Below are 56,480 nucleotides of genomic sequence, written 5' to 3'. Positions count from 1 at the left end.
GTGCTGCGAGTACGTGCGGAAGGCCACGTGCGTATCGGTCGCCGCGACGCCGGGGATCTTGCTGATCCGGTTCGGGATGATCTCGGCGAGGTCCTCGTGGCGGCTCACCCGGACCATCGCGATGAGGTCGTAGGAGCCGGTGACCGAGAAGACCTCGCTCACGCTGTCCAGCGCGGCGATGGACTCGGCGATCTCCGGGATTCGGTCGACGCTGGTCTTGATGAGCACGATCGCGGTGATCACGGCTGTTGGTCCCCTTCACTGTCCTGGTGGGCCCACTGTAGTCCGGGCCTCCGTCCCCGCCGCGCGGTCCCGCCCACAGGCCGTAGGGTTACGGGCAACACAAGCGATCCGGCCGCACAGCCCTGTACCGCACTGCCCACGTACCGCACCGCCCACGTACCGCACGCACGCGCACGCGGCACGCGAGCACGAGAAGGAAGCGACGCAGACGATGACCGTTCCCCTGCCGACGGAGACCACGCGCTGGCGCTGCACGCTGTGCGGCAACCTCACCAGGTTCGACGTGAGCCGGTCGTCGAAGGTCGTCGAGTACGTCCACCTCGACCTCGCGGGGAAACCGAACGTCGAGGAGCGCGAAGTGGTGAGTGAGACGATCGACTCGGTCCGCTGCCGCTGGTGCAACGCGGTGGACCAGATCGAACTGGTGGACAGGCCGGGGCCGGCCGCCTGAGCGCAGGCCCGCACGAGCGAGTGGGGTGAGGACATGGTGGAGGAAGCGAACGCCGAGCCCGCCGGTGCGCCCCACGGCGCGGAGCGGGACGCGCACGCGGGCGGCGCCCGCGAGGACGCCGGGCACGCGGCGGACGAGGGTGCCCGGGCGCCCGAGGGCCGGGAGCACGGCGCGCGCCGGGACGCCGAGGCGCTCGAAGGGCCGCTGCCCGAAGGGGTCAGGCATCGCGTCGTACGGTACGTGGCGAGCGGTTTCGGCGGCCTCACCGTCGGCGAACTCCCGGCCCAGCTGCGTCAGTACGCGCGGTTCACGCCGAGCAGGCGGCTCAAGTACGCGGGCAACGCGATGGCCGCCGCGGTCGAGAACGACCCCGCCTTCCGGGCCCGGGTGGCCGAGCAGTTGCGCGCCGCGCAGCCCGAGCTGTGCACGGCGCTGAGCGGGGGCACCCCGCCCCCCGCCGCCGATCCGGTGGACGTCGCCGCCGCCGCGTACCTGCTGCGGCCCCCCGGCTGGCTCAAGCTCGTGGCCGCCGCCGGTGAGGAGGCCGAGCGGGCCGGGGCCGAGCGGATGGACGAGGCGGCCAGGGAGGAGCTGGCCCGGCTGCGCGCCGAGCGCGACGAGGCGCGCGAGCGCGGGCGCGCGGACAGCGAGCGCCTGCGCGGCGAGGCCGAGGCGCTGCGCCGCGAGGCCGACGCGGTGCGGCGCAAGCTGCGGGCCGCGCAGAGCGACATCAAGCGGGGCGAGGCGGCCCTGCGCAAGGAGCAGGAGCGTGCCGAGGCCCAGCGTGCCGAGCTTCAGGCGCAGTTGAGCGCCGCCGAGAGCGAGACGCGGCGGGTGCGGGCACGGCTCGGCGAGGTCGAGGCGGCCCTTGAGGCGAGCCGTAAGGCGACGCGCGAGGGGCGCAGCGTGGAGGACATGCGCTTGCGGCTGCTGCTCGACACGGTGCTCGACGCGGCGCAGGGGCTGCGCCGCGAACTGGCGCTGCCGCCCGTCTCCGTACGGCCCGCCGAGACCGTGGACGCGCGGGAGCCCGCGGTGTTCAGCCCGAAGGACATCGCGGCCCGTGCGCTCGCCGAGGACGACCCGGCGATCCTGGACCAGTTGCTCGCGCTGCCGCAGGCGCATCTCGTCGTGGACGGGTACAACGTCACGAAGACCGGTTATCCGACGATGCCCCTGGAGAAGCAGCGCTTGCGGCTGCTCGGCGGGCTCTCGCAGCTCGCCGCGCAGAGCGGCGCCGAGGTGACGTGCGTCTTCGACGGGGCCGAGCTGGCCGCGCCCGTGCTGCTCGCGCCGCCGCGCGGGGTGCGGGTGCTGTTCAGCAAGGCGGGGGTGACGGCCGACGAGCTGATCCGGCAGCTCGTGCGGGCCGAGCCGCCCGGGCGGCCGGTGGTCGTGGTCTCGACGGACAAGGAAGTCGCTGACGGGATCGCCAAGGCGGGGGCGCGCCCGGTGCCGAGCGTGATGCTGCTGCGGCGGTTGTCGCGGGCCTGAGAGCGGTCCGTGGGACGCGGGGAACACATGTGCCCGGTATGGCTGTTGCGGCTTGGTTCGTATGATCTGTGACCGACGCGTTATCTGGTGTGCTTCGTGTGGCTTGGGGCGCGACGCTGGGTCAGTTCTTCGTCACCGCAGGTGGCTTGTGGGTAAAGAAACCCGCGAGTCGCAGGTTTTTACCGGTGAGGATTTGAACTGATCACAAGAAGGTCACTACTGTCGGCCCGAACTCTCGCTCGGTTGATCACCCATCCGGGGTGGCGGTGAGAGGGCACCGCCCACCGGTGGATCGGTAGGCGGCTGGAGGAAGAAGGAGCTCGCCTTCGTGGCGTCCCACCGTCGACCGAAGCAGCCGAGCCGCGCCCGCGTGACCGTGCTCACCGCGACCGCCGCTGCTGCCGTGGCCCTCACTTCGCAGGCCGCGCACGCAGATCCCAAGCCCACCAAGTCCGAGGTGAAGTCGAAGGTCGACAAGCTCTACGACGAAGCGGAGCAGGCGACCGAGAAGCTCAACGGGGCAACCGAGAAGCAGAAGAAGCTGGAGAAGGAGGTCGACGCCATCCAGGACAAGGTGGCGCGCGGCCAGGACGAGCTGAACGAGCAGCGCAAGTCGCTCGGCGCGGTCGCGGCCGCCCAGTACCGTTCCGGCGGCATCGACCCCTCCGTGCAGCTCTTCCTCTCCGCCGACCCGGACTCCTTCCTCCAGCAGGCCGGGGCCCTCGACCAGCTGAGCGCGCAGCAGACGCAGCAGCTCAAGCAGATCCAGGCCAAGCAGCGCAAGCTCGCCCAGGAGCGCAAGGAGGCCGCCGACAAGCTCGCCGACCTCGCCGACACGCGCAAGGAGCTGGGCAAGAAGAAGAGCGAGGTCAAGGCGAAGCTCGCCGAGGCCCAGCGGCTCCTCAACTCGATGACGGCCGCGGAGAAGGCCGCGCTCCAGGCGGAGCAGGACCGCGCCAACCGCGCCAGCGAGCGCACCGCGCTCACCTCGGCGCCCGGCACCGTGGCCAACCCCGGCAAGGGCTCGGGCATGGCGGGCGCGGCGTTCTCGGCCGCCCAGACGCAGCTCGGCAAGCCGTACGTCTTCGGCGCCACGGGCCCCAGCTCCTACGACTGCTCCGGCCTCACCTCCTGGGCCTACCGGCAGGCCGGGGTCTCACTCCCGCGTACCTCGCAGGCGCAGGCGAACGCCGGGACGCGCATCTACTCGCAGAGCCAGCTCCAGGTCGGCGACCTCGTGCTCTTCTACGGCGACCTGCACCACATCGGTCTCTACGCGGGCAACGGCCAGGTGCTGCACGCCCCGCGCACCGGCACCGTCGTGCGCTACGAGTCGATCGGCAACATGCCCTTCCAGTTCGGCGTGCGCGTCTGAACCCCCCGCGGCCGTAACGGCGTTCACCGGAGCCCCGGGAAGCACCCGCTTCCCGGGGCTCCGTCGTGTCCCGTACCGGCCGCGCCACACCCGCCCGATCGGGGGAATCCCGCGCCGCCGTGCTGACCCCGGGGACCCGCTGTGACCTGCGTGGGGGCGGCAGAAGGCGGGCGAACTCACCCAAAGCGTCCGCCCGTCGGTCGTTGGAGCCCGCCCCGGCGTGGGGCTACTGTCGGCGCGCGTTCCGGCACAGCGGCCGGGTCCAGGCCCGGCGCGCGCCGCCGCCGGTACCCGCCTCGACGCACCGGCCCCGCGCCCGTGCCCCAGCGAAAGGTCAGCGAACGCCGTGGCGACTCACCGCCGTTCCCTCTCCACCGGGCGCACCGCGCGCGGCGCGGTGCTCACCGCGGCCGCAGCGGCCGCGTTCGCCGCGGTACCGGGCGTCGCCCCGGCCGAGGCCGCCCCGCATCCCGATCCGCGGGAGATCGCGGCGGGGCTCGACTCGCTCTACGCCCAGGCGGAGCGTGCCACCGAGGCGTACAACAAGTCCGACGAGCGCGCCGACAAGCTCCGGGCCACCGTGCGCCGCTCCACCGACGCCGTCGCGCGCGCCCAGGAACGCGTCAACACGATGCGTGGCGCCGTCGGTTCGCTCGCCGCCGCGCAGTACCGCTCGGGGGGCATCGACCCCACGCTCGCCCTGCTGCTCACCTCTCACCCGGACCGCTACCTCAGCCACGCGGCGCTCCTCGACCAGGTCGGCGCCCAGCGCGCCGCCGCACTCGGCCGCCTCGTCGGCGCCCAGCGCGAACTCGCCCAGGACCGTATCGAGGCGCGGCAGGCGCTGCGCCGCCTGGAGCGCACCCGCAAGGACGTGTCCCGGCACAAGCGCACCGTCGAGGCGAAGCTCGCCGCGGCACGCCGGCTGCTCAACGCGCTGCCCGCCGAGGAGCGCGCGGCGGTACGGGACAGCGTCGGCCCCGGGGCGGGTGCCCTCGTGGGCGCGACGCACACGCGGGCCGCGCGGGGCGCGGGCGCCGGGCTGCCGCCCGGCACCGCCGCGGTCTCCGGGCGGGCGGCGGCGGCCGTCGCCGCGGCCCGCTCCGCGCTCGGACGCCCCTACGTGTGGGGCGCTTCGGGGCCGGGGTCCTTCGACTGCTCGGGGCTCATGCAGTGGGCCTGGGGGCAGGCCGGGGTCGGGCTGCCCCGTACCTCGCAGGCCCAGGCGGGCGCGGGGCAGCGGGTGCCGCTCTCGCAGGCGCGCCCCGGGGACCTCGTCACCTTCCGCTCGGACGCGAGCCACGTCGGCATGTACGTCGGCGGCGGCCAGGTCATCCACGCCCCGCACCCGGGCGCCGCCGTGCGCTACGAGTCCGTCCACATGCTCCCGATCCACGCGGTGACCCGGCCCTGAGCACCCGGCAGGACGCACATGCCGGCCCCCGGGGGGACGTGGGGCGGGGCCGCCGGGGGAGCGGCGGGGCGCCGCCGTATGCTCGCCGCGTGGCCCGAAGCCGACCCCCGTACCCCCGCCCAGGACGCGCCCGCCCCCGCTCCGGGCGCGCCGCCGCGCTCGCCGTCCTGCTGCTGCTCAGCGGCTGCGCCGGAGGCGGGGACGAGAGCGGGGGCGACACCGGCACGCGGGTGCGGGCCGTGCTCGCCGCGCGCGGCGACGCGGTGCGGGAGGGCGACCGCGCCGACTGGCTCGCGACCGCGGCCCCCGGCACGGCGCGCGAGCGCGCGCGGACCGTCTTCGCCAACCTCGACGCGCTCGCGCCCAGCGCTTGGAGCTACCGCGTCACCTCCGTCAGGCCCGAGGGCGACCACGCGGCGGTCCGCGCGACGCTCTCGTACCGCGTCAAGGGCTACGACAGCGCGTCCGTCACCGCGCCGCGCGCCCTCACGCTGCGCCGCGTCGACGGCCGGTGGTACGTGAGCGCGGACAAGCCCGCGCCCGGGGCCCCGCAACAGCTGTGGGAGCAGGGCAGGATGACCGTCGTGCGCGGCGCTGACTCGCTCGTGCTCGGCGTCGGCCAGGCGCGCGCGAAGCTCGCCGACGTCGCGGGGCTCGCCGACGACGCGGTGCCCGCCGTGCGCCGCGTGTGGCCCGAGCGGTGGCCGGGGCGGCTCATCGTGCTCCTTCCCGCCTCGCTCGACCGCATGGCGGCCCTGCTCGGCGAGAAACCCGCCGACTACCGGGGCATCGCCGCCGTCACGACGGGCGAACTCGGCTCCGCGGCGCACGTCCCCGCCGACCGCGTCACCGTCAACCCCGAGGCGTACGAGGAACTCGGCGCCTTCGGCAAGCGCTTCGTGCTCATCCACGAGGCCACGCACGTCGCGACCCGCTCCGCCACGAGCGCGGCGACCCCGCTGTGGCTCTCGGAGGGCTTCGCCGACTGGGCCGGCTACCACGGCAGCGGCCGCACCCCGCGCCAGGTCGCCCCCGAACTCGCCGAGAGGGTCCGCGAGGGCGAGGCGCCCACCGCGCTGCCCACCGACGCCGACTTCGCCTTCGCCGGGGACCCGGACCGGCTCGCCCGGGCCTACGAGGGCGGCTGGCTCGCCTGCCGGATGATCGCCGAGCAGTGGGGCGAGCCGAAACTCCGCGACTTCTACCGGGCGGTGGGCAAGCACAGGAGCGAGGACGGCGCCGTCGCTGCCGCCGCGCGGAAGGTGCTCGGGGTGAGCGAACGGGAACTCGTCGGGAGATGGACCGGGTACGTGAAGGAACAGCTCGCCTAGCGGGAGCCCGCCACGACCCGCGGACCGGCGGGCCCCAGGACGTCCGTCCTAGGCGTCCGTCGTGGCCCACCCCGGCACGCGCTCGCGCTCCGCGCTCCCGGCCCGCGCACGCCCCCGTACCGTCTCGCGCCACAGCGCCCGGCAGGCCAGCACCGTCGCCGCCACGAGCAGCCCGTTGCGCACGACGAGCAGCCCCGTGCCGAACGGCGTCGAGCCGACGACGTCCCCGAAGTACACGGGGAACTCCAGCCACGTCACGAACGAGGCGAGCACCGTGAGCACGACGGGGAGCGTCATCCGCCCGCCCCGGTACAGCAGGCACACCGCGCCGAGCCCGAGCAGCCACACCAGGTACTGCGGGCTGATGACCCGGCTCGTCGTCGTGAAGAGCAGCAGCGCCGTGAACGCCGCGTCGGCGAACGTCGCCTCGCCCCACACCCGCGCCCGCACGCGCCACAGCACGAGCCAGCCGAGCGCCAGCACACTGAGCACCTGCGCGAGCGTCGACACGAGCGGCACACCCGTACCGAGGAACTCCATCGAGCCGTAGTGGAACTCGACGCGCCCCTCCCAGCCGAAGCGCCGCGCGAAGTGGAACACGAGCGCGCCGAGCGACTCGACCTCCGTGCCCCTGTCGCGCTGCGCGGTGAGGAACGAGAGGCTGCCCGGCATCGTGAGTCCGAAGGCGGCGAGCAGTACGAGCCCCGTGACGGCCGCGCTCGTCCACGAGCGGCGCGTCTCGCGCCCGCGCGGCGTCCCGGCGAGCAGCAGCACGGGCCAGCCCTTGACGACGGCACCGAGCGCCGCCAGCGCACCGAAGCGCCGCGCCCGGCGCGTCCCCACGAGCAGCGCCGCGACCGCGAGCGCCGTGACCATGACGTCGTAGCGCGCGTAGACCGTCGGCCCGAGCAGCGGCACACCCACGACCCACACCCACACGCCCGCCCAGCGGCGCCCCCGCGCCCGGACCGCGTACAGGAGCAGCGCCGTCACGAGCGCGTCGCACACGAGCGCGAGGACGAAGAACGCCGTCGCGTACGGCCAGAACGGCAGCAGCTTCGGCGCGAGGATCGCGAGCGCGGCGCCCGGCGGGTACTGCCACGTCACGTCGTGCTCGGGGAAGGCGCCGCCCGACAGGACGTTCGCCCAGTTCTGGTACGTGACCGAGACATCGCCCGTCACGTCGAGCCCCGGGGGCACGATCACCTTGAGCACGGAGAGCAGGAGCAGCGCCCGCGTCGCCGCCCACACCGCGAGCGCGCCCGCCGTCCGCGTCCACGTCGCCCGCCCAGTCCGTTCGCTCACGTACCGTCCCGCTCTCGTCTCGTCGCGTCGCCCGCGCCTTCGGGGCCCCGGGTCCGGGTGTGCCTTCGGGCCCGGAGTCCGGGTCATGATGCCTGCCCCGCCTGCCGCGGGCCATCGCCCCGGGCGCTGTGTCCCGGTTCGCCCGCCGAGCGGCCGTACCTTTCGGCCCGCGCCCCCGGTGACCGGTACTGTCGGCGGCGATGGACAGGACCTTGATCGTCACCAACGACTTCCCGCCACGCCCCGGCGGCATCCAGTCGTTCCTGCACAACATGGCGCTCCGCCTCGACCCCGAGCGCTTCGTCGTCTACGCGTCGACGTGGAAACGGAGCCACGAGGGCCGCGAGGCCACGGCCGCCTTCGACGCCGAGCAGCCCTTCCGCGTGCACCGCGACCAGACCACGATGCTGCTCCCCACGCCGCGCACCACCGCGCGCGCCAGGCTGCTCCTGAAGCGGTACGAGGCGACCTCGGTGTGGTTCGGGGCCGCCGCCCCGCTCGGCCTCATGGCCCCCGCGCTGCGCGCCGCCGGGGCCACGCGGCTCGTCGGCACGACGCACGGGCACGAGGCGGGCTGGGCGCAGCTTCCCGGGGCCCGTGAGCTGCTGCGGCGGATCGGCGAGGGCACCGACACGCTCACGTACCTCGGCGCCTACACGCGCGCGCGGATCGCCCGCGCACTCACCCCCGAGGCCGCCGCCCGCATGGTCCAACTGCCGCCGGGCGTCGACGAGAAGGTCTTCCACCCCGGCTCGGGAGGGCCCGCGCTGCGCGCCGCGATGGGGCTCGCGGACCGGCCCGTCGTCGTGTGCGTCTCGCGGCTCGTGCGGCGCAAGGGGCAGGACACGCTCATCCGGGCCTGGCCCGCCGTGCTGCGCGCGCAGCCCGACGCCGTGCTCCTGATCGTCGGGGAGGGGCCGTACGGGGACGACCTGCGGCGCCTCGCGCGCGAGACCGGGGTCGCCGGCTCCGTACGGTTCACGGGCGGCGTCCCGTGGTCCGAACTGCCCGCGCACTACGGCGCGGGGGACGTCTTCGCGATGCCGTGCCGGACGCGGCGCGGGGGGCTCGACGTCGAGGGGCTCGGGATCGTGTACCTGGAGGCGTCGGCGACCGGGCTCCCCGTCGTCGCGGGGGACTCTGGGGGCGCGCCGGACGCCGTCAAGGAGGGTGAGACGGGGTACGTGGTGCGGGGCGAGAGCGTCGCGCAGACCGCGGAGCGGATCGTCACGCTGCTCGGGGACGGGGCGCTGCGCGAGCGGATGGGGGCCGCGGGGCGGGCGTGGGTGGAGGAGAAGTGGCGCTGGGACCTCCTCGCGGAGAGGCTGAAGGAGCTGCTGTGAGGGGGCGGCGGGCGTCCGCCCCCGCCGCCTCACTTCCGGTACAGGGCCTCGATCTCTTCCGCGTAGTCCTTCGTGACGACCGAGCGCTTGAGCTTGAGCGACGGGGTCAGGTGGCCGGACTCCTCGGTGAACTGGGTGTCCAGGACACGGAACTTGCGGACCGACTCGGCCTTCGAGACCGCGAGGTTGCCCTCGTCCACGGCCTCCTGGAGCGTGGCGAGCAACTCCGGGTCCTCGCGCAGCGCGGCGACCGTCGCCGTGGGCCTGCCGTGGTCCTTCGCCCAGTGGACGAGGAACTCCTCGTCGAGCGTGAGGAGCGCGCCGACGAAGGGACGGCCGTCGCCGACGACCATGCACTCGGCGACGAGCGCGTTGCCCCTGATGCGGTCCTCGATGACGGCGGGGGCGACGTTCTTGCCGCCCGCCGTCACGATGATCTCCTTCTTGCGGCCCGTGATCGCGAGGTAGCCGTCCGCGTCGAGCGTCCCGAGGTCCCCGGTGTGGAACCAGCCGTCAGCGAGCGCCTCGGCGGTCGCGGCCTCGTTGTTCCAGTACCGCGTGAACAGGTGCTCGCCGTGGAGCAGGACCTCGCCGTCGTCGGCGATCCGTACCACCGAGCCGGGCAGCGGCTGCCCCACCGTGCCGATCTTCTGCCGGTCCCAGGGGTTGAAGGCCGTCGCCGCGCAGGACTCGGTGAGCCCGTACCCCTCCAGGACCGTGAAGCCGATGCCGCGGAAGAAGTGCCCGAGCCGCTCACCGAGCGGCGCGCCGCCCGAGATCGCGTACTCGCCGCGCCCGCCGAGCACGGCACGCAGCTTCGCGTACACGAGCCTGTCGAAGAGCTTGTGCCGCAGTCGCAGCCCGAGCGAGGCGCCCTGCGGCGTGTCGAGCGCGCGGCTGTACGCGATCGCCGTGTCGGCGGCGCGGTCGAAGATTCGGCCCTTGCCGCCCGCCTGCGCCTGCGCGCGCGCCGCGTTGTAGACCTTCTCGAAGACGCGCGGGACGCCGAGGACCATCGTCGGCCGGAAGGCGCTCAGCTCCTCGGTCAGGTGCTTGATGTCGGGCGCGTGCCCGAGCTTGATCGGCGCCATGAGCGCCGCGACCTCCACGAGCCGCCCGAAGACGTGCGCGACCGGCAGGAAGAGCAGCACGGAGCACTCGCCGGTGCGGAAGAGCGGCTTGAGGCGCTCCACGACGTTCCCGCACTCGGCGAAGAAATTGCGGTGCGTGAGGACGCAGCCCTTGGGGCGGCCCGTCGTGCCCGAGGTGTAGACGATCGTCGCCGGGTCGTCCGCGCCGACCGCGGCCGCCCGCTCGTCGAGCACGCCGTCGGGTACGTCCGAGCCCGCCGCGCCCAGCGCGCCGATCGCGTCCTCGTCGAGGCGCCACACCTGCTTCAGCTCCGGCAGCCCGGTCCGTACCGCCTCGACCGTCCTGGCGTGCTCCGCGCTCTCCACGAGGCACGCGACCGCGCCCGAGTCGCCGAGAATCCACCGCACCTGCTCCTCGGAGCTGGTCTCGTAGACGGGCACGGTGACCGCTCCGGCCATCCAGATGGCGAAGTCGACGAGCGTCCACTCGTAGCGGGTACGGGACATGAGGCCGACGCGGTCGCCCGGGCCGACGCCCGAGGCGATGAGGCCCCTGGCCACGGCGCTGACCTCGGCGAGGAACGTCGTCGCCGTCACGTCGCGCCACACCCCGTCGACCTTGCGGCCGAGCACCGCCACGTCCGGGTGCCGCGCGGCGTTGCGGCGGACGATGTCGGCCAGGTTGCCGCCCGCGGGGACCTCGTACAGGGCCGGAAGGCTGAACTCGCGCAAAGCTGCTCCTCGTAGGGCACCGGTGGCCATCACGTGGAGTGCGTGTGCGCCGCGACGGTGCGGGTGCCCCCGGCAGGGGGCAGGACGGACTGCCCGGACGTTACCCACCGGTAAGCGGTTCCGATAGGGGGGTCCGGAGAGATGTTCACTCCGTCACACTCCCTCGGTGGGGCTTGCGGGCAGGGTAGTCCCCTGTGGGGGACTTTGGGGAGTAACCGCAGGTGAGGGCCGTGCCGCCGGGGGAGTACTAGGCTGAACGCATGACGCGGGTTCATGTGGTGAGTGACGTGCACGGGAACGCGCGGGATCTCGCGCACGCCGGGGAAGGGGCGGACGCGCTCGTCTGCCTCGGGGACCTCGTCATGTTCCTCGACTACGCCGACCACTCGCACGGCATCTTCCCCGACCTCTTCGGCACCGAGGCCGCCGACAAGATCGTCGAACTGCGCACCGCGCGCCGCTTCCCCGAGGCGCACGCCTTCGGCCGCTCCCTGTGGGAGGCGCTCGGCGAGGAGCCGGGACCCGCCATCGAGCGCGCCACGCGCCGCCAGTACGCGCGCCTGTTCGCCGCGATGCCCACGCCCACGTACGCGACCTTCGGCAACGTCGACCTCCCGCACCTGTGGCCCGAGTACGCGCACCCCGGGGTCACCGTCCTGGACGGGCAGCGCGCCGAGATCGGCGGGCGCGTCTTCGGCTTCGTCGGCGGCGGACTGCGCACCCCGATGCGCACCCCGTACGAGCGCGACGAGGAGGAGTACGCGGCCCTCGTCGAACAGCTCGGCGAGGTCGACGTGCTGTGCACCCACATCCCGCCCGAGGTGCCCGAACTCTGCTACGACACCGTCGCCCGCCGCTTCGAGCGCGGCAGCGGCGCCCTCCTCGCGGCGATCCGCCGCACCCGCCCCCGCTACCACCTCTTCGGCCACGTCCACCAGCCGCTCGTGCCCCGGGCGAGGATCGGCGCGACCGAGTGCGTGAACGTCGGTCACTTCGCGTCAACCGGCCGTCCCTGGGCCCTCACGTGGTGAGTACGGGCCCTGACGAGGCGCGTGCCGGGGAGCGGTAGCCTTGCCCGCGCGGGCCCCGCACCGCGTCCCCGCCACCCGGCAGCACGGAGGAGTCACGGCGATGGCCGAACACACCAGCTCAAGCATCACCATCGAGGCCGCTCCGGCCACGGTCATGGGTGTGATCGCCGACTTCGCCCGCTACCCCGACTGGACCGGCGAGGTCAAGGAGGCCGAGGTGCTCGCGAGCGACACCGAGGGCCGCGCCGAGCAGGTCCGCCTCGTCATGGACGCGGGCGCCATCAAGGACGACCAGACCCTCGCCTACACGTGGGTGAGCCCCGACGAGGTCACCTGGACCCTCGTCAAGTCCCAGATGCTGCGCTCCCTCGACGGCTCCTACCGGCTGCGCGCCACGGGCGCGGCGACCGAGGTGACCTACCAGCTCACCGTGGATGTCAAGATCCCCATGCTCGGCATGATCAAGCGCAAGGCCGAGAAGGTCATCATCGACCGCGCCCTCGCGGGGCTGAAGAAGCGCGTCGAATCGGGCACGGCGCCCGCCACCGAGGGCTGATCCCCTCCGTGCGTACCGTCCTCGTCACCGGACCCGGCGGGGCCGGACGCACCACACTCGCCGCCGCCACCGCGCTCACCGCGGCCCGCGCCGGAACGCCCACCCTCCTCCTCACCCAGGGCCGGGGCCCGGCCCCGCTCGGCCTCCCCTCCGCCACCGAGCCCACCGAGCCCACCGAAGCCGCCCCGGGGCTGCACGTCGTCGCCGCCGACCCCGCCGCCGCCTTCCGGGGCGGGGTGCGCGGCCTCCAGGACCGCGCGGGCGCCCTCCTCGGACTGCTCGGCGCCGCCCCCCTGGAGGACGGCGAACTCGCGCCCCCGCCCGGGCTCGCCCCGTACGCCCTCCTCACCGCGCTCCACCGGCACGCGAGCGACGCCTACGGCCTCGTCGTCGTGGACCTTCCCGCGGGCACCGAGGGACTCGCCCTCCTCGCCGCGCCCGCGCTCCTGCGCCGCTACCTCGACCGGCTCCTGCCCCGGCAGCGCCAGGCGGCGCGCGCCCTGCGGCCCGTACTCGGCAGGCTCGCGGGCGTCCCGCTGCCCGGCGAGGAGTGGTACGAGGCCGCCGCGCGCGCCGAGGCCGCGCTCGCCGCGAGCGAGGCGCGCCTGACCGGCCCCGGCACGAGCCTGCTGCCCGTCGTGGAACCCGGCCGCGCGGGTACGGAGGCGCTCCGCCTGACCCGTGTCGCCGCCGCGCTGTACGGCGTCGCGCTCGACCGCCCGCTCGCCAACCGCGTCCTGCCCGAAGGGGCCTTCGGCGCGGCGGCCCAGCACGCGGCCCTCAGGACGTACGAGGACGCGCACCCGCTCCCGCACCTCGGCGCCGAACCGGCCGGGCCCGCCGACCTCGAAGCGCTCGGCGCCCCGCTGCCGGGCGCCCCGGTACCCGCGCCGGAGTGGACCCTCCACGACCTGCGCGCGAAGACGGGCCTCATCGAGTGGCACGTGCCCCTGCCCGGAGCGGAGCGCGCCGAACTCGACCTCTACCGCTTCGAGGACGAACTCGCCGTCACCGCGGGCCCCTTCCGCCGCACCCGCCCCCTCCCCTCGGCCCTGCGCCGCTGCGACGTCACGGGCGCGGCCCTGCGCGAGGGCGCGCTGCGGGTCAGGTTCCGGCCGACGCCGGGGCTGTGGCCGGAGGGCTGAGCGGGAGGAAGGGGCGGGGGCCGGTGGGGGTGACGGGCCGGTGCCGGTGCGGGTGCCGGTGCCGGTGCCGGGGCCTGGGGGCGCGGGCAGGCGTCGGGGCGGGGCGTCGGGGCAGTGCGTCGGGCGGGTATCGGGGCAGTGCGTCGGGCGGGGCGGCGGCGGGGCTTTCCGCGGGAGGGTGCCCCGGGGCCCGTTGCCCGGCGGGGCCGGTCCGGTACCGTCGAAGACACACCCGTGCCCCAGGAGTCCGCCATGAGCGAAGCGAATCCGTCCCAGCCGCCCGAGGACGCCGCGGGCGACGCCTGGTCCGAAGCCTGCGCCGAGGACCTCGCCGCCGAGCGCGAGCGCCGTGCCCGCGAGGGGCGGGCCGAGACCGGTTCCGCCGCCGAGGAGCTGCTGCGCCTCGCCGACACGCTCGCCGAGAAGCTGACCGGCCTGACCTCGCGCGCCGCGGGGCCCCTCCAGGGCGAGGCCGTGCGCCACGTCGTCGGGCAGGCGCGCTCCTTCGTCGAGCCCGTCATCGCCCGCAATCCCGAGGTGCTCGACCACCTCGCCGCGGCCGGCTCCGAACTCCTCGCCGCCTACCGCTCGGCCGTCACGGGGCAGGAAGCGCGCTGGACCCGCGAGAAGCCCTCCCAGGGCCCCGCGGGCGATCCCCTGCGCAAGCCCCCGCCCGAGGAGGGGGAGGGCGGCCGGGGGGAGCGCATCGATCTCGACTGACAGGCCCTCGCGTAAGGTTGAGCCTCAGCGGGGCTCGACCGAAAACTGAGGGACACATGGGACTCACCATCGGCGTCGACATCGGCGGTACCAAGATCGCGGCTGGAGTGGTGGACGAGGAGGGCACGATCCTCTCCACGTTCACCGTGCCCACGCCGCCCACCGCCGAGGCCATCGTCGACGCGATCTCCAGCGCGGTCGCCGGGGCCAGCAAGGGACACGACATCGAGGCCGTGGGCATCGGCGCGGCCGGATACGTGGACGACAAGCGGGCCACCGTCCTCTTCGCACCCAATATCGACTGGCGGCACGAACCGCTCAAGGACAAGGTCGAGAAGCGCGTCGGCCTCCCCGTGGTCGTCGAGAACGACGCGAACGCCGCCGCCTGGGGCGAGTACCGCTTCGGCGCGGGCCAGGGGCACGAGGACGTCATCTGCATCACCCTCGGCACAGGGCTCGGCGGCGGCATCATCATCGGCAACAAGCTCCGGCGCGGCCGCTTCGGCGTCGCCGCCGAGTTCGGCCACATCCGGGTCGTCCCCGACGGCCTCCTGTGCGGCTGCGGCAGCCAGGGCTGCTGGGAGCAGTACGCCTCCGGACGCGCCCTCGTCCGCTACGCCAAGCAGCGCGCCAACGCGACCCCGGAGAACGCCGAGATCCTCCTCGGCTTCGGCGACGGCACCGCGGACGGCATCGAGGGCAAGCACATCAGCCAGGCCGCCCGCCGGGGCGACCCGGTCGCCGTCGACTCCTTCCGCGAACTGGCCCGCTGGGCCGGGGCAGGACTCGCCGACCTCGCCTCGCTCTTCGACCCCTCCGCCTTCATCGTCGGCGGCGGCGTGTCGGACGAGGGCGACCTCGTGCTCGACCCGATCCGCCGCTCCTTCCGGCGCTGGCTCATCGGCGGCGCCTGGCGCCCGCACGCCCAGGTGCTTGCCGCCCAGCTCGGCAACAAGGCAGGACTCGTCGGCGCCGCCGACCTCGCCCGTCAGGGCTGAACGCCCCTGTCGCAAGGGCCTGTTCACAAGGTGCCGCCCCGCTCGCAGCGGGGCGGCACCCGTGTGTCCGGGGTCCGTGATCATGAGGTGAGGGCCAGGGGTTAGCTTGGGCGCCATGAGCACCGCCGCGCCGCAGCACCTGCCCGCTTCCCGTACCGAGGAGGACGGCTCGGCCGTCGTACGGGTCCTCAGCTACAACATCCGCTCGATGCGCGACGACACCGCCGCGCTCGGCCGTGTCATCCGCGCCTGCGAGCCCGACCTCGTCCTGATCCAGGAGGCCCCGCGCTTCTTCCGCTGGCGCAAGGCCCTCTCCCGCCTCGCCCGCTCGGCCGGGCTCGTCACCCTCGCGGGCGGCGCGACCGCCGCGGGGCCCGCCCTGCTCTGCTCGCTGCGCGCGACCGTCGAGCGCACCGAGGACGTCCTGCTGCCTCTCACGCCCGGCCTGCACCGGCGCGGCTTCTCGACGGCCGTCGTACGGTTCGGCGCCGCGCGGCTCGGCGTGGTGAGCTGCCACCTGAGTCTGGCGAAGGACGAACGGCTCGCGCAGGCCCGGCTGTTGACCGAGCGGGCGGAACGGCTGGGGGCCGCGCACGTCCTCGTCGGGGGCGACCTCAACGAGGGGCCGAAGGGGAAAGCCTTCCGGCACGTGGCGGGGCGGCTGCGCGACGCGTGGGAGGTCCGGCCCTGGGGCGGCGAGTTCACCTCCACCGCCGAGAACCCGTACCAGCGGATCGACGCGCTGTTCGTGAGCGAGGGGGTCGAGGTGCTGGGGTGCGGGGTGCCGACACTGGAGGGCGCCGACGTACGGGCCGCTTCCGACCACTTGCCGGTGCTCGCCGTGCTGCGGCTGCCCGCCGAGGGGTAGTCGCCCTCGCCGGGGCGGGGCCTCGCGCGGCCCCGCCCACGACCCCGCTCCCCGGTCCGCCCCGGCCTTCGGCCGGGAGGTGCCCCGGAGGGGCTGGACCCGGTCACACCACCGCGCCCCGCCCCGGGTCCTCCTCGTCCTCGTCGTCGCCCGTGCCCATGCGGATGACCAGTGTGACGAAGCCGCCCACGAAGCCGCCGATGCACAGGGTCGCGAGCCACCAGGTCATGTCCCAGTCGAGGAGGACGGCCAGGAGGGTCAGGACCGGGCCGCCGATCACCGCGAGCCAGGCGAACTTCGAGGTCACGTCGGACTCGGGGAGTTCGGGGTCCGGCGGGACGAAGTGGCCTTCGTCCTCGTCCGCGAGGCTGTGGTCGCGGGGGCCAGGGGGCGGGACGCTCCTGACGCCCGGCGCGAAGGCGACGGAGCCGCCGAGCGCCGGCTTCTCGTCCGGCTCCCCGGCGTCCGGTTCCCGCGAGGTCCGCTCGTTCTTCGAACGCGCCTCCAGGCCCGCCAGGTCCTCGACCGATTTGAAGGGCTTCGTGCCCGGCGGGTCGTCCGGCTCCTCGCCGTACCCCGCGACGATCGCCGCCCACGCGGCCTCCTCGTCGAGCGGGGGCACGCCGCTCTCCTCCGGCTCCCTGCTCTCCTCGCGCTCCGCGCCGTTCTCAGCCACCGCTGGCCGTCCCTTCCTGGCCGACAAGGCCGACATGGGCGTACTCGGGGGCGATCCGGGCCACGAAGGACTCGCTCTCCGCGAAGATCCGGTCCGCGTCGTTGTCCAACGTCGCGACATGGTGACTGTGTTCCAGGACCAGCTCGCCGGTGTCCGCCGAGGAGACCCGGGCGAGCACGCGCGCCGCGTCGGCGGGCGGCACGACGTGGTCGGTGGCGCTGTGCAGGAGGAGCAGCGGCTGCGAGACGCGCGGCAGGTCGCGGTCCACGATCCGGAAGAAGCGCCGCAAGGAGTGCGCGGCGTGCAGCGGGACCCGCGGGTAGCCGGTCTCCTCGACGCCCTCCTTCGCGATGTCGCTCACGATCCCCTTCGTCGAGGGCAGGAGGTGCCGGGCCACGGGGAGCGCGTGCGCCGCGAGACCGTGCACCTTGAGCGCCGGGTTCACCAGGACGAGACCCGCGACCGCGTCCCCGTGCAGCTCCGCGAGCCGCAGTGCGAGCGCCCCGCCCATCGACAATCCCGCCACGAACACCGTCGCGCACCGCTCGCGCAACTCGGCGAAGGCCCTGTCCACCTCCGCGTACCAGTCCTGCCAGCCCGTGACCTGGAGGTCCTGCCAGCGCGTCCCGTGCCCGGGCAGCAGCGGCAGCGACACGCTCAGCCCGCGCGCCGCCAGGTACGCGGCCCAGGGCCGCAGCGACTGCGGGCTCCCCGTGAAGCCGTGGCACAACAGGACTCCGGTGGCACCGCCCTCGTGGCGGTAGGGCTCGGCTCCGGCGATGACCGGCACGACGGGCTCCTTCGGTGGGACGGACAGGTGACGTACGGGTGGAGCGGCGGGCGCGACGGCCGGACACGCGGGGGGCCGTACATGACCCTCACGCCCGGGGGAACAGGCACAGTACGGTGTCGCGGCGTATTTCACCGTACGCGACCGGACCGACACCGACCAGGGTCCTGGGCGGCCGGGAACGGCCGTGCGAGGGCCCGGGCCGGTATGGTCGGCCAAGACGGAGGACGGAAGGCGGAGCGGTGATCTACAACGCGATGAAGCACTCCTTGGGTGCCTCGCTCAAGGTGGCGTTCCGGCCGTGGGTCGAGGGCATGGAGAACATCCCCGCCGAAGGCCCGGCGATCCTCGCGAGCAACCACCTCTCCTTCTCCGACTCCTTCTTCCTGCCCGCCGTCCTGGAACGCCGGGTGACGTTCATCGCGAAGGCCGAGTACTTCACCACGCCCGGGGTCAAGGGCAGGCTGACGGCAGCCTTCTTCAAGGGGGTCGGGCAGCTCCCCGTGGACCGCTCCGGCGGGCGCGGGGCCGGTGAGGCGGCGATCAGGAGCGGCATCGACGTCCTCGCGCGCGGCGAACTCTTCGGCATCTACCCCGAGGGCACCCGTTCCCCCGACGGCCGCCTCTACCGCGGCAAGCCCGGCGGCCTCGCCCGCGTCGCGCTCGGCAGCGGCGCCCCCGTCATCCCCGTCGCCATGATCGACACCGAGAAGATCCAGCCCCCCGGCAAGGCGGTGCCCAAACTCATGCGCCCCGGCATCCGCATCGGCAAGCCGCTCGACTTCAGCCGCTACGAGGGCATGGAGGGCGACCGCTTCATCCTGCGCGCCCTCACCGACGAGGTCATGTACGAGATCATGAGGCTCTCCGGGCAGGAGTACGTGGACATCTACGCGACCGCGGCGAAGCGCCAACTGGCGGAGGCGGCCAAGGCGAAGGCCGAGGCCGCGAAGGCGGCCTGAGCGCCTTCCCGCATAGGGTGCCCCTCGGGCCCTGTCCTGGGCCGGCCGAGGAATGGGGGACACGGCACATGGGCACGACCACGCACCGCCCCGCCCCGCCCGAAGCGGCGCGGCTCGTCGAGCGTCCCCTGTGGCAGGCCCTCACCGCCTACCGCCTCCTCACCGCCTGCTACGCCTTCGGTCTCTTCCTCGCCGAACGCGAGCACTTCGCCCGCCCCGCCGTCGCCTGGGCCTTCTACGCCGTCCTCCTGCCCTGGACGCTCCTGACCCTGCCCCGCGTGCGCGGCGACGCCCGCTGCACGCGCCCCTTCCTCGTCGCCGACCTCCTCATCGCCCTCACCGGCATCCTCCTGACGCCCCTCGCCGACGGCGCCGCGCGCGTCGCGAGCGGCGTCCCCACGCTGCCCTCCATATGGACGGCGGGCGCGGTACTCGCCTGGGCGCTCAAGGGCGGCTGGCGCCCGGCGGCCGCCACCTCCGTGCTCGTCGGCGTCGCGAACGTCGCGCAGCGCGGCGCGCCGAGCCGGAGCACCCTGCACAACGTGCTTCTCGTCTGCATCGCCGCCATCGCCATCGGCTACGTCGTCGAGGTCGCCCGCGCCTCCGAACGCACCCTCGCCCGCGCCCTGGAGATCGAATCGGCGACCCGCGAGCGCGAACGCCTCGCCCGCGACATCCACGACGGCGTGCTCCAGGTCCTCGCGATGGTGCAGCGGCGCGGCACCGCGCTCGGCGGCGAGGCGGCGGAGCTGGGCAGGCTCGCCGGGGAGCAGGAGACGGCCCTGCGCGCGCTCGTACGCGGCGGCCCCCCGCCCGCGGCCGCGCGCCCCGAGACCCCCGGCGCCCCGCTCGACCTCATGACGCTCCTCGCCCCGCTCGCGGGCGCCCGTACGAGCCTGGCCGGCCCCGGCACCCCCGTACCGCTGCCCGCGCACGCCGCCCGTGAGCTGAGCGCAGCCGTCGCCGCGGCGCTCGACAACGTCGCCCGGCACGCGGGCGAACAGGCGCGGGCCTGGCTGCTCGTCGAGGACGAGACGGACGCGGTGCTCGTGACGGTGCGGGACGACGGGCCCGGCATCCCCGAAGGGCGCCTCGCCGAGGCCGCCGAACAGGGCCGCCTCGGCGTCGCGCAGTCGATCAGGGGCCGCCTCGCCGACCTCGGCGGCAGCGCGGCGCTGTTCTCGGTTCCCGGCCAGGGCACGGAGGTCGAACTGCGCCTGCCGCGCCCCCGCGAGAAGACGGACGACAGGAAGGACAGCGCCCGATGAACGCGCCCGCACAGACCGCCCGGGTCATGGTCGTCGACGACCACCCGATGTGGCGGGACGCCGTCGCCAGGGACCTGGAGGCGGCCGGTTTCGAGATCGTCGCGACCGCGGGGGACGGCCCGCAGGCCGTACGGCGCGCGACCGCCGCGCGCCCCGACGTCCTCGTCCTGGACCTCAACCTGCCGGGGCTGCCCGGCGTCGAGGTCTGCAAGCGGCTCGTGAGGGAACGGCCTGGACTGCACGTCCTGGTGCTCTCGGCGTCCGGCGAGCACGCGGACGTGCTGGAGGCCGTGAAGTCCGGGGCCACGGGCTACCTCGTGAAGTCGGCGAGCACGGAGGAACTGATCGACGCGGTGCGCCGTACGGCCGTCGGCGACGCGGTCTTCACGCCCGGGCTCGCCGGTCTCGTCCTCGGCGAGTACCGCAGGCTCGCCGCCGAGCCCGCACCCGCCCGCGCCTCCTCCGGCACGCGTCCCGAGACGCCGCGGCTCACCGACCGCGAGACGGAGGTGCTGCGGCTCGTGGCGAAGGGGTTGAGCTACAAGCAGATCGCGGAGCGGCTCGTCATCTCGCACCGCACCGTGCAGAACCATGTGCAGAACACGCTGGGCAAGTTGCAGCTCCACAACCGCGTGGAGCTGGTGCGGTACGCGATCGAGCAGGGGCTGGACGACCCGGCCTGACGGCCCCCTGGGAACGCGCGCCCGGCACCGTGGCCCGACCGTCCGACGCAGGGAGCTGACGTGGAGATTCTCGCCTTCGGGGTGCAACCCGACGAACGACCCCTGCTGGAGGCCGCGTTCGCCGGGCACTTCGACGTGCGTTGCGTCGAGGTGTTCCTCACGCCCGACACGGCCGCCATCGCGCACGGGTACGAGGTCATCTCGACGAGCGTCAACGCCGACCTCGGGGCCGCCACGCTCCAGACCCTCGCCGTCGGCGGCACGCAGATGATCGCCCAGCGCTCCACCGGCTTCAACAACATCGACCTCGACGTCGCCGAACGCCTCGGCCTCACCGTCTACCGCGTCTCCACCTACTCCCCGTACTCCGTCGCCGAGTTCGCCTGGTCCCTCGCCCTGACGGTCAACCGGAACCTGGTCCGCGCGTCGACCCGTACCCGCGACTTCGACTTCCGACTCCAGGGCCTCATGGGCCGCGATCTCCACGGCCGCACCGCGGGCGTCATCGGGACCGGCAGGATCGGTGCCGCCTTCGCGACGATCGCGCGCGGATTCGGGATGCGGCTGCTCGGCTGGGACGTCCACGAGAACCCGGACTGCCTGGCCCTCGGCATGGAGTACGTGGACCGCGAACGTCTCCTGCGCGAGTCCGACCTCATCAGCCTCCATGTGCCGCTCCTGCCCACCACCGCGCACCTCATCGACGCGGCGGCCCTCCGCCTCATGAAGGACGACGCGCTCCTCGTCAACTCCAGCAGGGGCGGGCTCGTCGACACGGAGGCGCTCGTCGGCGAGCTGCGCAAGGGACGTTTCTCCGGGGTCGGGCTCGACGTGTACGAGGCGGAGAGCGGGCTGTTCTTCCTCGACAAGTCCCTGGAGGGCGTGGACGACGACGTGCTGGCCCGTCTCATGACGTTCCCGCACGTCATCGTCACCTCGCACCAGGCGTACTACACCGAGGAGGCCGTGGGGCAGATCATCGCCACGACCCTGGAGAACGTGCGGGACTGGGTGGCGGGGCGGCGCACACCGAACGTCATCGTGCCGCGCGCCCAGGCGCGGGGACCAGAATCCGGCTGACCAGCTCCCGCACCACAGTCACCCCGTCCAGGCTCAGCACGGACTCCGGGTGGAACTGCACCGAGGCGAAGCCCGGGCCGCGCAGCGCGTGCACCTCGCCGTTCGCGGTGTCGCGGCTCACCTCGATGCCGTGGGCCGCGAGTTCCGCCGCCGCCTCGTCGTCGCAGTGGGCGACGAAGCTGTTGTAGAAGCCGACCGTCTCGCGGCGCCCGAAGAGGTCGATCTCCGTCTGTGCGCCCTGGTGGGGGACCTCCTTGCGGACGATACGGAGGCCGAGGCGCTCCGCGAGCAGCTCGTGGCCCAGGCACACGCCGAGCACGCCGTGCCGGTGCCCGGCGAGCAGCGCGTCCGCGAGGGCGCCGAGGCGGCGCATCCGCGGGTCGTCGTGGTCGGCGGGGTCGCCGGGCCCGGGACCGAGCACGACCGGGCCCCGGTGGGCGAGCGCCGCCTCGCGCAGGCCCGGCTCGTCGTGCCGCCGTACGGTCACCTCGCAGCCCGTCGCGCGCAGCACGTGCGCGAGCATCGCCGTGAACGTGTCCTCGGCGTCGACGACGAGCACCCGCGCCCGCGGCTCCCCGCTCCGCGCCTCGCGCAGCCGCAGCCAGAACGGCGCGAGCCCCGCGCGGCGCCCGTCGAGCGCGGCCCGCACCCGCGGGTCGTCCGCGAGCCGGGCGGGCGCCGCCCCCGGCCGCCGCGCCGCCGCGTCCCGTACCCCGAGCGCCGTCAGCACCCCCGCGGCCTTCGCGTGCGTCTCGGCGACCTCGCCGTACGGCTCCGAGCCGCGCACGAGCGTCGCGCCGACGCCCACACGCAGCCGGCCCGCCGCGTCGATGTCGGCGGTACGGATCAGGATCGGCGAGTCGAGCGTCTGCGCGCCCGACGCGTCGCGCCCGATGAGCGCGAGGGCGCCCGCGTAGTAGCCGCGCCCGTCCGGCTCGTGGCGCGCGATGACCCGGCAGGCGTTCTGCACGGGGGAGCCCGTCACCGTCGCGGCGAACATCGTCTCGCGCAGCACCTCGCGCGCGTCCAGCGTCGAGCGCCCGCGCAACTCGTACTCGGTGTGCGCGAGGTGGGCCATCTCCTTGAGGCGGGGCCCGACGACGACCCCGCCGAGGTCGCCGACGGTCGCCATCATCTTCAGCTCCTCGTCGACGACCATCGACAGCTCCTCGGTCTCCTTCGCGTCCGCGAGGAAACGCAGCAGGCCCTCCGCGTCCGGGCCGCCCGCCGGATAGCGGTACGTGCCGCTGATCGGGTTCATGACGACCGTCCCGCCCGTCATCCGCACGTGCACCTCGGGGCTCGCGCCGACCAGCGTGCGCTCCCCGGTGTGCACGACGAAGGTCCAGTACGCGCCCCGCTCGCCCACGAGCAGCCGCCGGAACAGCGCGAGCGCGTCACGGCGGGCGAAGCCGGGGATCTCGGCCCGGTACGTACGGCGCACCACGAAGTTCGCGCCCTCGCCCGCGCCGATCTCGTCCCGCAGCACCCGCCCGACGGTCGCCGCGTACGCCGCGTCGTCCTGGTCGAAGCCGTGGTCGACGATCGCAGGGCGGTTCGCGGGAAGCAGCTCCCGCACCTCGTCGAGCGGCAGCCGGTGCGTCTCCTCGGCGACGAGCACCGCGAGCGGCGTCCCGTCCTCGCGCACCGTGAAGCCGCGCTCCCTGATCTGCCCGAACGGCACGAGAGCGAGGACCGGGTGCGCGGCGTCCTCGTCAGGGATGTCCGCGAGCCGTGCCACCTCGCGCACCTGTCCGAGCAGTACCTCGACGGTGTCCTGCGACTGCCCCGGTGTACGGCGCCGCAGCAGCGCGAAGGGCGGGGCCGAGGGCGAGGCGAGACGTGCGAGCACCTGGGCTGTGGTGGACATCGGGTTCCTTCCGGGGGAGGACGGGAGCCGCTGAGGGCCCGGCCCCGGAAACACCGAAGGCCGCCCTCGGGCGGCCTTCTCGCGACGTACGCGACAGAGATGGACCGCTAGGGAGCGGACCACCACCACATGGAAAGAGTCGCGAACATGAGGGGGAGGGTACCGGAAAAACGGCGCGCGTCCAGACGACGGAACCGTTGTCTCACACCTCGGCCGCCCCCGTCGGTCGCGCATAAGGACCCCGTATGGTGGCCCGTGTGACCGTGAACGCTGATATTGACGCCCTCGCCACCAAGGCGAGCTGGCGAGACCTGCCCGCGGCGCAGCAGCCTACGTACCCCGATGCCGAGGCCCTGCGCGAAGTCGTCGCGGACCTTGAGTCGTATCCCCCGCTCGTCTTCGCCGGCGAGTGCGACGAGCTGCGCACCCGGATGGGAGCCGTCGCCCGCGGCGAGGCGTTCCTCCTCCAGGGCGGCGACTGCGCCGAGTCCTTCGACGCCGTGACCGCCGAGCACATCCGCGCCAAGCTCAAGACGATCCTCCAGATGGGCGCCGTCCTCACCTACGCGGCCTCCGTGCCCGTCGTGAAGGTCGGCAGGATCGCGGGCCAGTACTCCAAGCCCCGCTCGAAGGACACCGAGACCCGCGACGGCGTGACGCTCCCCACCTACCGGGGCGACTCCGTCAACGGCTTCGACTTCACGGAGGCCGCCCGCGTCCCCGACCCGGACCGCCTGCGCCGCATGTACCACCACTCGGCCTCCACGCTGAACCTCGTGCGCGCCTTCACCACCGGCGGCTACGCGGACCTGCGCCAGGTGCACGCCTGGAACCAGGACTTCGTGCGCACCTCGGCCTCGGGCCAGCGCTACGAGCAGCTCGCCCGCGAGATCGACAACGCGCTGAACTTCATGCGGGCCTGCGGGACCGACCCGGAGGAGTTCCGCACCGTCGAGTTCTACTCCTCGCACGAGGCGCTGCTCATGGACTACGAGTCGGCGCTCACCCGCGTCGACTCGCGCACCGGGCGGCTCTACGACGTCTCGGCGCACATGGTGTGGATCGGTGAGCGCACCCGCCAGCTCGACGGCGCGCACATCGAGTTCGCCTCGAAGATCCGCAACCCCATCGGCGTCAAGCTCGGCCCGACGACGACCCCGGAGGAGGCGCTCCAGTACATCGAGCGCCTCGACCCCGAGCGCGAGCCGGGCCGCCTGACCTTCGTCGTGCGCATGGGCGCGGACAAGATCCGCGACAAGCTCCCGACGCTCGTCGAGAAGGTCACCGCCTCGGGCGCCACCGTCGCCTGGGTCACCGACCCCATGCACGGCAACACCTTCGAGGCGGCTTCGGGCCACAAGACCCGCCGCTTCGACGACGTGCTCGACGAGGTCAAGGGCTTCTTCGAGGTCCACAAGGAGCTGGGCACCCACCCGGGCGGCATCCACGTGGAGCTGACGGGCGACGACGTCACGGAGTGCGTGGGCGGCGGCGACGAGATCTTCGTCGACGACCTCCACCAGCGCTACGAGACCGCCTGCGACCCCCGCCTGAACCGCAGCCAGTCGCTCGACCTCGCCTTCCTCGTCGCGGAGATGTACCGCTCGCAGTGAGGTGACAGGACCGGCGGCCGCCGCCGGAACACGCGTGGGGCACGGATCGCCTGTGATCCGTGCCCCATCGGCGTATCCGGGGTTCCTCGCCGGGCTCCGGCAGGGTTAGGTTAGGTTTGCCTCAGCAGGGCGGGTGGGTAGGTCCCCCGACCAGGGAGGCACCCGGCCCGGACGGTCCGGCGGTTTTCGGCAGGAGGTGACCCGCGTGTACGTGTGCTCGTGCTTCGGCATCACGGAGGCGGACGTGCGCGCGCACGCGGAGAGCGGGGCCGTCACGCCCCGCAAGATCGCCTCCGCCTGCAAGGCGGGGACTGACTGCGGCGGGTGCGTCCGCCGCATCCAGGCCCTCCTCGGCCGCGGCGCCTGCCCGCGCAGGGAGGCCGCCGACCGCGACGAGCCGGTGTTCCTGCCCGTGCCGGACACGCGGACCGCCCCCGCACCGGCGCGGCTCCCCGTACCGCTCGCACAGGCTCCCGCGCCGCTGCCGCGGCTCCCGGCACAGGGCGCGCGCCTCGACGACGCCGCCTGAGTCCTCCGGGCCCGTACCCCGCCGCCTCAGTCGGTCGAGAAGCCGCTCGTGCCCGGGCCCGAGGGGTCCGGCTGCTCCTGCGAGATCACCGTCGACAGGTACAGCGGCTCGCCCATCTTCTCGATGAGGTCGAGCTGCGTCTCCAGGTAGTCGATGTGGTGCTCCTCGTCCGCGAGGATCGCCTCGAAGACGTTCGCCGACGTGATGTCGTTCTTGGCGCGCATCAGCTCGACCCCGCGCCGCAGCCGGTCGATCGCCTCGACCTCGATCTGCCGGTCGGCCCGGAACATCTCCGTCACCGTCTGCCCCACCGAGACGTGGAAGAGCCGCTGGTAGTTCGGCAGCCCGTCGAGGAGCAGGATGCGGTCGGTGAGGATCTCCGCGTGGCGCATCTCGTCGAAGGACTCGGCGCGCGTGTACTTCGCGAGCTTCGTCCACCCCTTGTGGTCCTGCAGCTTCGCGTGCAGGAAGTACTGGTTGATCGCCGTCAGCTCAGCCGTGAGCTGCTCGTTCAGGAATTCGATGACCTCGGGGTCGCCCTGCATCGTCCGGGCTCCTTCCAGGAGTACAACTAGGCGGCGGGTACGTCCGGTGGCCGACCGGCTACGGAACGCGCGCATCGTCGCATCACCGGTTCCGCAGCGTCCAGTAAGTGCACGCTTAGTCACGTCTGCCCCCGAAGCCACTCGGGTAACGCCCGCCCGTTCGGCGGCACCCCGTCCGGTCTGTCAGGATGGCCGCATGGGCCAGGCGGAGAGCGAGAGAAGCCGGGCGGAGGACGGAAGGGACGTCACGGCCTCCGCGGGCGGGCCCTCCCCCGAAGCGGCCCGGCTTCCCCCGGGGCAACGGCTCCAGCGCGGCTGGCCGGTCACCCACTACGGGCCCGTGCCGAAGTTCCGGCCCGAGCGGTGGGAGTTCCGCGTCTTCGGCGCGACGGCGGACGGCGACAAACGCGGCTGGAACCACGAGGACTTCACCGCGCTCGGCTGGACCACCGTCGAGGCCGACCTGCACTGCGTGACACGGTTCAGCATGATCGGTGCGGAGTGGGGCGGTGTCCCGGCCCGCGCGCTGCTCGACCTCGTACCGCCCTCGCCACAGGTCACGCACGTCATGGTGTGGGCCGAGTACGGCTACAGCGCCAACCTGCGGCTCGCCGACTTCGCCGCGCCGCGCACCGTCTTCGCCACCCACAAGGACGGCGAACCCCTCACCGCCGAGCACGGCTACCCGGTACGGCTCGTCGTCCCGCAGCTCTACGCCTGGAAGGGCCCCAAGTGGGTGCGCGGCGTCGAGTACATGACCGCCGACCGGCGCGGCTTCTGGGAGGAGCGGGGCTACCACAACATCGGCGACCCCTGGCGCGAGCAGCGGTACTCCTACCAGGAGGAGGCGGGGGACGGGCCGGGACTGTGAGCGCTCCGGCGGGTCACGGGCCGGGGTGGTGGGCCCTTCGGCGGTCACGGGCCGGGGAGGTGAGCCCTTCGGCCGTGCTCAGCCGCGCAGTTCCTTGAGGCGCGCCACGTCCGCGGCGTGTCCCGCCTCGCCGCCCGGCGTCTCGATGATCAGCGGGACGCCCGCCGTCGCGGGGTGGGCGCACAACTCGGCGAAGGCATCCGTGCCGATCGTGCCCGCGCCGATGTTCTCGTGCCGGTCCAGGTGCGAGCCGGCCGCCGCCTTCGAGTCGTTGGCGTGGATGAGCTTGAGCCGTCCCTCGCCCACCTCGTCCACGAGCAGGTCCAGCGTCTGCTTCGCGCCGCCGGGCGCGCTCAGGTCGTGTCCCGCCGCGTGCACATGGCACGTGTCGAGGCACACGCCGAGTTTCGGGTGCGCGTCGAGCGCCGCCAGGTACGGGCCCAGGTCCCCCGTCCGCGCGCACAGCGAGGCGCCCTGCCCCGCCGTCGGCTCCAGGAGCAGGTCCGGGTCGTCCGGGTGGTCCAGCTCGTCGAGCAGCGGCAGCATCCGCTCCCGTACCTGCGCGAGCGCGACCTCGCGCGTGCGGCCCCCGGTCGCCGAGCCGGTGTGCACGACGACACCGCGCGCGCCGATCGCGCGCGCCCTGCGCAGCGAGTGCCGCAGGGAGGCCACCGACTTCTCGACGGTGGCCTCGGTGTGGGAGCCGAAGTTGATGAGGTACGGGGCGTGCACGTACGCGCCGAGGCCCTCGGCCGCGCAGCGCGTGCGGAACTCCTCGTCCTGCGCCCGGTCCCCCGGGCCCGTGGCCCAGCCGCGCGGATTGGCGACGAAGACCTGCACGGCCTCGGCGCCGAGGGCGCGTGCGTACGGGAGGCCGGTCCTCGCGAGGCCCCCGGCGACGGGGACGTGCGCGCCGACGGGGTGACGGGTGTGGGTGTTCACCCGTCCAGGGTGACATGCCCTACGGGAGCACAGGCGGCGAGGCCGCGGTCCCCTCGCCGATGTCGATCTGCGCGTAGCCGGGGTCGGGCGCCGGGGTGGGGGAGCCCTCGGGGGACGCGTCCCGGGGGAACCCGTCCGGCGGTCCGCTCCTCGGCTTCGCCTCCTCGATCGTCCAGTCGGCCGGTGCCTCGAACGAGCACGCGGGGCCGGGATCGGCCGCGGCGCAGGGATCGGCGTCGACGGGCCGGACGGCGGTGTGCCCCGTACGTCCCTCGCTCGCCGGGCCGCCGTCCGACGACGCGCAGGCGGTCGCGGTGACCCCCGCGCCCAGGACGAGTACGGCACTCGCGGCGACAGTACGCAGACGCATGGTTCCCCCCACACGAAACGGCCTCTCCTGTGGAGGCCGAGAGGAAGAGTCTGCCCTGTGGAGCGCGGGTGCGGAGAACGGCTTTCGTGAAGAAACCGTTCAGGTGTGCGGGCGCGGTCGCGCAGGGGCACCGGCCCGCCGCCCGTCCCGGCCCGCCGCCCGTCCCGGCCCGCCGCCCGTCCCGGACCGCATCCCGCCGCGGACCGTCGGCGCACCGGGATCGCCACCGCCCCGGATCGCCACCGCCCCGGATCGCCACCGCCCCGCAGCGTCAGCGCACGCGGAGCGTCACCGTGCTCCCGCGCGGTGCCGTGTCCCCGCCGCTCACCGACTGGTCCCACACGGTGTGCCCGAGGAACCAGCGGGACACCTTCACCTTGAACCCGGCCTCCTCCAGGAGCCCCTTCGCCTCGTCCTCCTGCTTGCCCTCCACGTCGGGGACCTCCACGAGGTCGGGCCCCTTGGAGAGCGTCAGCGTCACCGTGTCGCCCGCCGCGAGCCGCTTGCCCGGTGCGGGGGACTGCTTCGCGACCGCGCCCTCGTCGGCCTCCGAGGAGAAGACCCGCTCCGCCGCGACCTTCACGTCGAGCCCCTTGTCGGACAGCTCCTCGCGCGCCTCCGCCTCGTCCTTGCCGCTCACATCGGGTACGTCCACGGGCGCGCCCCTGCTCACGGTGATCCGCACGGCCGAACCGGCCTTCACGCTCTCGCCCGCCTGCGGCTCGGTGCCGATCACGGCGCCCTGGCTGACGTCCTGGTCGAAGCGCCGCGTGACCAGGCCGGGGTCGAGCCCGCGCCCGCGCAGTGCCGCGCGCGCCTCGGCGAGGGTCTTGCCCGTGAGCCGGGGCACGTCGACCGTACGGGGCCCGAGCGAGACGGTCAGGGTCACTTCGCCGTGGTCGCGGATGCGCGCGCCGGGGGCCGGGTCCGTGCCGAGCACGGTGCCGCGCGGCTCGGTCGCGCTGTAGCGGCCCTTGACGTCCTTGACCCGCAGCCCCGCCTTGTCGAGCCGCCCCTTCGCCTCCCGCTCGCTCTTCGCGAGCACGCGCGGGACCTCCGTGAACTGCCCCGCGTTGACGTACCAGACGCCCGCGCCCCCGCACAGCACGACGACGGCGACGACGACGGCCGACCACAGCCTGCGCCGGGGCCGTCCCACGCCCCCGGAGGTCTTCGGCGGGAGCGGCGAAGGGAGCACGCTCGTGTGCCGCACGTCCCCGGCCGCCGCGCCGGGGCGGGGCAGCGTCAGCGCGCGCGGCAGCACGCTCGTACGGTCCTCGGCGTTGTCGTGCCCGCCCGCGCGCGCCGCCGGGGGCTCCGCGTCGAGCGCCGCCTGATCGAGGTGCGCCGTCGTGTCCCGTACGGCGGCGAGCAGCGCCACCGCGTCGCGCGGGCGGCCCTCGGGAGCGCGCGCCGTGGCGGCGGCGACGAGCGCGTCGAAGGCCGGGTCGAGCCCGGGGAAGAAGCCCGAAGGGGCCGGGACATCGGTGTTCAGGTGCTGGTAGAGGACCTGCGCGGGCGTGTCCCCGAGGTGCGGCTTGCCGCCGGTCAGCATCTCGAAGAGCACGATGCCGCACGCGTACACGTCGGCGCGCTCGTCGACCGCCGCGTCACTGATCTGCTCGGGGGCGAGGTAGGAGACGGTGCCGAGGACGGCGCCCGTCGTCTGCGAGGCCGTGCCCACGCCCCGTACGAGACCGAAGTCGGCGACCTTGACGCGGCCGTCGTCCCCTATCAGGACGTTCTCCGGCTTCATGTCGCGGTGCACGAGGCCCGCGCGGTGCGCGGCGCCGAGCCCGGCGAGCACGGGCTCCAGGATGTCGAGCGCGGCGCGCGGGCTCAGCGCCCCGCGCTCGCGCAGCACGTCGCGCAGCGTGCAGCCCGGCACGTACTCCATCGCGAGGTACACGCAGGCGCCGTCCGCGTTCTGGTCGAAGACGCTCACCACGTTCGGGTGGTCGAGCCGCGCCACCGACTTCGCCTCGCGGATGAACCGCTCGACGAACACCGCGTCCGTCGCGAGTCCCGGGTGCATGACCTTGAGCGCGACCACCCGGTCCAGGCGCAGGTCGACCGCGCGATGCACGGTCGACATGCCCCCTGCCGCGATGAGCGCGTCCACGCGGTACCGCCCGTCGAGGACCTTCCCGACGAGCGAGGCATTCTGATCGGCCGGCCTTGTGTCCACGCGGCGAGTCTACGGGGCCGCGCGGGGCCCTCCGGGGCGGCCGTGTCACGCGGTGTCAGCGGCGGGTGGCACTGTGGACCCGGTCACCGGGCGCTGTCGCCCGCCCTCCACGTGGCCGGACGGAAGGAACTGGAATGAGCTGGGACGTGCTGGTGCTGCGGCCGCCCGACGGGTGCGCCGCGCTGGAGGAACTGCCCCAGGACGCCACGGGGCTTCCCCTCGGGCCGCGCGCCGACGTGCTCACCGCGCTCGCCGGAGCCGTCCCCGACGCGGACCTCTCCGACCCCGCGTGGGGGGTGCTCGAAGGCCCCGGCTGGTCCATCGAGCTGAACATCGGCTCCGATGAGCCTGTCGGCACCGTCATGCTCCACGTGCGCGGCGGCGGGGACGACGTGCTCCCCGTCGTCCTGCGCATCGCCGACGCGCTCGGGGCGCGCGCCCTTGACACGGGGGACGGGACGCTCATGGGGCCGGGGGACACGACGGGGTGGCACGCCTTCCAGGAGTACAGGGACCACCTGACGGGGGCGGCGCGCGGCGGGAGGTGAGGCGGTACGGGCCCGGGGCGGCCCCTCGCCGCCTGCCGCCCCCGCCCCGTCACGCCCCCGTCACGCGCCTCGGAACGCCGGGCGTTCGGGGTCCAGGTCCGCGCGGCCCTCCTCGGGCGAGGAGGGCTCGGCGAAGTGGCGGCGCGGGATGCGGCCCGCGCGGTGGGCGAGGCGCCCCGCCTCCGCCGCGTGCCGCATCCCGCGCGCCATCAGCTCCGGCTCCCGCGCCCGCGTCACGGCCGAGGCGAGCATCACCGCCTCGCAGCCCAGCTCCATCGCGAGCGCCACGTCCGAGGCCGTGCCCGCGCCCGCGTCGAGGATCACGGGGACCCGCGCCCGCTCCGTGATGAGCTGGAAGTTGTGCGGATTGCGGATGCCGAGCCCGGAACCGATCGGAGAGCCGAGCGGCATCACGGCGGCGCAGCCCACGTCCTCCAGCTTCCGCGCCAGCACGGGGTCGTCGTTCGTGTACGGGAGCACAGTGAACCCGTCGTCGACGAGGACCTCGGCCGCGTCCAGCAGCTCCACGGGATCGGGCAGGAGCGTGCGCTCGTCCGCGACGACCTCCAGCTTCACGAGATCCGTGCCGAGCGCCTCGCGCGCGAGCCGCGCCGTGAGCACCGCCTCGCCCGCCGTGTGACAGCCCGCCGTGTTCGGCAGCACGCGGATGCCGAGCCGGTCGAGCACCGAGAGCACCGAACCCTGCGTGCCCGGGTCCAGGCGGCGCATCGCGACCGTCGTCAGCTCCGTGCCCGAGGCGGTCAGCGCGCGCTCCAGGACGTCGAGGCTCGGGGCACCGCCCGTGCCCATGATCAGACGCGAGCCGTACGTGGTGCCGCCGAGAACGAAGGGATCGTCGCCCATGAATCCTCAGCCTCCCTGCACAGCGGTCAGGATCTCGACGCGGTCCCCCGCCACCAGCACGGTCCCCGGCCAGTCGCCGCGCGGCACGACCGTCTCGTTGACGGCCGCGGCCACGCCCGTACGGGCCCGGCTCAGCCCGGCGACGAGCGCGTCGAGCGTCGTGCCGGGGGCGACGGCGCGCTCGGCGCCGTTGACTCTCACGGTCAGGTCGAGGTTCACAGCACGGGCTCCGGGGTTCTCACGAATCGCTGGGGGGTGAAGGGGCGCGCGGCATCCGGCAGCGCGTCGTGGGTCAGGGCGTACGCCATGACAGCGCCCGTCTCGGGGGCGAGCAGGACGCCATTGCGGCCGTGCCCGGTCGCGAGGAGCAGTCCGGGGAGCGCGGTGGGGCCGAGGAGCGGGGCGTTGTCGGGCGAGGCCGGGCGCAGCCCGGCGCGGGTCTCGGTGAGCGCGAGTTCGGTGATACCGGGGAGGAGTTCGTGCGCGTCGCGCAGCAGGGCGTACACGCCGCCCGCCGTGACCGTCGTGTCCCTGCCCCGCTCCTCGCTCGTCGCGCCGACCACGAGTTCACCGTTCTCGCGCGGCACGAGGTAGAGGCTCCCGCCCCGTACGACCGCGCGCACCGTGCGCCGCAGGAAGCCCGCGTACGCGCCGTCCATCCGCAGCCTCAGCACCTGCCCCTTCACGGGCCGTACGGGCACGGCGACTTCGGGCGGCACACCCGCCAGGTCCGTGCTGAAACATCCGGCGGCGAGCACCGTGCGCGCCGCTTCCACGCGCCCGCCGTTCGCGAGCACGACCCCGCGCGCCCGGCCGGCCTCCACCACGAGCCGCGCCGCCCTCGTTCGCAGGAACTCCACCCCGGCGCGTGCGCAGGCGAGCAGCAGCGCCGCCACGACGCGGCGCGGATCGACCTGGTGATCGCCCTCGACGCGCAGCCCGCCCCGTATCCCGGGCGCGAGCATCGGCTCCAGGCGGCGGCACTCACGCCCCGTCAGCCACTGCGAGTCGAGTCCGCGGCGGGTGTGCAGGGCGTGCAGCTCGCGCAGTTCGGCGCGGTCGTCGGTGTCCAGCGCGACGGCGAGCGTCCCGCAGGCGCGGTACCCGAGATCACGGCCGCTCGCCTCGCTCAGCTCGGCGGCGAACTCCGGCCACCGCAGCGCCGACGCGAGACCGAGCGCGAGCAACGCCTCCTCACCGTGGTGCGGTTCGGTGACAGCGGCGAGCATCCCCGCGGCCACGAGCGCGGCCCCGCCCCCCGGCTCGGGATCGACCACGCTCACCCGCGCCCCGCCGAGCGCGGCCCGCCACGCCGTCACGAGCCCGACGATCCCGCCCCCGACCACGACGACATCGGAACCACTGGCCACAAAGCCCCCTCCCTTCGCCGGAATGACCCGGATCAGGTTCATACGGTCGGAGGCCGCAGCCCCCCTCTCAGCCCGGTCCGCCCGGACTCCCGCGGTGTGCGCGGGACAGCCTAACGAGGAGGCGCCAAGCACAGAAGACGGGGGCGGGCCGCCGGGCACGCGCGCCGCCGAGCGCAAGTCCCCGTCCCAAGAATCCGATTGCGCCCCCGCTGTCCCAAGTGGCCGATACAATCACCGTCTTCACCCGGACTCCTCCGTGTGTTCACATCGCGACGCGCGCGGCGGGGAGAGGGGGGACCTCGTGCCGGGTGGGGGTGAAGGCGTGGAGGGCCGCGTGCAGCACATGATCAAGGGAGCCAACGTCGGTCTGGGGGAACTCACCGACGGGGAGACGGGAACGGTCATCGCCGGCCTCGGCTGGGAGAGTCCCGACGGCGAGGGGGACGCGGACGTCTCGGTCCTGCTGCTCGGCGCGGACGGCAAGGTGCGCGGCGACACGGACCTGTACTTCTACAACAACCCCAGCGCCGTCGACGGCAGCGTCCAGCTGCTCGGCAAGACCCCGGTGGGGGAGGGGAGCGAGGACAGGATCAGCTGCGACCTCACGGCCGTCCCCGCGGACGTGACGACCGTGCTCATCGCCGCCAGCCGGTACGGGGAACTGCGCTTCGACGAACTCCACGGGGTACGCCTGACACTGAGCGACGGCGGCGGCGACCCCCTGCTCAGCTACCCGGTGGAGGACCCGGGCCCGGTCAGCGCGCTGATCTTCGGCGAGCTGTACCGCCGCGCCGGGACCTGGAAGTTCCGTGCGGTCGGGCAGGGCTACGAGGGCGGCTTCGCCGCGCTGGTCACCGACCACGGCGTCGACATCGACGACGACGCCGCCGCGGAGACGGCAGCCGCCGCACCGGAACCCGAGCACTCCGGCGGGGAACGGACGGACACCGCCACCACGGACGCCACGGACACCGCCACCACGGACGCCACGGACGCCACGGCCGAGGCGCCCGCGCCCGTGCACCCGCCGCGCGCCGAGACCGCGCCCCCGACCGCGCCCGCACCCGTCCCCGCCCCGCGCGCCGCCGAGGAAGGCCCGGCGCGCCCGGCACGCCCGGCCCGGCCCCGTACCGCCAAGAAGAAGATCACCCGAGCCGCCGTACCCGTGAAGTCCCTCGCCGAGAGCGAGTCCTGGCGCGGCGCGCGCCTCTTCCCCGCGTCCGCGCTCAAGAGCGACGGGGACCGGGAGACACGGGCCACGTCCGTGCTGCTCGCCGTCATGGCGCAGGTGCCGGAGTTCGGGCGGCGGCTCACCGCCGGCTTCGGCGCGCCCGCGGGACGGATGGAGACCTTCACGGAGGTGTCGCTGCCGCACGGCGACTCACCGCGCCGTCCCGACGGAGTGATCCGCGTGGAACGCGCGGGCAAACTGTGGACCGCTCTCGTCGAGACCAAGACCAACGGCAACTCGCTGCGCGCCGAACAGGTCCAGGCGTACGCGGACATCGCGAGCCGGCGCGGTTACGAGGCGGTCGTCACGCTCTCCAACGACGTGGCCCTTGAGGGCAGTCCGCTCGTCGACGTGCGGGTCGACAAGCGGCGCAGGAACAAGGTCGCGCTCTGGCACCTGTCCTGGGCCGAGGTCGCGCACCAGGCCCAGATGCTCATCCGGCACGAAGGAGTGCGCGACGCCGCCCACGCCTGGCTGCTCGAAGAACTGCTCCACTACCTGCGCCACGACAACTCCGGCTGCCACGGCTTCCAGAACATGGGCCCCGCCTGGGTGCCCGTACGGGACGGCATCCAGGACGAGACGCTGTGCGAGGGCGATCCGCGTGCCCTGGAGGCGGTGGAGAGCTGGGAGCGACTCATGCGGCAGGTCTCCCTCGGGCTCGGCGGGGAGCTGGGGCAGCGGGTCATGCCGGTGCAGCGCGCCCGGCGCGGGACCGACGCCGCCGGGCGGCGCACCGAGATGGCCGCCGCGCTGTGCCGGGAGGGACGGCTCACCGCCGAACTGCGCATCGACGGAACGGCGGGGGCGCTGGGCGTCACCGTGGACCTGCGGACCGCGAAGATCCGTACGTCCTTCGACATCGCGGCGCCCGCACAGGGGTACCCGCTCGCCTGGGCCAAGCGGCTCGTGCGGGACCTCGCCGAGGCACCGGCCGACCTGCACGTCGAGACCCTGACCGAGGGCGAGAGCAGCGGGCCGCGCGGCACCCTGGAGCGGCTGCGGTACGAGCCGGGCGAGCTGCTGCCCAAGGGCGGGGAGCGCATCACGGGTTTCCGGCTGTCGCTCTTCAAGGGCATGGGCACACGGCGCGGCAACAGCGAGTCGGGCTTCATCCGCAGCGTCGACGACGCCGTCAGCCGCTTCCACGGCGTGATCGTGGGTCCGCTCGACCGGCTGTACGGGAAGCGGCGCACCGGGGCCAGGCGACCGGTGGCCGTCTGAGCGCCCGGCCCGGCCCGGCACGCTGACGGCTGTGCCGGGCCGCGTACGGCAGGAGTGCCGCCATCCCCGACCACCTCCGCCGTACGGCCCAGGGCGCTGGTTCCTTCGCCCTCGGTCCTTGGTCCCGCATCGCCTGGCGGGGCCTGGTGTGGGCGGGATCTCGTACGGGCGGGGGCTCGGGGGAGGCGGGGAGCGGCCTAGAGTTGCGGGCGTGAGCGGAGATCAGGAGCAGCGGGGCCGGGTCGTTGTCGTCGGCGCCGGGATGGCCGGGGTGCAGACCGTCGTGGCGCTGCGCGAGGAGGGCTACGGGGGCGAGATCGTGCTCATCGGCGAGGAGACGCACGCCCCGTACGACCGTCCCCCGCTCTCCAAGGCCGTACTGCTCGGCAGCGCCGAGACCTCCGCCTTCGACGTCGACTTCGGCGCGCTCGGCGCCGTACCGCGACTCGGGGTGCGCGCGACCGGACTGCGCGCCGCCGCGCACGAGATCGACACGAGCGAGGGCCCGCTCGGCTACGACCACCTCGTACTCGCGACAGGCGCCGCGCCGGTACGGCTCCCCGGCACCGCCCAGCACCCGCACGTCCACCTCCTGCACACCCTCGACGACGTGCGCGCCCTGCGCGAGGTCCTCGCGCGCCGCGCCGAGGTCGCCGTCGTGGGCGCGGGCTGGATCGGCGCCGAGTTCACGACGGCGGCGCGCGAGGCGGGCTGCCCCGTGACCGTCCTGGAGGCCACCGCGCACCCGCTCAGCGGCGCCCTGCCCGCCGAGGTCGCGGAGCCGATGGCGAAGTGGTACGCCGAAGCGGGCGCCCGGCTCCGTACCGGCGCCCGTGTCGCCGCCGTCGAGGACGCGGCCGTCGTCCTGGAGGGCGGCGCGCGCGTACCGGCCGACGCCGTCCTCGTGGGCATCGGCGCCCGCCCCGTCACCGGGTGGCTCGAAGGCTCCGGCATCGACCTCGCCGCGGACGGCTCGGTCCGTACCGACGCCTGGCTGCGCACCTCGCTGCCGGACGTCCACGCGGTCGGCGACTGCGCCTCCTTCCCCTCGCCGCGGTACGGACGGCGCCTCCTCGTGCACCACTGGGACAACGCCCTCCAGGGCCCGCACACCCTCGCCCGCGTCCTCACGGGCGAGGAGGCCGCGCCGTACGACCCCGTGCCCTATTTCTGGTCCGAGCAGTTCGGGCGCTTCGTGCAGTACGCGGGCGACCACGCGGGCGCGAGCCGCCTCGTGCGGCGCGGTTCCCCCGACGGCGCGGCCTGGTCCGTGTGCTGGCTGGGCGAGGACGGGCGGCTCGCCGCCGTCCTCGCGGTCGGCCGCCCGCGCGACCTCGCCCAGGGGCGCAAGCTCATCGCCTCGGGCGCCGTGCTCGATCCCGTACTCCTCGCGGACGCGGCGCGGCCCCTGAAGGCGGCCGCGCGCTGAGCGTCTCCCGGGGCCGCCCCCCCCGGGCGTTCCCGCAGGGCGTTCCCCCGAGCCGTTTCCCCCGGTGGGGACCCTCCCGCTACCGCCGTGCCGCCCGGGATGGCACGCTTGTCCCGTGACCCAGATTGATGCCAAGACCGAAGCGCTCGTCCCCGAGTGGCTCAGCCTCCCCGACATCGCCGAACGGCTCGACGTCGAGGTGACCCGGGTGCGCCAGCTGGTGAAGGAGGGCCAGCTCGTCGCCGTGCGCCGGGGCGAGAACAACGCCCTCTACGTGCCCGCCCTCTTCCTCGACGGCAACCGCATCGTGCGCGGACTGAGCGGGCTGCTGACCCTGCTGCGCGACGACGGCTTCGACGAGGTGGAGATCCTTGAGTGGATGTTCACCCCCGACCCGACCCTGCCCGGCACCCCTGCCCAGGCCATGAGCGAGAACCGTGGCACGGAGGTGAAGCGCCGCGCCCAGGCCCTGGCGGTCTGAGCCGGGCTCCCGGACCACCGTGACCCCACCCCTGCGCGAGTAGCATGATCACCAGGTCATACGAACATGATCACCAGGTCATGCGAACAGGGGTGGGGCATGCCGACCGAAACGCCGCGCGACACGCGCACCGCGCTCGCCGAGAGCCGCCTCTACCTCTGCACCGACGCCCGCAAGCGGCAGAACGACCTCCCCGCCTTCCTCGACGCCGTCCTCTCCGGCGGCGTCGACATCGTCCAGCTGCGGGACAAGAGCCTGGAGGCGGCCGAGGAGCTGGAACTGCTCCAGGTCCTCGCCGACGCCTGCCGCCGCCACGGCAAGCTCCTCGCCGTGAACGACCGCGCCGACGTGGCCCACGCCGCCCGCGCCGACGTCCTCCACCTGGGCCAGGGCGACCTCCCCGTCCCCGCGGCGCGCGCCCTGCTCGGGCCCGACGTGCTCATCGGGCGCTCGACGCACAGCGAGGCGGAGGCCGCGGCCGCCGCGACGCAGGACGGCGTCGACTACTTCTGCACGGGCCCCTGCTGGCCCACCCCCACCAAGCCGGGCCGCCCCGCGCCGGGACTGCCCCTCGTGCGGTACGCCGCCTCGCTCGGCACCGCCCGCCCGTGGTTCGCGATCGGCGGCATCGACGCGGCCCGCATCGACGAGGTCATCGACGCGGGCGCGCGCCGCGTCGTCGTCGTACGGGCCCTGACCGAGGCCGAGGACCCCGAGCACGCGGCGCGCGACCTCGCCCGCAGGCTGCGCGAGGTGCCGCTGCCGCGGGAGACGCGCGCGCCCGCGCCACCGGCACCGTCCACACCTGTCCACCACGTGGACAAGAAGTCCGCGTAACGGGCATAACGCCCGGCTTCGCGCCGCTGACCGGCGGCTACTGGCTACCCTGCCCGTATGGCCTCCGGCACCGCATCCACCTGGACCTCCGACCACCCGACCGTGGCGGAGGTGCTCGCGAGCGGCAAACCGTCCTACTCCTTCGAGTTCTGGGCGCCGAAGACCCCGAAGGGCGAGCGCAACCTGTGGAACGCGCTGCGCCGCGTCGAGGCCGTCGCGCCGAGCTTCGTCTCGGTGACGTACGGCGCGGGCGGCAGCACCCGTACCGGCACCGTCCGCGCCACGCAGGCGATCGCCGAGAACACCACGCTCGTCCCGGTCGCCCACCTCACCGCCGTCGAGCACTCGGTCGCCGAGCTGCGCCACATGATCGGGCAGTACGCGGACGGCGGCGTACGGAACATCCTCGCCGTGCGCGGCGACCCGCCCGGCGACCCGCTGGGGGAGTGGGTCCCGCGCGCGGACGGGCTGACGTATGCCGTCGAACTCGTCCGGCTCATCAAGGAATCGGGAAATTTCTGCGTGGGTGTCGCGGCCTTCCCCGAGATGCATCCGCGCTCCGAGAACTGGGACTCCGACGTCCGTCATTTCGCCGACAAGTGCCGTGCGGGGGCGGATTACGCGATCACGCAAATGTTCTTCGATCCGGCCTCCTACCTGCGCCTGCGCGACCGGCTCGCCGCCGCGGGGTGCGAGACCCCGGTGATTCCCGAGGTCATGCCGGTGACGAGCGTGCGCCAGCTGGAACGGCTCGCCACGCTCAGCACCGCGCACTTCCCCGGAACACTGAAAGAACGCATGCTCGCGGCGAAGGACGACCCGGCGGCGGTACGCTCCTTGGGAATCGAGTTCGCCACAGAGTTCTGCGCGCGACTGCTGGCCGAGGGTGTCCCGGGGCTGCACTTCATCACGCTCAACAACTCCACGGCGACACTGGAGATCCACGAGAATCTGGGCCTGCCCCACCACAGGCCCTGATCCGACGGACCCCGGCCCCGATGCCGGGGCGAGAGGGGCGTACATGGGCTGGGCGGTCCTCTATTTCGCTTTCGCCGTAGTGGCGTTGTGGCTCCTCGGGGAGGTACTGCTCCAGTACAAGGCGCGGCTGCGCTGGCGGCTGCTCGCCTTCGCCGGGTTCCTCGGCGTCGTGCTGGGCGTGCTCATGGCCTCGGTCTTCGTGATCGTGCTCGGCGCGCTCGCCTTCGCGGCCGGGCAGACTCTCGTCACGCTCTCCTTCCGGCGCGGCTTCGCGGCCGGCTGGGCGCTCAAGGGCAAGGCGGGGGAGAAGCTCGGCGCGCTCGGCGAGCGGGTGCGCGGCGAGCGCGAGCGGGGTCCCTCCCTGGAGGTCTCCGACCTGCGTGACGAGGGCGACGAGGAAGCGGCGCCCGCGCGCGAGGCGGGCGAGACGCCGGAGGCCGCGACCACGGCGGTCTTCGACGCGGTCAACGTCGCCGAGGGCAGGGGGGTGTTGAGCGAGCCGGCCACCGCGGAGGCGGAGACCTCCTGGCAGACCCCGGTCGCCGACCACAGCCCCGGCTACCAGTCCGGCTACGACCCGTACACCGCCCACGGCTACGCCGCCGAGGCGGCACCCGCCGGGTGGGACCAGCAGCAGCCGGTGTACGGGACGGGGACGTACGACCCGGGTGCGGGCGCCGCCGGGTACGGCACGGGCGCGTACGACGCGGGTGCGGGCGCGGGTGCGTACGGGACGGGAGCCGGTGCGTACGACACGGGGACCGGTACGTACGACACCGCGTCCTTCGCGCACGCCTCCCCCTTCGGTGGCGCGCTGCCGCAGCAGCCGCAGGACCCGAGCGGGACGTGGGCGGGACTCGTGCAGGGCGATGCCACGGGCACGTGGGGCACGACGACGGACGGCTGGGGGCAGCAGTACGCGCCGCAGCAGCCGTACGCCGCGCCCCAGGCGCCCCAGGAGCAGTACCCGCAGCCCTACGCGGACCCGTACGCGGCCCCCTACGGCGACCCGTACGCGACGGGCGGTTACGGCTACCCCGTGCAGGAAGCGGCCCCGCAGGAGACGCCGCCCGGCGGGGTGTGGGTGCCGAGGCAGCGGGGCGAGGAGCAGCAGGACGGAGCGTGGCCCGCTGGCTCGTACGAGGGGAGCGAGGGGTACGGGTACCGGGGCTGAGCGCACCGCCACCCCTCCCGAGGGGTACGGGTACCGGGGCTGAGCGCACCGCCACCCCTCCCCAGAGCTTCCGGGAAAACTGCTCACGCTTTCGGGTGAGACGGTGTGCGGGTTTCCCTGAGTTATCCACAGATTCGGGTGGATGGCGGTGGCGGGTGGGTGGGGGGTTGGGGGAGGATGGTATTGGGGTCGCCCCCCGGGCGGGAGGGGGCTGTCCACGCGCCCCCGGGGCGGGGCGCCTGGCTGTCGGCTCGCGCCCGCCGGGCCGGACCAGCCTGGACGGGCTGTCGGCTCGCGCCCGCCGGGCCGGTCCGGGCAGTCCCCCTGGCGTTCAAGCCCCCTGCGCCTCCCCACGTCGAGACCCCGGGGCAAGCCCCCGCCCTACCCCCCGCGTCGAGACCCGACCGAAGCCCTCCACGTCGAGACCCCGGCCCAAGCCCTCGCGTCAAGCCCCCCCGCCCCCGCCCCACCCCCAAGCCCCCTCACGTCGACCCCGTGAACCCCGCCCCCTCCACGATCAGCCCTGCCACCAGCGCGCCCGACATCCCCGCGTGCGGCAACCCGCCGCCCGGGTGGGACCAGCCGCCGACCGCGTAAAGGCCGGGCAGCGCCGTCGAGTTGGCCGGGTAGAGCCAGTGGCCCCCGCCCGCGGCGAGTGCCGGGGCCGGGACCGCGCCGCCCGGTGCGCCCGTCGCCGCCTCGGCCGTCGCGGGGGTCAGCGTCTCGTGCCACAGCAGGCGCGCGCGCAGCTCCGGTACGACGGTGGCACCGACCCGTTCGATCAGCTCCGCCACGTACGCCTCCGGCACCTCGGCGCCCGCCGGGACCGTCACCGTCAGGGTCACCGCCTCGTGCCCCGCGCCGGGGACCCGCTCGGCGTCGCCGGGGCGCAGCACTGTCACGGTCGGCCGGTCCGGCAGCCTCCCTGCCGCGAGCGCCCTGCGCTCCTCCGCCGCGTCGGGGCTGTGCAGCACCGTGCGCACGACGGTCCCCGCCGGGCGCTCCCCGCGCAGCGCGAGCAGGACGAGCAGGCGCGCCGCTCCCTCCGTACGGGCGGGCACACCGCCCGCCGGCCACGGCGCCGTACCGCCGAGCAGTCGCGCGAGCACCGCGGGCGCCACTCCCGCCACGACGTGCTCCGCTTCTACGAGCGAGCCGTCCGCGCGTTCGACACCGGCCGCGCGCCCGTCCTTCTCGACGATCCGCGTCACCTCCGAGCCGAACACGAACTCCACGCGCCGCTCGACGCACCGCGCGTGCACCGCGTCGGCGAGCGCGCGCAGCCCGCCGCGTACCGCCCACACCCCGAAGGTGTGCTCCACGAACGGCAGCACCGCCGCGCTCGCGGGCACCCGCTCCGCGTCGAGCCCGGCCGCGAGCGCGTAACTCTCCAGGAGCGTCCGCAGCCGCGGCTCGCGCAGCTCCAGTTCACCCACGTCGGCGAGCGTCTTCGCGCGCCGCTCGCGGCGCAGCGGCCTGCGCACGGGGAGCGCCGGGTACGGCTCGCGCGCGGCGAGCACCTGCCAGTTGGGCCACTGCGTCTCCTCCAGGAGCGGGCGGCGGGTACGGTCCCACGCCTCGCGCGCCCTGCCGAGGAAGTCCGTCCACCGCGCGCCCGTGCCTGCCCCGAGCGCCGCGTCGAGCGCTTGCGCGACGCCGCCCCGCGAGGCGTTCGGCAGCGCGAACTCCGTGCCGTCCGCGAAGACGTGGCGCGCCGCCGGGTCCACCTGCTCCAGGATGATCCGGTCCTCCAGCGCGGCGCGCCCGGTCTTCACGAACAGGTCCCTGTACACGGCGGGGAGCGTCAGGAGCGCGGGCCCCGTGTCGAAGCGGAAGCCGTCCCGCTCGTACGCGCCGAGCGCGCCCCCGTACGTCGCGCCGCGCTCGTGCACCACCACCTGATGCCCCGCTGTCGCGAGCCGCGCCGCCGCCGACATGGCGCCGAGCCCCGCGCCGATCACCACAATCCGTGCCATGTCAGCGACTTTATCCGCCCCTCACACATGCCCCGCGCCCGCTCCCGCGTCCCCCGCTCCGGGCCGGGTGGGTTCCCCGCCCCAGCCCCTGAGTACCCCTACTCAGGGGCCCGCTTGAGTACGCCGACGGATAGGCCCTGACCAGCGCGGACGGCACAGTGGTGGACGGATCGGGGGCCCTTCGCACCGGTACCGCCGACACGGGGCGGCGGAACCGGCGAGGGCCCCTTGGGGCGGCACGCACCTCACCCGCGGTGAGGGGCGGGCCGCCGTTCCGTCGTACGGGCCGCCGGTTCGTCCTCCGGGCGGGCGCGCCGCTGTTCCGTCCTACGGGCCCCGCTCCAGCCGCCCCGGGTGCGGGTCCCCTGCCTTCGCCGTACGGGCCCCGGCCACCGGCCTCCGCCCGCCCAGTCCCCGCCCCGCTCGTCACGCCAGCCGGCCCGCCACCCGTCCCTGCAACAGCAGCGACAGCGCCCCGTGCACCTCGTCGAGCGAGCGCCCCGGCTGGAAGGCCTGCCAGTCGAGCGCGGCGACGAGGACCATGCCGACGAGCGCGGCCGCCGTGAGCGGTACGTCGATCTCCTCGCTCAGCTCCCCGGCGGCGACCCCCTCCGTGAGCGCCTGTTCGACGACGGCCACGACCTCCTGCCGTACCACGCCGAGCGTGGCCTGCCAGGCGCGATTCGTGCGCCACAGCTCCGCCACGTACAGCTGCGTGAACGCCGGGTAGCGGTCGATGAAGGCGAGGCCCGCGCGGATCATCGCGTCCAGCGCGGCGACCGAGCCGCCGCCCTCGGCGCTCGTCCGCTCCGCCGCCTCGCGCAGCGCGGCGGTGAGCAGCCCCACGCCGTGCCGCAGCAGCGCCTCGAAGAGCCCCGCCTTGCTCTGGAAGTTGTAGTAAACGGTGCCCTTGGCGACCCCGGCGCGCTCCGCGATCTCGTCGACGGTGGTCGAGGAGAAACCCTGCTCGGCGATGAGCGTGACGGCCGCCTCGTAGAGCTTCTGCCGCGTCGCCTGCCGCCGGTCGCCGCCGGTGCCCGTGCCCGTACCGGTGCCGGTGCTGCTGCTGTCCATGCCCCTGATTCTCACAGGCCCGTGCCCCGCCCGCCGCTCACAGGCTCAGCTCCGGGTGCAGCCGCTCCACCGTCCACACCTGCGCGCGCCGCGCCCGCCACGCCGTCAGCGCGAGCGCCCCGAGCGTGAAGGCGCCGAGTACCGCGCAGCCCTCCCACACCGGGCCGAGCCCGCCGCCCGTCACGAGCCGCCGCAGCGCCTCGACGACGTAACTCATCGGCAGGAACGGGTGGAGCGCGTGGAAGAAGGCCGGACTCGTCTCGACCGGGTACGTACCGCCCGCCGAGGTGAGCTGGAGCATGAGCAGCGCGAGCACGAGGATGCGGCCCGCCGCGCCGAACTGCGCATTCAGCCACTGCACGAGCGCGGCGAAGCACGCCGTGACGAGGAAGAGGAAGGCGATCGTCGCCACCGGCCGCTCCAGGTCGAGCCCGATGCCCCAGTGCAGGACGGCCATGAGCGCCCCGGCCTGCGCGAAGCCGAGCGCGACGACGGGCAGCCAGGAGGCGAGCGCGGCGCGCGGCGCCGTGGTGCCCGTCGCGAGGGCGCGGCGGTTGAGCGGCGCGATGAGCATGTAGGCGACCATCGCGCCGACCCACAGCGCGAGCGGGATGAAGTACGGGGCGAAGCCCGTCCCGTAGTTGGGCGCCTTGTGCAGGTCGCGCGAGGCGAGCCTGACCGGGTCCGCCATCGCGTCGGCGTGCGCGGCGCGGTCGTCGTCGCCGTAGTCGGGGATCTTGCCCGCGCCCTCGTGCAGCCCGGACGCGAGCGTCCCCGAACCGTCCGAGAGCCTGTGCAGCCCGGCGGAGAGTCCGCCGGCGCCGCCGTGCAGCGCGCCGAGCCCGTCATCGAGCGTCGTCGCGCCCGTACGGGCCGTGCCGATGCCGGTACGGAGCCGGTCCGCGCCGTCGGCGACGCGTCGCGCGCCCTTGTCGAGCGCCTTGATCCTCGCGACCGCCGTGCCGAGGTCGTCGGAGAGGTGCGGGGCCTCCTTCTGGAGCGCGCGGGCCCGGGTTTCGAGGGTGGCCAGGTCCTGGTCGAGCCCCTGGACGCCGCCGCGCTCGCCGATCAGGGTGTCGAGGTCGCCGGAGAGCGTGGCGACCTGGGCGGCGGCGTCCTTCGCCTGGGCGAGGGCGGGGCAGGCGGCGGCGGGCGCGGCGGGGGAGCCGGAGGGCGTGGCGGCGGGGGACGGGGCGCCGGAGGGCGCGGCGCCCGGGGCCGGGCTCCCCGCCCGGTCGGCGCCGCACTGCTCCGCGTACACCTTGTCGAGCGTGGCCGAGGCGGTGCGTGCCCGGCGCGCCGCTTCGGGCGCGGTCCTCACGAGGTCGCCGAGATGCGCCCGCACCGTGCCGGCGCCGTCAGCGACGAGCCCGGCGGCGTCCCCCAGGGACTTCTGGTTCTCGCGCAGGAAGGGGCCGAGCGTGTCCGCCGCCTTGTTCACCTTCCCCGCCAGCTCGCGCGTCCCTTCCGCGACCGTGCCCGCGCCGTCCGCGAGGTCGGCGGCGCCCGCGTCGAGCGTCCCGAGCCCGTGGACGAGCGCGTCCCCGCCGTCGCGCGCGTCAGCGAGCCCCGACACGAGCTTCCGCGCACCGCTTCCGGCCTCGTCGCTGCCGTCCTTGAGCTGGTCCGCGCCGCCCGCTGCCTTCAGGGTCCGGTCGTGCAGGTCGGAGAACGACACGAAGACGCGGTCGAGGTAGGCGCGCGTCGCGCGCGTCGAAGCGGCGGCCCTGACCTCGGAGAACACGGTGCGCGAGATCTGCCCGACGATGTAGTTGTTGGCGTCGTTGGTCCGCACGTCGAGCGTGCCGGTCCCCGTCGTGTCACCCGCGTTCGACGCGATGCGGGAGCTGAGGTCGGCGGGGAGCGTGAGCGAGAGGTAGTACGTGCCGTCCTCGACGCCCTCGCGGGCGTGGCGCGCGTCGGTCTCCTGCCAGTCGAAGGTGTCGCTGTCGCGCAGCCCGCGCACGATCTGCCGCCCCGCGTCCACCTCCTGGCCCTTCGCCTTCGCGCCCGTGTCCTCGTTGACGAGCGCGACGGGGATCTTGTCGAGCCGCCCGTACGGGTCCCAGAACGACCACAGGTAGAGGGCTCCGTAGAGCAGCGGGAGCAGCAGGAGCGCCACGAGCGCGGCGCGCGGCAGCCGCCCGCGCCCGAACCGCCGCAGCTCAAGCGCCGCGAGTCGCGGGGACCGCACGGTCGTTCACCTCGTCCCCTGTCGCGTCGGTACGTATCACCTGGGCGTAAGCGGGCGCTTCGCCGCACACCGCGAGCACCGTGGGGCCGCTCGCCGCGAGCCCGCGCAACAGCCCCCAGGCTTCCGCGCGTTCGTCGTCGGAGAGCTTGAGATCGAGGTCGTCCACGGCGAGCAGCCGGGGCCGCCCGAAGAGCGCGAGCGCGACGGCGAGCCGCAGCGCGTCGACCCGCTCCAGGTCCCGCACGGCGGTGCGGGGCCCCTTCGGCAGCGCGCCGGGATCGAGCCCGGCGGCCGCGAGCGCCGCCCGCGCCCGCGCGCGGCGCGCGGCCCGCTGCCGCGGCAGCGGCGCGAACCCCCGGTCGAGCAGGGCGCGTTCCCGCAGGTGCTCGGCGACGGTGAGCGCCGGGTCCAGCTCGCTGACGCCGGGTACGTGGGCGAGCGCGGCGAGCCGCCGTACGGCCCCGAGCCGCCCGGGAAGCCGCAGGCCCGCCACCCGCGCGGAGCCCTCGTGGGTGCGCATCCGGCCGCAGAGGGCGAGCAGGAGACACGTGCGCCCACTGCCCGATGCCCCCGTGACGGCGAGCAGCGCGCCCGGCTCCGCGCGGAAGGCGATCTCGCGGAAGACCCAGCCGCGCGGGCCCTTGAGCCCGAGCCCCCGGACGTCGATGGCGGCACCTGAGGGGGTGCGGTCCGTGTCGTGGCTGCGCACGGAATGCCTCTTCTCGTTCGGCTCGACCGGTGTTTTTAGTCTGACCGGTCAGTTCAAAAACCTGTCCCCAGTATGCACGGCGGGCACGGGACGTCGTGCCCCCCTGTCCGGGCCGGGCGCTCGGCGGGGCGTGGGCCGAGCGGCGCCGGGGTCCCCCGTTCGGGGTGAATGTCCAGCTCAGGGGCGATTGTCAGTGCGGGAGGCGAGGATGGGGGCACACGCGGTCACGGTGCAGGGGAGCGGGAGCGCGCTCCAGGACGGAGGAGGTACGTCATGGCCCACACGCCCAGCGGTGACGCCGCAACCCCTCGACCGGAAAACGGTGCCCGCGCGGAGAGAAGCGCCGGGCGCGAGCGGCCCGAGCAGCTGCGGCTCCCCGTGCCCGTCCCCGTGGCCGCCGCCCCCGCACCCCCCGCCGCTCCCCGCACACCCCGCCGCGCCGCCCGTCAGCTCGCCCTCCCGGTCACGCCCGCTCCCACCCAGCCCCTGCGCCCGGGCCCGCGCGGCCCGGCGGCGAGGGGCACGCGGGCCGGTGAGCGGGACACGGCGGCGGCCACCAGGGCCGGTGAGCGGGACGTGGCGGCGACGAGGACCGGTGAGCGGGAGGCGGCGGCCTCGATCGGCGGGCGGGACGCGGCGGCGGCCAGGGCAGGGGAGGCGCGGGCGGGGAAGGTGCGGGCGGGACTGGCCGCTCCCGGGCGGAAGCGGCCCGGTGCGGCAGGGGCGCGGGCAGGTGCCCCCGCCGCGGCCGTGCCGCCCGGGGAGCCCCGTGCGCGTACCGATGTCACCTTCGGCGAGGAGCCCGTCGGCGGCGAGGCGTCCGCGCCCGGGACGCGGGCCGTCCCGTCAGGGCGGCCCGCTGCCGACGGGCCCGCTGCCGACCGGCCCGGCGTCGCGCAGCCCCCGCACGAACCCCCTGCCGCGCCGCCGCCCGCCGTCGTCCCCCGGCAGCCCGCGCCGGGCGGTGCGGCCGTGCCCGGCGAGGACGTGCACCCCGTGCTGCGGAAGGCGGGGGCGCCGCCCGCCGCGCGGGACCTGCTCGACCGGGCGCGGGAGGAACTGGCGGCGGCGCGCGCGCAGAGCGGCGCCGAGCGGTACGCGGCCGCGCACCGGGCCGCCCTGCGCGCCGCCTCGGCTGCGCTCGCCGTGCACGGACCACCCCCCGGCGCGCGGCCGCGCGGCCGCCGCGGCATCCGCAGCGCCTGGGAGACCCTCGCGGACGCCGTCCCCGGCCTCGCCCCCTGGACCCTCCTCTTCACCGCGAGCGCCGCCCACCGCGCCCGCGCCGAGGCGGGCCTCCACGACCCCGCCACCACGACCCGTGCCGAGGAACTCCTCCGGGCGGCCGAGGACTTCACCGGGGAGGTCGCCACCCTCCTCGACCTCCCCCGAGCGGGCGAGGACGCGGCGGACGGAGACCCCGCAAGGCCCACCCGCGCACCGGGCTCACCACGCAATAGGCTGAGCCCACCACTTCGCCCCAGCACTCCGCAGGAGACCCGTGTCTGATCCGATGCGCCCCCGCGCCGCCCTCCGCACCGCCGTCGTCTGGGACGTCCTGAAGGACGCCGTCGACGGCGCGGGGCAGACCCTGGACGTGCTCGACACCGGCGGGGGCACAGGGAACTTCGCCGTGCCCGTCGCCCGGCTCGGGCACCGGGTCACCGTCGTGGACCCGAGTCCCAACGCGCTCTTCGCGCTCGAACGCCGCGCCGCCGAAGCCGGGGTCGCCGCGCTCGTGCACGGGGTGCAGGGCGACGTGCACGGGCTCTTCGACGTCGTCAAGCGCGAGAGCTTCGACGTCGTGCTGTGCCACGGCGTCCTCGAATACCTCGACCAGCCCGCCGCCGGGCTCGGCAACGTGGTCGCCGCGCTGCGCCCCGGCGGCACCCTCAGCCTCCTCGCCGCCGGGCTCGGCGGCGCCGTACTCGCGCGCGCGCTCGCCGGGCACTTCGCCGAGGCACGCGAAGCACTCGACGACCCGCACGGACGCTGGGGCGCCGCCGATCCCGTACCGCACCGCTTCACCGCGGAACAGCTCACCGCGCTCGTCACGGACGCGGGCGTCGAGGCCGGAGCCGTGCACGGCGTACGCGTCTTCTCCGACCTCGTGCCCGGCGTCCTCGTCGACACCGAGCCCGGCGCGCTCGACGCCCTCCTGCGCCTCGAAGCCGCCGCCGCGGCCCGTCCCGAGTTCCATGCGGTGGCCACCCAGTTGCACGTGCTCGGCCGCAAGAGCGCGGCCCGGGGCTGAACCGGCGGGCACTCGGTTTTCCTCGACCCGCCGTCCTCGGCACGGGCGCCGTATGATCGGAGGAGGCCGCCCGGCATGGCGTCGGGGTTCGCGGGAATGCTGGTGTCAACCGGTGTACCGGCGGACCCCCGGTGTCCGGCCGGTCGCGTCCGGTGAATTGGCGCAGAGGGGCGGGTTTCACGGGGGCGATTCCCTGCCTATCCTGAAGGAGACCCCCGGTCGCCCCGGCGACTGCACGATGAGGAGGACTCCCGTGCCGCTCTCAGAGCACGAGCAGCGAATGCTCGAGCAGATGGAGCGAGCGCTGTACGCCGAAGATCCCAAATTCGCGACAGCGCTTGAGGGAAGCAAGCTGCGCACGTACACCCGTCGCCGGGTGTACCTGTCGGTCGTGGGCTTCCTCGTCGGCATCGCGCTCCTTGTCGGCGGCGTCGGCCAGGGCGGGGTGAGCAGCGTCGTCTTCGGCGTCATCGGCTTCCTCGTGATGCTCGTCTGCGCGGTACTCGCGATCACCGGCTGGCGCAAAGCTCCCAAGCCGGGCGAGCAGCAGGCCCCGGCGCCCGGCGGCGAGGCGGCGGCCCCCCGCGGCCGCACCGCCCGCCAGAAGCGCGGAATGATGGACCGCATCGAGCAGCGCTGGCAACGGCGCCGCGACGAATCCGGCCAGTAGCGAACAGCCGCCGGGCGCGCTTCTCCCGGCCGCGCGCCGCGCGCACTCTTCCTTACGCGCAAGGGGCGGACCTCCACCGAGAGGTCCGCCCCTTCCCCGTACCCGCGCCCGCGCGGGCGACTCGTCCCCGTACCCGCGCCCGTGCGGGCGACTCGTCCCCGTACCCGCACCCGCGCGGGCGACTCACCCCGCCTCGCGCGTCCTCCGTACCCGTATCCATCCGGCGACCCGCCCCCGCACCACGGCGCCCCGCGCCGAGAGCGTGCGGCCCAGGCGGCCCGCCGACGAGCGGGGCGTGAAGAGGGCGCGGAGCCGGTCGGCGCGGCCCGAGCCCGCGCGCAGCCCGGCGAGGACGTGACGGACGTCGGCGGCGACCGGCGGGGGAGCCGCCGCGGGCGCGTAGCGGACGTGCTCCAGCGCGTCGACGAGCCGGCCCAGTGCCGCCGCGGCCTCCTCGTCCAGGTGACCCGCCCGGGTGAGGCGCGCCGCCGCCGCGCGCGGGCTCAGCGCCTCGTCCGGTGGGATGCCGAGATCCCAGGCCGTGTCGAGCACCTCCGCCCACGCCGCCCGCACCCGCGCCCCGAGCGCGGTGGCGTCGCGACCGGGCCCGCCGCCGAGCCGCCGCGCGCGCAGCCTGCGCCGCCACAGCACCGGCAGGAGCGGCACCGCGACGACCACGAGCACGAGGAGGCCCACGCCGAGCAGGGTGCCGGTGGGCGGCCCGTCGTCGCCGTGCGCCACGACGGCCTGCGGGCTCGGCGAACCGCAGTCGCCCAGGCGCCGGTCGGCCGCCGCGCAGGAGGCGTCCGTCGACGCGGAGGCCGAGGGCGCCGCCGACTCGCTCGCCTCCGGCTGCTCGGGGGCGCTGCTCGTCGTGCCCCCGTCGGGCGTCTCGGGCTGCGTGTACTCCGGGGTCGTGCCACGGCTCGGGGTCGGCTCGAAACGCGTCCAGCCCACGCCCTGGAAGTACAGCTCGGGCCAGGCGTGCGCGTCCCGCAGTCCCACCGACATCGTCCCCTCGTCCCCGCTCTGCGTGCCGGGCGTGAACCCGATCGCGACCCGCGCCGGGATGCCGAGCGTCCGCGCCATCGCCGCCATCGAGAAGGAGAAGTGGACGCAGAAGCCCTCCTTCTGCTTCAGGAACCTGGCGATCGCCTGCGGACCGCTGCCCGCGCCGACCCGCGTGTTGTACGTGAAACCGCCGTCGTACGCGAACCAGTCCTGGAGCCGCACCGCGCGCTCGTAGTCGTTCGCGGCGCCCTTCGTGATCGTGCGCGCGGTCGCCTCGACGACGTCGGGGAGGTTGCCCGGCACGTCGGTGTAGGCGCGGCGGATGTCCTCGGGCGCCGGCCGCGCGTTCGCGAGCTGGCGGGCCGTGGGACGCACGTCGAGGCTCTCGACGCGGTACGAGGCGTTCCGTGTCGTCTGGCCGCGCTCCCCGACGAGGGTGCGGCCCTCCGGCTCGTACCGCCAGCGCCCGTTGATGTCGACGGAACTGGCCGGGTAGGGGAGCGGCAGCCAGTCCTGCCCGTAGTCGCTCGCGACCTGCACGGACGTCGTGACGGTGCCCGTGGCGACATCGGGGGACAGCCCAATGGGCTGGGGGAGCTGCGAGGGGATCTCGGTGATGCGGCGCTCGGACGGCGACCACGAGGTGCCGTCGAACTTGTCGAGCGAGACGATCCGCAGGTACAGGTCGGAGATGTTCGCCGCGTCGGTCCGGTAGCGCAGGACCTCGCGGTCGTCGGGCTGATTGAGGGCGTCCTGGAGCGAGACGAGCGGATTGACCGCCGAGATCGTGCCGCCCCCGCCGCCCTTGCCGCCCCCGCCCCCGCCGTTGAGCAGCCCGCCGTCGAGCGCGGGCAGCGCGAGCGGCACGACGAGCGCGACGCCGAGCGCGACGACACCGATCCTGCGCCCGTTGCGCACCGGGGACAGCCGGGGCGGCTTCCCGTGCCCGTCGGCCGCGCGCACCCCGAAGACCCGCCCCCAGCGGGCGACCCGGTCGCGGCTCTCGGCGAGCAGCAGGAGCAGGTAGCCGCCCGCGGCGAGGAGGAAGAGGAACCAGCCCGAGCCGTCCTGGGCGAGCCCGGTGGCCACCGAGTAGAGCGCGAGCAGCGGCAGCCCGGCGGCCGAGGCCGCGCGGAACGTCACCGCGAGCGCGTCGACGAGCAGGCCCACCAGCAGGACCCCGCCGATCAGCAGGAACGTGATGCCGTCGGTGAGCGGCGCGGGGATCGTGTACCCGCGCACGTCGTGCTGCCCGGCCTCGAAGAGCTGCCCGAAGTGCCGCATCGCCTCGGGCCCGGGGACGAAACCGGCCACCGCCTGGGAACGGGCGAAGACCAGGGTCAGCACGAGCAGCGCCACGAGGACCTGGATCGCGACGACGAGCGGGCGCGGCAACTGCGCCTGCCGCGCGAGCGCCCCCGCCCCGGCCACGAGGGCGAGGAGCAGGAGACACAGCGCGAACCACGTCCCGCTCTCCACGAGTGGCAGCAGCGCGGCGGCCGAGAGCGCCGTCGCCGCCGTCGCCGCGAGAGTGACCCGACCCCGCCCGCTCATGACTCCCGCTCCCTCTCGTCCGACCGCTCCGACCGCCCTGGCCGCTCCGGCGGCGCTGGCCGCACGCCCCGCTCCGGCCGCTCGTCCCGCCCGGTCTGTTCCGTCCGCGCGACACGCTCGACCCGCTCGTACGGGGACGGCCCGCGCGGCCCCGGCGGAACGGGCGGCGGGACGTACGCGCTCGGGACGCCGCCCCGCCCGTAAGCACCGCTCCCGCCGTAAGCGCCGCTCCCGCCGTACGCACCGCTCTCGCCGTAAGCACCGCCTCCGCCGTACGCACCGCCTTCGCCGCCCGCGCCCGCGCCCGCCCCGCCCGGCGCGTGACCCGCGTGGAGTGCTCCCGCCTGCCGCCACAGCTCGGCGAGCGCGGCGCCGCGCGGGACGCGCAGTACCGTCCAGCCCGCCTCGCGCAGGGCCCGCGCGCTCCGCCCGGGACCGGGCTCCGCCTGCCCCGGTTCTGCGGGCAGGCCCCACTCCGGGCCGTCGAGGAGGAAGGCGACCGCGCTCGCGCCCCGCCCGGGCGCCCGGGCGAGCAGCGCGGTCTGCTCCGCGTCGAGCGCGCCGACGAAGGCGATGAGCAGACCCTCCGTACCGCCGTGCAGGACGTCGTGCGCCGCCGCGAGACCCGTGCCGGCCGAGTGGTCGATGACCGCGAGGACGTCGAGGAGCGCGCCCGCGGCCTCGGCGGCCTCGTGCCGCGCGGTCGCGAAGCCGTCGCTGCCGGGGAGGGCGTCGAGCGCGCCCTCGTCGGTGACGAGGCGTACGTCCATCTCGCGCTCCAGGAGGTGCGTGAGGACCGATGCGGTTCCCGAGACCGCCCACTCGAAGGCACTGTCAGGACCGCCGCCGGCATAGGCGGTACGCCGTGTGTCGAGCAGCACCGTGCAGCGGGACCTGCGCGGCTGCTCCTCGCGCCGCACCATGAGTTCCCCGTACCGCGCCGTCGAGCGCCAGTGCACCCGGCGCAGGTCGTCGCCGTGCCGGTAGCCGCGCGGGATGACGTCGTCCTCGCCCGTGAACGAGAGCGCGCGCTGCCGCCCGCCGCCCGCACCGGGCGCCTGCCCGCCGAGCCCTGCCGCGGGGAGCGGGACCACGGCCGGGAGCACGGTGAGGGTGTCACGCGCGCTGAAGGAGCGGCTCAGCTCGCACATCCCGAAGGGGTCGCTGAGCCGCAGTTGCAGGGGACCGAGCGGGAAGCGGCCGCGCATGTCGGAGCGCACCCGGTACGAGACCTCGCGGCGCCCGGCCGCCTCGACACGGTCGAGGACGAAGCGCGGGCGCGGGCCGAGCTGGTAGGGCACCCGGTCCTGGAGCATGAGGAGCCCGGTGGTGAGCCGCGAGACGTTCTCGACGCGCAGGTGCACGCGGGCCTCCTCGCCCGCCTGCACGCGCAGCGGGCTGAGCCTGCGGCTGCCCGTGACGCGGTGGCGGGTACGGAAGAGCACGGCGGCGGCGACGAGCGGGAGCACCGCGAGCAGCACCCCGACCCGCAGCAGCTCGCCCTGCCCGAGCACGTACGCGCAGATCCCGGCGGCGATCCCGGCGGCGAGGAAGGACCGGCCGCGCGTGGTCAGCCCGGCGAAAGCGGTCCGCAGCGGCCCGCGCGGCACGCCCTCCTCGTGGTCATCGGCGACCGGCGCGGGCGCGGGAAGCCCGCCAGGGGCCACCGGGCTCGCGCGGCGCTGCGCGGGCAGGGGCGCACCAGGCCCGCGGACCGGCGCCGAGCCCCGTGCCGTCTCGCCGTCCGAAGCCCGTACCGCCGCGCCCCGCCCGGCGCCCCCGCCCTTCACCGGCCGCCGCCCCCCGGGCGGCCCACGCGGGCCCCGCTGTCGGGGATCGGCACCTGCTGGAGCAGTTCGACGACGATCGCCTCGGCGCTGCGCCGCCCGAGCTGGGCCTGCGTCGTCGGGAGCAGGCGGTGCGCGAGGACGGGCACGGCGAGGGCCTGCACGTCGTCGGGGAGCACGAAGTCGCGCCCGGCGAGCGCGGCCGACGCGCGCGCGGCCCGTACGAGATGGAGCGTGGCGCGCGGTGAGGCGCCGAGCCGCAGATCGGGGTGGACGCGGGTCGCCTGCGTGAGCGCGACCGCGTACCGCTCGATGTCCTGCGCGATGTGCACGCCGCGCACCGCCTCGACGAGCTTGGCGATCTCGTCGACGTGCGCCACGGGGAGGAGCGCGTCGAGCGGCGAGGCCGCGCCGTGCGAGCCGAGCATCTTCAGCTCCGCGTCGGCCGAGGGATAGCCCATCGACACGCGCGCCATGAAGCGGTCGCGCTGCGCCTCGGGGAGCGGGTAGGTGCCCTCCATCTCGACCGGGTTCTGCGTCGCGACGACCATGAAGGGACGCGGCAGCGGGAAGGTCTCGCCGTCGAGCGTGACCTGGCCCTCCTCCATCGCCTCCAGGAGCGCCGACTGCGTCTTCGGCGAGGCGCGGTTGATCTCGTCGCCGATCACGATCTGCGCGAAGACGGCGCCGGGCTTGAACTCGAAGGTGCCCGAGCCCTGGTCGTAGACCGAGACCCCGGTGATGTCCGAGGGCAGCAGGTCGGGCGTGAACTGGATACGGCGCACGGAGGCGTCCACGGAACGCCCGAGCGCCCGCGCGAGCATCGTCTTGCCCACGCCCGGCACGTCCTCGATGAGCAGGTGCCCCTCGGCGAGCAGCACGGTCAGGGCGAGCCGGACGACGTCCGGTTTGCCCTCGATGACCGTCTCGACGGCGCCCCGTACCCGGCCCGCCGTCTCGCTCAGGTCTCTCAGGTCGCCCCGCGCTTCGGCGCGCTCGTCAAAGGTCGTCACCCGGCCCTCCTCGGCCCACGGCCCCGAGCGGGGCCACCCCGTCCACCGGGCTGCGCCCGGCTCCTCGCGAGCCGGCACCCGTCCTGTCCTGACCCCGCGCGAACGATGCCGCGCGGGCTCTCCACGCATTCTTGTTGCCGTTGTCGGCTGGTGTCACTCGCCCGCGGACAACAGCTCGCGGCTTGTCGGGGCTTGTGGCATTTGTCCACCGGATTCGGCTGATACCCGGCCACGGCACGGTCGGGATTCGGCGGTACGGGTCCACCGCCGCGCGGCCGTCCGCGCGGCGGCGGCCCGGGCGGCCGGGGCGAGGCCCGCGGGCCCGGCCGGCACTCAGGCCGCCGGGTCGACCTCGTGCAGCAGCCCCGTGTGCACGTCGAAGACGAAGCCGCGCACGTCGTTCGCCTCGATCAGGAACGGCGAGGTCCGCACGCGCTGCATCGACTGCCGCACGTCCTGCTCGGCGTTCGTGAACGCCTCGACCGCCCACGAGGGACGCTGGCCCACCTCGCGCTCCAGCTCCTGGCGGAAGTCCTCGGTCAAGGATTCGAGGCCGCAGTTGGTGTGGTGGATGAGGACGATGCTGCGGGTGCCCAGGGCGCGCTGGCTGATGGTCAGGGACCGGATCACGTCGTCGGTGACGACGCCGCCCGCGTTGCGGATCGTGTGGCAGTCGCCGAGGTCCAGGCCGAGCGCGGCGTGCAGGTCCAGACGCGCGTCCATGCAGGCGACGATGGCGACCTTCTGCACGGGCCTGGCGTCCATGCCGGGGTCGGTGAAGGTCTTCGCGTACGCCTCGTTCGCCGCGACGAGGCGGTCGGTGACCGTGGTACCGGGGGTGATGGGGGCGGAAGTCATGCTCCAGACGGTACCCAACCCCGCCGCCCCGCCCGTCCCGCGATGATCCGCGCGCACCCGGTCCACGTATCCGGACACACCCGGATCATGGCCCCCGGAGCCCGGTTTCACGGGCTTCGCGACGCGCAGGGTCGTTGATTGACCGGGCGACAGGGTGGACTAAAGTGACGCGAAGCGGGACCCCGGACACCCCGCTGGAGACTGTCGCGGTCCCGTGTACCCCGCGGCCCGCGTCCCCGGGGCCGCTTCTCCACGGTGTGCGGCGGATACGTACGGCCCGGCCCCCTCCCGTTCCGGCCGGCCGGTGCCGCGAGGCCCCGGCGGGTCACTCCCCTTCCGAGCGGGAGGGGACCAGGCCGCGCGTCCGCGCCCGCTCCGTGGGAGCGCCGGGTGCGTGGGGCCGCCGGGGTCGTGGGAGCGCGGGGGAGCAGGGCGCGGGATCAGGGCGCGAGGCGCTTTTCGACGAGGGTGACGGGCAGGACATTGCACACGGACCAGACGCCCGAGGGCACAGCACCCGAGGGTACGGCGCAGGAGTCGTCAGGACCTGCCGCGGGGACGGCCGAGGGACGCCACGTCCCCGTCATGCTGCGTCGCTGCCTCGATCTCCTCGGCCCGGCGCTCGCCGAGCCCGGCGCGGTCGTCGTCGACTGCACCCTCGGCCTCGGCGGCCACAGCGAGGCCCTCCTCAGCACCTTCCCCGCGGCCCGGCTCGTCGCCCTCGACCGCGACAAGGAGGCGCTGCGCCTCGCCGGCGAGC

At 74.7% G+C, this 56,480-nt stretch carries 51 protein-coding genes and 1 riboswitch (2 of these 52 only partly in view); of the genes, 30 read left to right on the top strand and 21 right to left on the bottom strand.

The genetic code is table 11. The features are described 5' to 3' along the window. Positions 1–243, bottom strand: partial view of an Lrp/AsnC family transcriptional regulator gene (locus ACQYWQ_RS06680; protein ID WP_431032982.1) — the 5' portion only. 39 nt of this gene lie to the left of the window's left edge; the window shows 243 of its 282 coding nt (coding positions 1–243); its start codon is at positions 241–243; the stop codon falls past the left edge of the window. 211 nt (positions 244–454) lie between these two features. Here ACQYWQ_RS06680 and ACQYWQ_RS06675 point away from each other — a divergent pair, with 211 nt between their 5' ends. The 5 genes from ACQYWQ_RS06675 (at position 455) to ACQYWQ_RS06655 (ending at position 6,308) form a co-directional block, all read left to right on the top strand. Further along, the gene (locus ACQYWQ_RS06675; protein ID WP_007828133.1) at positions 455–694 is read left to right on the top strand and encodes a hypothetical protein; all 240 of its coding nucleotides are present in this window, start codon (positions 455–457) and stop codon (positions 692–694) included. A 33-nt stretch (positions 695–727) separates the two neighbouring features. Beyond that, the gene (locus ACQYWQ_RS06670; RefSeq protein WP_431032981.1) at positions 728–2,188 is read left to right on the top strand and encodes an NYN domain-containing protein; all 1,461 of its coding nucleotides are present in this window, start codon (positions 728–730) and stop codon (positions 2,186–2,188) included. Between the two features lie 328 nt (positions 2,189–2,516). Continuing rightward, positions 2,517–3,563 (top strand): NlpC/P60 family protein, encoded by a 1,047-nt coding sequence (locus tag ACQYWQ_RS06665; protein WP_431032979.1) that lies wholly within the window; start codon positions 2,517–2,519, stop codon positions 3,561–3,563. 346 nt (positions 3,564–3,909) lie between these two features. Beyond that, a complete protein-coding gene (locus tag ACQYWQ_RS06660) occupies positions 3,910–4,977 on the top strand; it encodes an NlpC/P60 family protein (protein ID WP_431032978.1) in 1,068 nt (355 codons plus the stop codon). Between the two features lie 89 nt (positions 4,978–5,066). After that, positions 5,067–6,308, top strand: coding sequence for a hypothetical protein (locus ACQYWQ_RS06655; protein WP_431032977.1), 1,242 nt, complete (start codon positions 5,067–5,069; stop codon positions 6,306–6,308). Positions 6,309–6,356: 48 nt separating this feature from the next. Here ACQYWQ_RS06655 and ACQYWQ_RS06650 read toward each other — a convergent pair whose 3' ends face one another. After that, positions 6,357–7,613 (bottom strand): glycosyltransferase 87 family protein, encoded by a 1,257-nt coding sequence (locus ACQYWQ_RS06650; RefSeq protein WP_431032976.1) that lies wholly within the window; start codon positions 7,611–7,613, stop codon positions 6,357–6,359. 200 nt (positions 7,614–7,813) lie between these two features. Here ACQYWQ_RS06650 and ACQYWQ_RS06645 point away from each other — a divergent pair, with 200 nt between their 5' ends. Then, positions 7,814–8,956 carry a glycosyltransferase family 4 protein gene (locus tag ACQYWQ_RS06645; protein WP_431032975.1) on the top strand — a complete coding sequence of 381 codons (1,143 nt, stop codon included), beginning with the start codon at positions 7,814–7,816 and terminating at the stop codon, positions 8,954–8,956. Between the two features lie 29 nt (positions 8,957–8,985). Here ACQYWQ_RS06645 and ACQYWQ_RS06640 read toward each other — a convergent pair whose 3' ends face one another. After that, the gene (locus ACQYWQ_RS06640) at positions 8,986–10,779 is read right to left on the bottom strand and encodes an AMP-dependent synthetase/ligase (protein WP_431032974.1); all 1,794 of its coding nucleotides are present in this window, start codon (positions 10,777–10,779) and stop codon (positions 8,986–8,988) included. A gap of 260 nt (positions 10,780–11,039) precedes the next feature. On the opposite strand from ACQYWQ_RS06640, the gene ACQYWQ_RS06635 reads away from it, so the two are divergent. The 6 genes from ACQYWQ_RS06635 to ACQYWQ_RS06610 all read left to right on the top strand — a co-directional run bounded on the left by ACQYWQ_RS06635 (position 11,040) and on the right by ACQYWQ_RS06610 (position 16,097). Further along, the gene (locus ACQYWQ_RS06635; RefSeq protein WP_431032973.1) at positions 11,040–11,810 is read left to right on the top strand and encodes a metallophosphoesterase family protein; all 771 of its coding nucleotides are present in this window, start codon (positions 11,040–11,042) and stop codon (positions 11,808–11,810) included. A gap of 100 nt (positions 11,811–11,910) precedes the next feature. Beyond that, positions 11,911–12,366 carry an SRPBCC family protein gene (locus tag ACQYWQ_RS06630; RefSeq protein ID WP_431032971.1) on the top strand — a complete coding sequence of 152 codons (456 nt, stop codon included), beginning with the start codon at positions 11,911–11,913 and terminating at the stop codon, positions 12,364–12,366. 8 nt (positions 12,367–12,374) lie between these two features. Further along, the gene (locus ACQYWQ_RS06625) at positions 12,375–13,511 is read left to right on the top strand and encodes an ArsA family ATPase (protein WP_431032970.1); all 1,137 of its coding nucleotides are present in this window, start codon (positions 12,375–12,377) and stop codon (positions 13,509–13,511) included. Between the two features lie 252 nt (positions 13,512–13,763). Beyond that, positions 13,764–14,231, top strand: coding sequence for a DUF5304 family protein (locus ACQYWQ_RS06620; RefSeq protein ID WP_431032969.1), 468 nt, complete (start codon positions 13,764–13,766; stop codon positions 14,229–14,231). A gap of 56 nt (positions 14,232–14,287) precedes the next feature. Continuing rightward, positions 14,288–15,229 carry an ROK family glucokinase gene (locus tag ACQYWQ_RS06615; protein WP_431032968.1) on the top strand — a complete coding sequence of 314 codons (942 nt, stop codon included), beginning with the start codon at positions 14,288–14,290 and terminating at the stop codon, positions 15,227–15,229. Between the two features lie 115 nt (positions 15,230–15,344). Next, a complete protein-coding gene (locus ACQYWQ_RS06610; protein WP_431032967.1) occupies positions 15,345–16,097 on the top strand; it encodes an endonuclease/exonuclease/phosphatase family protein in 753 nt (250 codons plus the stop codon). 103 nt (positions 16,098–16,200) lie between these two features. Here the strand turns inward: ACQYWQ_RS06610 and ACQYWQ_RS06605 are convergent, their stop codons facing one another. Further along, positions 16,201–16,809 (bottom strand): hypothetical protein, encoded by a 609-nt coding sequence (locus ACQYWQ_RS06605; RefSeq protein WP_431032965.1) that lies wholly within the window; start codon positions 16,807–16,809, stop codon positions 16,201–16,203. Then, a complete protein-coding gene (locus ACQYWQ_RS06600) occupies positions 16,766–17,563 on the bottom strand; it encodes an alpha/beta hydrolase (protein WP_431032964.1) in 798 nt (265 codons plus the stop codon). Before ACQYWQ_RS06600 ends, ACQYWQ_RS06605 begins: the two co-directional genes overlap by 44 nt. A gap of 242 nt (positions 17,564–17,805) precedes the next feature. Here ACQYWQ_RS06600 and ACQYWQ_RS06595 point away from each other — a divergent pair, with 242 nt between their 5' ends. The 4 genes from ACQYWQ_RS06595 to ACQYWQ_RS06580 all read left to right on the top strand — a co-directional run bounded on the left by ACQYWQ_RS06595 (position 17,806) and on the right by ACQYWQ_RS06580 (position 21,556). Continuing rightward, entirely contained in the window at positions 17,806–18,525 is a 720-nt protein-coding gene (locus tag ACQYWQ_RS06595) for a lysophospholipid acyltransferase family protein (RefSeq protein ID WP_431032963.1), read from the top strand. 68 nt (positions 18,526–18,593) lie between these two features. Next, on the top strand, positions 18,594–19,793 hold the full coding sequence (macS, locus tag ACQYWQ_RS06590; RefSeq protein ID WP_431032962.1) for a MacS family sensor histidine kinase: 1,200 nt from the start codon (positions 18,594–18,596) through the stop codon (positions 19,791–19,793). Next, on the top strand, positions 19,790–20,476 hold the full coding sequence (locus ACQYWQ_RS06585) for a response regulator (RefSeq protein WP_431032961.1): 687 nt from the start codon (positions 19,790–19,792) through the stop codon (positions 20,474–20,476). The genes macS and ACQYWQ_RS06585 overlap by 4 nt, the downstream gene beginning before the upstream one ends. A gap of 60 nt (positions 20,477–20,536) precedes the next feature. Further along, positions 20,537–21,556, top strand: coding sequence for a 2-hydroxyacid dehydrogenase (locus ACQYWQ_RS06580; protein WP_431032960.1), 1,020 nt, complete (start codon positions 20,537–20,539; stop codon positions 21,554–21,556). Here ACQYWQ_RS06580 and ACQYWQ_RS06575 read toward each other — a convergent pair. Continuing rightward, the gene (locus ACQYWQ_RS06575; protein WP_431032959.1) at positions 21,513–23,426 is read right to left on the bottom strand and encodes an anthranilate synthase family protein; all 1,914 of its coding nucleotides are present in this window, start codon (positions 23,424–23,426) and stop codon (positions 21,513–21,515) included. The two genes, ACQYWQ_RS06580 and ACQYWQ_RS06575, sit on opposite strands and share 44 nt — an antisense overlap. A 245-nt stretch (positions 23,427–23,671) precedes the next feature. Here ACQYWQ_RS06575 and ACQYWQ_RS06570 point away from each other — a divergent pair, with 245 nt between their 5' ends. After that, the gene (locus ACQYWQ_RS06570; protein ID WP_431032958.1) at positions 23,672–25,039 is read left to right on the top strand and encodes a class II 3-deoxy-7-phosphoheptulonate synthase; all 1,368 of its coding nucleotides are present in this window, start codon (positions 23,672–23,674) and stop codon (positions 25,037–25,039) included. 205 nt (positions 25,040–25,244) lie between these two features. Continuing rightward, positions 25,245–25,568, top strand: a complete 324-nt coding sequence (locus ACQYWQ_RS06565; protein WP_431032957.1) for a (2Fe-2S)-binding protein — start codon at positions 25,245–25,247, stop codon at positions 25,566–25,568. A 26-nt stretch (positions 25,569–25,594) separates the two neighbouring features. Here the strand turns inward: ACQYWQ_RS06565 and bfr are convergent, their stop codons facing one another. Continuing rightward, positions 25,595–26,113: a bacterioferritin gene (gene bfr, locus ACQYWQ_RS06560; RefSeq protein WP_431032956.1), complete on the bottom strand. Its 519-nt coding sequence runs from the start codon at positions 26,111–26,113 to the stop codon at positions 25,595–25,597. A gap of 196 nt (positions 26,114–26,309) precedes the next feature. On the opposite strand from bfr, the gene ACQYWQ_RS06555 reads away from it, so the two are divergent. Beyond that, the gene (locus ACQYWQ_RS06555) at positions 26,310–26,984 is read left to right on the top strand and encodes a sulfite oxidase-like oxidoreductase (RefSeq protein ID WP_431032955.1); all 675 of its coding nucleotides are present in this window, start codon (positions 26,310–26,312) and stop codon (positions 26,982–26,984) included. 78 nt (positions 26,985–27,062) lie between these two features. Here the strand turns inward: ACQYWQ_RS06555 and ACQYWQ_RS06550 are convergent, their stop codons facing one another. The 3 genes from ACQYWQ_RS06550 to pknB all read right to left on the bottom strand — a co-directional run bounded on the left by ACQYWQ_RS06550 (position 27,063) and on the right by pknB (position 30,484). Next, the gene (locus ACQYWQ_RS06550) at positions 27,063–27,926 is read right to left on the bottom strand and encodes a deoxyribonuclease IV (protein WP_431032954.1); all 864 of its coding nucleotides are present in this window, start codon (positions 27,924–27,926) and stop codon (positions 27,063–27,065) included. A gap of 19 nt (positions 27,927–27,945) precedes the next feature. Then, a complete protein-coding gene (locus ACQYWQ_RS06545; protein ID WP_431032953.1) occupies positions 27,946–28,296 on the bottom strand; it encodes a hypothetical protein in 351 nt (116 codons plus the stop codon). A gap of 271 nt (positions 28,297–28,567) precedes the next feature. Continuing rightward, complete coding sequence (gene pknB / locus ACQYWQ_RS06540) at positions 28,568–30,484, bottom strand: Stk1 family PASTA domain-containing Ser/Thr kinase (protein ID WP_431032952.1); 1,917 nt, start codon at positions 30,482–30,484, stop codon at positions 28,568–28,570. Between the two features lie 134 nt (positions 30,485–30,618). Here pknB and ACQYWQ_RS06535 point away from each other — a divergent pair, with 134 nt between their 5' ends. Continuing rightward, a complete protein-coding gene (locus ACQYWQ_RS06535; RefSeq protein WP_431032950.1) occupies positions 30,619–31,032 on the top strand; it encodes a hypothetical protein in 414 nt (137 codons plus the stop codon). 60 nt (positions 31,033–31,092) lie between these two features. Here ACQYWQ_RS06535 and ACQYWQ_RS06530 read toward each other — a convergent pair whose 3' ends face one another. Genes ACQYWQ_RS06530 through thiO form a run of 3 tightly spaced genes read right to left on the bottom strand, consistent with a single transcriptional unit; the run spans position 31,093 to position 33,242 of the window. Continuing rightward, positions 31,093–31,896 carry a thiazole synthase gene (locus tag ACQYWQ_RS06530; RefSeq protein ID WP_431032949.1) on the bottom strand — a complete coding sequence of 268 codons (804 nt, stop codon included), beginning with the start codon at positions 31,894–31,896 and terminating at the stop codon, positions 31,093–31,095. Between the two features lie 6 nt (positions 31,897–31,902). Next, positions 31,903–32,115, bottom strand: a complete 213-nt coding sequence (gene thiS, locus ACQYWQ_RS06525) for a sulfur carrier protein ThiS (protein WP_431032948.1) — start codon at positions 32,113–32,115, stop codon at positions 31,903–31,905. Beyond that, positions 32,112–33,242, bottom strand: coding sequence for a glycine oxidase ThiO (gene thiO / locus ACQYWQ_RS06520; RefSeq protein ID WP_431039082.1), 1,131 nt, complete (start codon positions 33,240–33,242; stop codon positions 32,112–32,114). Before thiO ends, thiS begins: the two co-directional genes overlap by 4 nt. Before the next feature lie 16 nt (positions 33,243–33,258). Further along, positions 33,259–33,369: riboswitch (TPP riboswitch) on the bottom strand. Between the two features lie 240 nt (positions 33,370–33,609). On the opposite strand from thiO, the gene ACQYWQ_RS06515 reads away from it, so the two are divergent. The 6 genes from ACQYWQ_RS06515 (at position 33,610) to ACQYWQ_RS06490 (ending at position 40,620) form a co-directional block, all read left to right on the top strand. Beyond that, positions 33,610–35,721, top strand: a complete 2,112-nt coding sequence (locus tag ACQYWQ_RS06515; protein WP_431039081.1) for a TerD family protein — start codon at positions 33,610–33,612, stop codon at positions 35,719–35,721. Positions 35,722–35,932: 211 nt separating this feature from the next. Beyond that, positions 35,933–37,150: an NAD(P)/FAD-dependent oxidoreductase gene (locus ACQYWQ_RS06510; protein WP_431032947.1), complete on the top strand. Its 1,218-nt coding sequence runs from the start codon at positions 35,933–35,935 to the stop codon at positions 37,148–37,150. Between the two features lie 115 nt (positions 37,151–37,265). Continuing rightward, a complete protein-coding gene (locus tag ACQYWQ_RS06505) occupies positions 37,266–37,631 on the top strand; it encodes an Rv2175c family DNA-binding protein (protein WP_431032946.1) in 366 nt (121 codons plus the stop codon). A gap of 99 nt (positions 37,632–37,730) precedes the next feature. Further along, positions 37,731–38,468 (top strand): thiamine phosphate synthase, encoded by a 738-nt coding sequence (thiE, locus tag ACQYWQ_RS06500; RefSeq protein WP_431032945.1) that lies wholly within the window; start codon positions 37,731–37,733, stop codon positions 38,466–38,468. Positions 38,469–38,525: 57 nt separating this feature from the next. Further along, positions 38,526–39,446, top strand: coding sequence for a methylenetetrahydrofolate reductase [NAD(P)H] (metF, locus tag ACQYWQ_RS06495; protein ID WP_431032944.1), 921 nt, complete (start codon positions 38,526–38,528; stop codon positions 39,444–39,446). Positions 39,447–39,489: 43 nt separating this feature from the next. Continuing rightward, positions 39,490–40,620 carry a hypothetical protein gene (locus tag ACQYWQ_RS06490; protein WP_431032943.1) on the top strand — a complete coding sequence of 377 codons (1,131 nt, stop codon included), beginning with the start codon at positions 39,490–39,492 and terminating at the stop codon, positions 40,618–40,620. Positions 40,621–41,102: 482 nt separating this feature from the next. On the opposite strand, the gene ACQYWQ_RS06485 is transcribed toward ACQYWQ_RS06490, so the two are convergent. The 4 genes from ACQYWQ_RS06485 to ACQYWQ_RS06470 all read right to left on the bottom strand — a co-directional run bounded on the left by ACQYWQ_RS06485 (position 41,103) and on the right by ACQYWQ_RS06470 (position 46,573). Continuing rightward, entirely contained in the window at positions 41,103–42,596 is a 1,494-nt protein-coding gene (locus tag ACQYWQ_RS06485) for a phytoene desaturase family protein (RefSeq protein WP_431032941.1), read from the bottom strand. A gap of 426 nt (positions 42,597–43,022) precedes the next feature. Next, positions 43,023–43,670 carry a TetR/AcrR family transcriptional regulator gene (locus tag ACQYWQ_RS06480; RefSeq protein ID WP_431032939.1) on the bottom strand — a complete coding sequence of 216 codons (648 nt, stop codon included), beginning with the start codon at positions 43,668–43,670 and terminating at the stop codon, positions 43,023–43,025. 37 nt (positions 43,671–43,707) lie between these two features. Then, entirely contained in the window at positions 43,708–45,864 is a 2,157-nt protein-coding gene (locus ACQYWQ_RS06475) for a YhgE/Pip family protein (protein ID WP_431032938.1), read from the bottom strand. Then, entirely contained in the window at positions 45,836–46,573 is a 738-nt protein-coding gene (locus tag ACQYWQ_RS06470) for an ATP-binding cassette domain-containing protein (protein ID WP_431032936.1), read from the bottom strand. The genes ACQYWQ_RS06475 and ACQYWQ_RS06470 overlap by 29 nt, the downstream gene beginning before the upstream one ends. 273 nt (positions 46,574–46,846) lie before the next feature. On the opposite strand from ACQYWQ_RS06470, the gene ACQYWQ_RS06465 reads away from it, so the two are divergent. From ACQYWQ_RS06465 to ACQYWQ_RS06455, 3 genes are all read left to right on the top strand, one after another. Beyond that, on the top strand, positions 46,847–48,082 hold the full coding sequence (locus ACQYWQ_RS06465; protein WP_431032935.1) for an SAV_6107 family HEPN domain-containing protein: 1,236 nt from the start codon (positions 46,847–46,849) through the stop codon (positions 48,080–48,082). Next, on the top strand, positions 48,075–48,827 hold the full coding sequence (locus ACQYWQ_RS06460; protein WP_431032934.1) for a methyltransferase: 753 nt from the start codon (positions 48,075–48,077) through the stop codon (positions 48,825–48,827). Before ACQYWQ_RS06465 ends, ACQYWQ_RS06460 begins: the two co-directional genes overlap by 8 nt. 253 nt (positions 48,828–49,080) lie before the next feature. Next, a complete protein-coding gene (locus tag ACQYWQ_RS06455) occupies positions 49,081–49,497 on the top strand; it encodes a DUF3040 domain-containing protein (protein WP_431032933.1) in 417 nt (138 codons plus the stop codon). 183 nt (positions 49,498–49,680) lie between these two features. Here the strand turns inward: ACQYWQ_RS06455 and ACQYWQ_RS06450 are convergent, their stop codons facing one another. The 4 genes from ACQYWQ_RS06450 to ACQYWQ_RS06435 form a co-directional block, all read right to left on the bottom strand. Beyond that, positions 49,681–52,062, bottom strand: a complete 2,382-nt coding sequence (locus ACQYWQ_RS06450; RefSeq protein WP_431032932.1) for a transglutaminaseTgpA domain-containing protein — start codon at positions 52,060–52,062, stop codon at positions 49,681–49,683. After that, positions 52,059–53,852 (bottom strand): DUF58 domain-containing protein, encoded by a 1,794-nt coding sequence (locus tag ACQYWQ_RS06445; RefSeq protein ID WP_431032930.1) that lies wholly within the window; start codon positions 53,850–53,852, stop codon positions 52,059–52,061. Before ACQYWQ_RS06445 ends, ACQYWQ_RS06450 begins: the two co-directional genes overlap by 4 nt. Beyond that, complete coding sequence (locus tag ACQYWQ_RS06440; RefSeq protein ID WP_431032929.1) at positions 53,849–54,862, bottom strand: AAA family ATPase; 1,014 nt, start codon at positions 54,860–54,862, stop codon at positions 53,849–53,851. Before ACQYWQ_RS06440 ends, ACQYWQ_RS06445 begins: the two co-directional genes overlap by 4 nt. A 333-nt stretch (positions 54,863–55,195) precedes the next feature. Next, entirely contained in the window at positions 55,196–55,720 is a 525-nt protein-coding gene (locus ACQYWQ_RS06435) for a beta-class carbonic anhydrase (RefSeq protein WP_431032928.1), read from the bottom strand. Between the two features lie 483 nt (positions 55,721–56,203). Between ACQYWQ_RS06435 and rsmH the strand changes: the two genes are divergently transcribed. Continuing rightward, on the top strand, positions 56,204–56,480 hold the 5' portion of the coding sequence (gene rsmH, locus ACQYWQ_RS06430) for a 16S rRNA (cytosine(1402)-N(4))-methyltransferase RsmH (protein WP_431032926.1). Its footprint extends 755 nt past the window's final position; the window shows 277 of its 1,032 coding nt (coding positions 1–277); the start codon lies at positions 56,204–56,206; the stop codon falls past the right edge of the window.

The organism is Streptomyces sp. P6-2-1 (assembly GCF_050613165.1).
GTDB lineage: Bacteria > Actinomycetota > Actinomycetes > Streptomycetales > Streptomycetaceae > Streptomyces.
Note: the sequence above shows the minus strand (reverse complement) of the source record. Positions and strands in the feature narration are given on the sequence as shown.

Coding starts and splice junctions, on each gene's coding strand:
- bfr (WP_431032956.1), bottom strand. CDS start 26,113: ATGCAGGGCGACCCCGAGGTCATCGAATTCCTGAACGAGCAGCTCACG.
- ACQYWQ_RS06610 (WP_431032967.1), top strand. CDS start 15,345: ATGAGCACCGCCGCGCCGCAGCACCTGCCCGCTTCCCGTACCGAGGAG.
- metF (WP_431032944.1), top strand. CDS start 38,526: ATGGCCTCCGGCACCGCATCCACCTGGACCTCCGACCACCCGACCGTG.
- ACQYWQ_RS06530 (WP_431032949.1), bottom strand. CDS start 31,896: ATGGGCGACGATCCCTTCGTTCTCGGCGGCACCACGTACGGCTCGCGT.
- ACQYWQ_RS06450 (WP_431032932.1), bottom strand. CDS start 52,062: ATGAGCGGGCGGGGTCGGGTCACTCTCGCGGCGACGGCGGCGACGGCG.
- ACQYWQ_RS06465 (WP_431032935.1), top strand. CDS start 46,847: ATGGCCCACACGCCCAGCGGTGACGCCGCAACCCCTCGACCGGAAAAC.
- ACQYWQ_RS06575 (WP_431032959.1), bottom strand. CDS start 23,426: ATGTCCACCACAGCCCAGGTGCTCGCACGTCTCGCCTCGCCCTCGGCC.
- ACQYWQ_RS06630 (WP_431032971.1), top strand. CDS start 11,911: ATGGCCGAACACACCAGCTCAAGCATCACCATCGAGGCCGCTCCGGCC.
- ACQYWQ_RS06515 (WP_431039081.1), top strand. CDS start 33,610: ATGATCAAGGGAGCCAACGTCGGTCTGGGGGAACTCACCGACGGGGAG.
- ACQYWQ_RS06605 (WP_431032965.1), bottom strand. CDS start 16,809: ATGTCGGCCTTGTCGGCCAGGAAGGGACGGCCAGCGGTGGCTGAGAAC.
- ACQYWQ_RS06620 (WP_431032969.1), top strand. CDS start 13,764: ATGAGCGAAGCGAATCCGTCCCAGCCGCCCGAGGACGCCGCGGGCGAC.
- ACQYWQ_RS06485 (WP_431032941.1), bottom strand. CDS start 42,596: ATGGCACGGATTGTGGTGATCGGCGCGGGGCTCGGCGCCATGTCGGCG.
- ACQYWQ_RS06615 (WP_431032968.1), top strand. CDS start 14,288: ATGGGACTCACCATCGGCGTCGACATCGGCGGTACCAAGATCGCGGCT.
- ACQYWQ_RS06555 (WP_431032955.1), top strand. CDS start 26,310: ATGGGCCAGGCGGAGAGCGAGAGAAGCCGGGCGGAGGACGGAAGGGAC.
- ACQYWQ_RS06545 (WP_431032953.1), bottom strand. CDS start 28,296: ATGCGTCTGCGTACTGTCGCCGCGAGTGCCGTACTCGTCCTGGGCGCG.
- ACQYWQ_RS06435 (WP_431032928.1), bottom strand. CDS start 55,720: ATGACTTCCGCCCCCATCACCCCCGGTACCACGGTCACCGACCGCCTC.
- ACQYWQ_RS06585 (WP_431032961.1), top strand. CDS start 19,790: ATGAACGCGCCCGCACAGACCGCCCGGGTCATGGTCGTCGACGACCAC.
- ACQYWQ_RS06645 (WP_431032975.1), top strand. CDS start 7,814: ATGGACAGGACCTTGATCGTCACCAACGACTTCCCGCCACGCCCCGGC.
- ACQYWQ_RS06675 (WP_007828133.1), top strand. CDS start 455: ATGACCGTTCCCCTGCCGACGGAGACCACGCGCTGGCGCTGCACGCTG.
- ACQYWQ_RS06480 (WP_431032939.1), bottom strand. CDS start 43,670: ATGGACAGCAGCAGCACCGGCACCGGTACGGGCACGGGCACCGGCGGC.
- ACQYWQ_RS06670 (WP_431032981.1), top strand. CDS start 728: ATGGTGGAGGAAGCGAACGCCGAGCCCGCCGGTGCGCCCCACGGCGCG.
- ACQYWQ_RS06635 (WP_431032973.1), top strand. CDS start 11,040: ATGACGCGGGTTCATGTGGTGAGTGACGTGCACGGGAACGCGCGGGAT.
- ACQYWQ_RS06570 (WP_431032958.1), top strand. CDS start 23,672: ATGGTGGCCCGTGTGACCGTGAACGCTGATATTGACGCCCTCGCCACC.
- ACQYWQ_RS06535 (WP_431032950.1), top strand. CDS start 30,619: ATGAGCTGGGACGTGCTGGTGCTGCGGCCGCCCGACGGGTGCGCCGCG.
- macS (WP_431032962.1), top strand. CDS start 18,594: ATGGGCACGACCACGCACCGCCCCGCCCCGCCCGAAGCGGCGCGGCTC.
- thiE (WP_431032945.1), top strand. CDS start 37,731: ATGCCGACCGAAACGCCGCGCGACACGCGCACCGCGCTCGCCGAGAGC.
- ACQYWQ_RS06490 (WP_431032943.1), top strand. CDS start 39,490: ATGGGCTGGGCGGTCCTCTATTTCGCTTTCGCCGTAGTGGCGTTGTGG.